General features: G+C 71.6%; 62 protein-coding genes (1 of these 62 only partly in view). 33 read left to right on the top strand and 29 right to left on the bottom strand.

Going from position 1 to position 55,080, the window contains the following annotated elements:
- On the top strand, positions 1-880 hold the 3' portion of the coding sequence (locus ACIA47_RS31240; RefSeq protein WP_238410309.1) for a ribonucleotide-diphosphate reductase subunit beta. 116 nt of this gene lie to the left of the window's left edge; only the last 880 of its 996 coding nucleotides appear in the window; its start codon lies off the left edge, out of view; the stop codon is at positions 878-880.
- 115 nt (positions 881-995) lie between these two features.
- On the opposite strand, the gene ACIA47_RS31235 is transcribed toward ACIA47_RS31240, so the two are convergent.
- Entirely contained in the window at positions 996-1,349 is a 354-nt protein-coding gene (locus tag ACIA47_RS31235; RefSeq protein ID WP_396711926.1) for a TraR/DksA family transcriptional regulator, read from the bottom strand.
- A 119-nt stretch (positions 1,350-1,468) separates the two neighbouring features.
- On the opposite strand from ACIA47_RS31235, the gene ACIA47_RS31230 reads away from it, so the two are divergent.
- Together ACIA47_RS31230 and ACIA47_RS31225 are read left to right on the top strand one after the other, a co-directional pair.
- Positions 1,469-2,059: a TetR/AcrR family transcriptional regulator gene (locus ACIA47_RS31230; RefSeq protein ID WP_203117198.1), complete on the top strand. Its 591-nt coding sequence runs from the start codon at positions 1,469-1,471 to the stop codon at positions 2,057-2,059.
- Between the two features lie 123 nt (positions 2,060-2,182).
- Positions 2,183-2,533 (top strand): DUF1330 domain-containing protein, encoded by a 351-nt coding sequence (locus tag ACIA47_RS31225; protein ID WP_396711924.1) that lies wholly within the window; start codon positions 2,183-2,185, stop codon positions 2,531-2,533.
- 63 nt (positions 2,534-2,596) lie between these two features.
- Here the strand turns inward: ACIA47_RS31225 and ACIA47_RS31220 are convergent, their stop codons facing one another.
- The 6 genes from ACIA47_RS31220 to ACIA47_RS31195 all read right to left on the bottom strand — a co-directional run bounded on the left by ACIA47_RS31220 (position 2,597) and on the right by ACIA47_RS31195 (position 8,769).
- Positions 2,597-3,808, bottom strand: a complete 1,212-nt coding sequence (locus ACIA47_RS31220) for a ferritin-like domain-containing protein (RefSeq protein WP_396711922.1) — start codon at positions 3,806-3,808, stop codon at positions 2,597-2,599.
- On the bottom strand, positions 3,805-4,650 hold the full coding sequence (locus tag ACIA47_RS31215) for a phosphate/phosphite/phosphonate ABC transporter substrate-binding protein (protein ID WP_396711920.1): 846 nt from the start codon (positions 4,648-4,650) through the stop codon (positions 3,805-3,807). The genes ACIA47_RS31220 and ACIA47_RS31215 overlap by 4 nt, the downstream gene beginning before the upstream one ends.
- A complete protein-coding gene (locus tag ACIA47_RS31210; protein WP_396711918.1) occupies positions 4,650-5,822 on the bottom strand; it encodes an acyl-CoA dehydrogenase family protein in 1,173 nt (390 codons plus the stop codon). The genes ACIA47_RS31215 and ACIA47_RS31210 overlap by 1 nt, the downstream gene beginning before the upstream one ends.
- A 79-nt stretch (positions 5,823-5,901) precedes the next feature.
- Entirely contained in the window at positions 5,902-6,849 is a 948-nt protein-coding gene (locus tag ACIA47_RS31205) for an ion transporter (RefSeq protein ID WP_203117207.1), read from the bottom strand.
- Between the two features lie 418 nt (positions 6,850-7,267).
- On the bottom strand, positions 7,268-7,780 hold the full coding sequence (locus ACIA47_RS31200) for a GNAT family N-acetyltransferase (protein ID WP_396711916.1): 513 nt from the start codon (positions 7,778-7,780) through the stop codon (positions 7,268-7,270).
- Between the two features lie 131 nt (positions 7,781-7,911).
- On the bottom strand, positions 7,912-8,769 hold the full coding sequence (locus tag ACIA47_RS31195; protein WP_203117213.1) for an SDR family oxidoreductase: 858 nt from the start codon (positions 8,767-8,769) through the stop codon (positions 7,912-7,914).
- Between the two features lie 96 nt (positions 8,770-8,865).
- Between ACIA47_RS31195 and ACIA47_RS31190 the strand changes: the two genes are divergently transcribed.
- Positions 8,866-9,261, top strand: a complete 396-nt coding sequence (locus tag ACIA47_RS31190; protein ID WP_203117342.1) for a helix-turn-helix domain-containing protein — start codon at positions 8,866-8,868, stop codon at positions 9,259-9,261.
- On the opposite strand, the gene ACIA47_RS31185 is transcribed toward ACIA47_RS31190, so the two are convergent.
- Positions 9,258-10,214, bottom strand: coding sequence for a DMT family transporter (locus ACIA47_RS31185; protein ID WP_203117216.1), 957 nt, complete (start codon positions 10,212-10,214; stop codon positions 9,258-9,260). The genes ACIA47_RS31190 and ACIA47_RS31185 overlap by 4 nt on opposite strands.
- Here ACIA47_RS31185 and ACIA47_RS31180 point away from each other — a divergent pair.
- Positions 10,213-11,601 carry a PLP-dependent aminotransferase family protein gene (locus ACIA47_RS31180; protein WP_396711913.1) on the top strand — a complete coding sequence of 463 codons (1,389 nt, stop codon included), beginning with the start codon at positions 10,213-10,215 and terminating at the stop codon, positions 11,599-11,601. The genes ACIA47_RS31185 and ACIA47_RS31180 overlap by 2 nt on opposite strands.
- A gap of 41 nt (positions 11,602-11,642) precedes the next feature.
- On the opposite strand, the gene ACIA47_RS31175 is transcribed toward ACIA47_RS31180, so the two are convergent.
- Positions 11,643-12,605 carry a helix-turn-helix transcriptional regulator gene (locus ACIA47_RS31175; protein ID WP_203117222.1) on the bottom strand — a complete coding sequence of 321 codons (963 nt, stop codon included), beginning with the start codon at positions 12,603-12,605 and terminating at the stop codon, positions 11,643-11,645.
- A 32-nt stretch (positions 12,606-12,637) separates the two neighbouring features.
- Between ACIA47_RS31175 and ACIA47_RS31170 the strand changes: the two genes are divergently transcribed.
- From ACIA47_RS31170 to ACIA47_RS31160, 3 genes are all read left to right on the top strand, one after another.
- Positions 12,638-12,781 carry a hypothetical protein gene (locus ACIA47_RS31170; RefSeq protein WP_203117224.1) on the top strand — a complete coding sequence of 48 codons (144 nt, stop codon included), beginning with the start codon at positions 12,638-12,640 and terminating at the stop codon, positions 12,779-12,781.
- Positions 12,782-13,026: 245 nt separating this feature from the next.
- A complete protein-coding gene (locus ACIA47_RS31165; RefSeq protein WP_238410291.1) occupies positions 13,027-13,689 on the top strand; it encodes a hypothetical protein in 663 nt (220 codons plus the stop codon).
- Between the two features lie 231 nt (positions 13,690-13,920).
- A complete protein-coding gene (locus tag ACIA47_RS31160) occupies positions 13,921-15,432 on the top strand; it encodes a phosphoesterase (protein ID WP_396711911.1) in 1,512 nt (503 codons plus the stop codon).
- A 92-nt stretch (positions 15,433-15,524) separates the two neighbouring features.
- On the opposite strand, the gene ACIA47_RS31155 is transcribed toward ACIA47_RS31160, so the two are convergent.
- Positions 15,525-16,127 (bottom strand): MarR family winged helix-turn-helix transcriptional regulator, encoded by a 603-nt coding sequence (locus tag ACIA47_RS31155; RefSeq protein ID WP_396711909.1) that lies wholly within the window; start codon positions 16,125-16,127, stop codon positions 15,525-15,527.
- Between the two features lie 115 nt (positions 16,128-16,242).
- Between ACIA47_RS31155 and ACIA47_RS31150 the strand changes: the two genes are divergently transcribed.
- From ACIA47_RS31150 to ACIA47_RS31140, 3 genes are all read left to right on the top strand, one after another.
- On the top strand, positions 16,243-17,820 hold the full coding sequence (locus ACIA47_RS31150; RefSeq protein WP_396711907.1) for an LLM class flavin-dependent oxidoreductase: 1,578 nt from the start codon (positions 16,243-16,245) through the stop codon (positions 17,818-17,820).
- A gap of 63 nt (positions 17,821-17,883) precedes the next feature.
- Entirely contained in the window at positions 17,884-18,504 is a 621-nt protein-coding gene (locus ACIA47_RS31145) for a helix-turn-helix domain-containing protein (protein ID WP_203117236.1), read from the top strand.
- Positions 18,501-19,766 (top strand): MFS transporter, encoded by a 1,266-nt coding sequence (locus ACIA47_RS31140; protein WP_396711905.1) that lies wholly within the window; start codon positions 18,501-18,503, stop codon positions 19,764-19,766. The genes ACIA47_RS31145 and ACIA47_RS31140 overlap by 4 nt, the downstream gene beginning before the upstream one ends.
- Before the next feature lie 46 nt (positions 19,767-19,812).
- Here ACIA47_RS31140 and ACIA47_RS31135 read toward each other — a convergent pair whose 3' ends face one another.
- From ACIA47_RS31135 to ACIA47_RS31115, 5 genes are all read right to left on the bottom strand, one after another.
- Complete coding sequence (locus ACIA47_RS31135) at positions 19,813-20,508, bottom strand: alpha/beta fold hydrolase (protein ID WP_396711903.1); 696 nt, start codon at positions 20,506-20,508, stop codon at positions 19,813-19,815.
- Between the two features lie 40 nt (positions 20,509-20,548).
- A complete protein-coding gene (locus tag ACIA47_RS31130; protein ID WP_396711901.1) occupies positions 20,549-20,929 on the bottom strand; it encodes a VOC family protein in 381 nt (126 codons plus the stop codon).
- Positions 20,930-21,004: 75 nt separating this feature from the next.
- Positions 21,005-21,604 carry a DUF4291 domain-containing protein gene (locus ACIA47_RS31125; RefSeq protein ID WP_396711899.1) on the bottom strand — a complete coding sequence of 200 codons (600 nt, stop codon included), beginning with the start codon at positions 21,602-21,604 and terminating at the stop codon, positions 21,005-21,007.
- 100 nt (positions 21,605-21,704) lie between these two features.
- Complete coding sequence (locus ACIA47_RS31120) at positions 21,705-22,742, bottom strand: SMP-30/gluconolactonase/LRE family protein (protein WP_396711896.1); 1,038 nt, start codon at positions 22,740-22,742, stop codon at positions 21,705-21,707.
- A gap of 152 nt (positions 22,743-22,894) precedes the next feature.
- The gene (locus tag ACIA47_RS31115) at positions 22,895-23,317 is read right to left on the bottom strand and encodes an MmcQ/YjbR family DNA-binding protein (RefSeq protein WP_396711894.1); all 423 of its coding nucleotides are present in this window, start codon (positions 23,315-23,317) and stop codon (positions 22,895-22,897) included.
- A 153-nt stretch (positions 23,318-23,470) separates the two neighbouring features.
- Between ACIA47_RS31115 and ACIA47_RS31110 the strand changes: the two genes are divergently transcribed.
- On the top strand, positions 23,471-25,273 hold the full coding sequence (locus tag ACIA47_RS31110) for an acyl-CoA dehydrogenase (protein ID WP_396711892.1): 1,803 nt from the start codon (positions 23,471-23,473) through the stop codon (positions 25,271-25,273).
- 13 nt (positions 25,274-25,286) lie between these two features.
- On the opposite strand, the gene ACIA47_RS31105 is transcribed toward ACIA47_RS31110, so the two are convergent.
- Together ACIA47_RS31105 and ACIA47_RS31100 are read right to left on the bottom strand one after the other, a co-directional pair.
- Positions 25,287-25,463: a hypothetical protein gene (locus ACIA47_RS31105; protein WP_203117253.1), complete on the bottom strand. Its 177-nt coding sequence runs from the start codon at positions 25,461-25,463 to the stop codon at positions 25,287-25,289.
- A gap of 97 nt (positions 25,464-25,560) precedes the next feature.
- A complete protein-coding gene (locus tag ACIA47_RS31100; protein WP_203117259.1) occupies positions 25,561-26,280 on the bottom strand; it encodes a spermidine synthase in 720 nt (239 codons plus the stop codon).
- Between the two features lie 308 nt (positions 26,281-26,588).
- On the opposite strand from ACIA47_RS31100, the gene tnpB reads away from it, so the two are divergent.
- Together tnpB and eccB are read left to right on the top strand one after the other, a co-directional pair.
- A complete protein-coding gene (gene tnpB / locus ACIA47_RS31095) occupies positions 26,589-27,962 on the top strand; it encodes an IS607 family element RNA-guided endonuclease TnpB (protein ID WP_396711889.1) in 1,374 nt (457 codons plus the stop codon).
- Positions 27,963-27,986: 24 nt separating this feature from the next.
- A complete protein-coding gene (gene eccB, locus ACIA47_RS31090; protein WP_396711887.1) occupies positions 27,987-29,372 on the top strand; it encodes a type VII secretion protein EccB in 1,386 nt (461 codons plus the stop codon).
- Positions 29,373-29,394: 22 nt separating this feature from the next.
- On the opposite strand, the gene ACIA47_RS31085 is transcribed toward eccB, so the two are convergent.
- The 4 genes from ACIA47_RS31085 to ACIA47_RS31070 are packed head-to-tail and all read right to left on the bottom strand — an operon-like array spanning position 29,395 to position 33,268.
- Positions 29,395-30,000, bottom strand: a complete 606-nt coding sequence (locus ACIA47_RS31085) for a bifunctional 2-polyprenyl-6-hydroxyphenol methylase/3-demethylubiquinol 3-O-methyltransferase UbiG (protein ID WP_112589720.1) — start codon at positions 29,998-30,000, stop codon at positions 29,395-29,397.
- Positions 30,001-30,054: 54 nt separating this feature from the next.
- A complete protein-coding gene (locus ACIA47_RS31080; RefSeq protein WP_091406739.1) occupies positions 30,055-30,921 on the bottom strand; it encodes a carbohydrate ABC transporter permease in 867 nt (288 codons plus the stop codon).
- Positions 30,921-31,877, bottom strand: coding sequence for a carbohydrate ABC transporter permease (locus ACIA47_RS31075; protein ID WP_396711885.1), 957 nt, complete (start codon positions 31,875-31,877; stop codon positions 30,921-30,923). Before ACIA47_RS31075 ends, ACIA47_RS31080 begins: the two co-directional genes overlap by 1 nt.
- Positions 31,874-33,268 (bottom strand): ABC transporter substrate-binding protein, encoded by a 1,395-nt coding sequence (locus ACIA47_RS31070; protein WP_396711883.1) that lies wholly within the window; start codon positions 33,266-33,268, stop codon positions 31,874-31,876. The genes ACIA47_RS31075 and ACIA47_RS31070 overlap by 4 nt, the downstream gene beginning before the upstream one ends.
- Positions 33,269-33,383: 115 nt before the next feature.
- Between ACIA47_RS31070 and ACIA47_RS31065 the strand changes: the two genes are divergently transcribed.
- From ACIA47_RS31065 to ACIA47_RS31035, 7 genes are all read left to right on the top strand, one after another.
- Positions 33,384-34,421 carry a zinc-binding dehydrogenase gene (locus ACIA47_RS31065; RefSeq protein ID WP_203117297.1) on the top strand — a complete coding sequence of 346 codons (1,038 nt, stop codon included), beginning with the start codon at positions 33,384-33,386 and terminating at the stop codon, positions 34,419-34,421.
- Positions 34,422-35,243 (top strand): sugar phosphate isomerase/epimerase family protein, encoded by an 822-nt coding sequence (locus ACIA47_RS31060; RefSeq protein ID WP_203117300.1) that lies wholly within the window; start codon positions 34,422-34,424, stop codon positions 35,241-35,243. It begins immediately after the preceding gene.
- 50 nt (positions 35,244-35,293) lie between these two features.
- The gene (locus ACIA47_RS31055) at positions 35,294-36,649 is read left to right on the top strand and encodes an MGH1-like glycoside hydrolase domain-containing protein (protein WP_396711945.1); all 1,356 of its coding nucleotides are present in this window, start codon (positions 35,294-35,296) and stop codon (positions 36,647-36,649) included.
- 51 nt (positions 36,650-36,700) lie between these two features.
- Positions 36,701-37,099 (top strand): NUDIX domain-containing protein, encoded by a 399-nt coding sequence (locus ACIA47_RS31050; RefSeq protein ID WP_203117302.1) that lies wholly within the window; start codon positions 36,701-36,703, stop codon positions 37,097-37,099.
- Positions 37,100-37,139: 40 nt separating this feature from the next.
- A complete protein-coding gene (locus tag ACIA47_RS31045) occupies positions 37,140-37,691 on the top strand; it encodes a DUF2267 domain-containing protein (RefSeq protein WP_396711880.1) in 552 nt (183 codons plus the stop codon).
- A 170-nt stretch (positions 37,692-37,861) separates the two neighbouring features.
- Entirely contained in the window at positions 37,862-38,404 is a 543-nt protein-coding gene (locus ACIA47_RS31040; RefSeq protein ID WP_396711878.1) for a hypothetical protein, read from the top strand.
- On the top strand, positions 38,331-38,645 hold the full coding sequence (locus tag ACIA47_RS31035; protein WP_396711876.1) for an FtsX-like permease family protein: 315 nt from the start codon (positions 38,331-38,333) through the stop codon (positions 38,643-38,645). The genes ACIA47_RS31040 and ACIA47_RS31035 overlap by 74 nt, the downstream gene beginning before the upstream one ends.
- A 100-nt stretch (positions 38,646-38,745) precedes the next feature.
- Here ACIA47_RS31035 and ACIA47_RS31030 read toward each other — a convergent pair whose 3' ends face one another.
- Complete coding sequence (locus ACIA47_RS31030; RefSeq protein WP_396711874.1) at positions 38,746-39,978, bottom strand: hypothetical protein; 1,233 nt, start codon at positions 39,976-39,978, stop codon at positions 38,746-38,748.
- A gap of 26 nt (positions 39,979-40,004) precedes the next feature.
- Positions 40,005-40,520 (bottom strand): NUDIX hydrolase, encoded by a 516-nt coding sequence (locus ACIA47_RS31025; protein WP_396711872.1) that lies wholly within the window; start codon positions 40,518-40,520, stop codon positions 40,005-40,007.
- Positions 40,521-40,570: 50 nt separating this feature from the next.
- On the opposite strand from ACIA47_RS31025, the gene ACIA47_RS31020 reads away from it, so the two are divergent.
- Complete coding sequence (locus ACIA47_RS31020; protein WP_030336385.1) at positions 40,571-41,062, top strand: type II toxin-antitoxin system PemK/MazF family toxin; 492 nt, start codon at positions 40,571-40,573, stop codon at positions 41,060-41,062.
- 98 nt (positions 41,063-41,160) lie between these two features.
- Here the strand turns inward: ACIA47_RS31020 and ACIA47_RS31015 are convergent, their stop codons facing one another.
- Positions 41,161-41,805: an NAD(P)H-dependent oxidoreductase gene (locus tag ACIA47_RS31015; RefSeq protein ID WP_203117320.1), complete on the bottom strand. Its 645-nt coding sequence runs from the start codon at positions 41,803-41,805 to the stop codon at positions 41,161-41,163.
- Between the two features lie 125 nt (positions 41,806-41,930).
- Here ACIA47_RS31015 and ACIA47_RS31010 point away from each other — a divergent pair, with 125 nt between their 5' ends.
- Positions 41,931-42,203, top strand: a complete 273-nt coding sequence (locus ACIA47_RS31010) for a hypothetical protein (RefSeq protein ID WP_396711869.1) — start codon at positions 41,931-41,933, stop codon at positions 42,201-42,203.
- A gap of 161 nt (positions 42,204-42,364) precedes the next feature.
- Positions 42,365-43,792, top strand: coding sequence for a rifampin monooxygenase (gene rox, locus ACIA47_RS31005; protein ID WP_396711867.1), 1,428 nt, complete (start codon positions 42,365-42,367; stop codon positions 43,790-43,792).
- Between the two features lie 4 nt (positions 43,793-43,796).
- Here the strand turns inward: rox and ACIA47_RS31000 are convergent, their stop codons facing one another.
- Complete coding sequence (locus ACIA47_RS31000) at positions 43,797-44,447, bottom strand: GGDEF domain-containing protein (RefSeq protein ID WP_203117328.1); 651 nt, start codon at positions 44,445-44,447, stop codon at positions 43,797-43,799.
- Positions 44,448-44,711: 264 nt separating this feature from the next.
- On the opposite strand from ACIA47_RS31000, the gene ACIA47_RS30995 reads away from it, so the two are divergent.
- The 6 genes from ACIA47_RS30995 (at position 44,712) to ACIA47_RS30970 (ending at position 49,585) form a co-directional block, all read left to right on the top strand.
- Positions 44,712-44,951 (top strand): DUF397 domain-containing protein, encoded by a 240-nt coding sequence (locus ACIA47_RS30995; protein ID WP_091406718.1) that lies wholly within the window; start codon positions 44,712-44,714, stop codon positions 44,949-44,951.
- A 142-nt stretch (positions 44,952-45,093) separates the two neighbouring features.
- A complete protein-coding gene (locus ACIA47_RS30990; protein WP_203117331.1) occupies positions 45,094-45,981 on the top strand; it encodes a helix-turn-helix transcriptional regulator in 888 nt (295 codons plus the stop codon).
- Positions 45,982-46,095: 114 nt separating this feature from the next.
- Positions 46,096-47,160, top strand: coding sequence for a LacI family DNA-binding transcriptional regulator (locus ACIA47_RS30985; RefSeq protein WP_396711864.1), 1,065 nt, complete (start codon positions 46,096-46,098; stop codon positions 47,158-47,160).
- A gap of 2 nt (positions 47,161-47,162) precedes the next feature.
- Positions 47,163-47,366: a hypothetical protein gene (locus ACIA47_RS30980; protein ID WP_238410297.1), complete on the top strand. Its 204-nt coding sequence runs from the start codon at positions 47,163-47,165 to the stop codon at positions 47,364-47,366.
- A 98-nt stretch (positions 47,367-47,464) separates the two neighbouring features.
- Complete coding sequence (locus tag ACIA47_RS30975) at positions 47,465-48,910, top strand: serine/threonine-protein kinase (protein WP_396711861.1); 1,446 nt, start codon at positions 47,465-47,467, stop codon at positions 48,908-48,910.
- 33 nt (positions 48,911-48,943) lie between these two features.
- Complete coding sequence (locus ACIA47_RS30970; protein ID WP_396711859.1) at positions 48,944-49,585, top strand: histidine phosphatase family protein; 642 nt, start codon at positions 48,944-48,946, stop codon at positions 49,583-49,585.
- Here ACIA47_RS30970 and ACIA47_RS30965 read toward each other — a convergent pair.
- The 4 genes from ACIA47_RS30965 to ACIA47_RS30950 form a co-directional block, all read right to left on the bottom strand.
- On the bottom strand, positions 49,575-49,745 hold the full coding sequence (locus tag ACIA47_RS30965) for a GNAT family N-acetyltransferase (protein WP_396711943.1): 171 nt from the start codon (positions 49,743-49,745) through the stop codon (positions 49,575-49,577). The two genes, ACIA47_RS30970 and ACIA47_RS30965, sit on opposite strands and share 11 nt — an antisense overlap.
- 206 nt (positions 49,746-49,951) lie before the next feature.
- Positions 49,952-50,452: a DinB family protein gene (locus ACIA47_RS30960; RefSeq protein WP_396711857.1), complete on the bottom strand. Its 501-nt coding sequence runs from the start codon at positions 50,450-50,452 to the stop codon at positions 49,952-49,954.
- Positions 50,453-50,491: 39 nt separating this feature from the next.
- Positions 50,492-51,325 (bottom strand): MOSC domain-containing protein, encoded by an 834-nt coding sequence (locus ACIA47_RS30955; protein ID WP_396711856.1) that lies wholly within the window; start codon positions 51,323-51,325, stop codon positions 50,492-50,494.
- Positions 51,326-51,334: 9 nt separating this feature from the next.
- Positions 51,335-52,060: a nitrilase-related carbon-nitrogen hydrolase gene (locus ACIA47_RS30950; RefSeq protein ID WP_396711854.1), complete on the bottom strand. Its 726-nt coding sequence runs from the start codon at positions 52,058-52,060 to the stop codon at positions 51,335-51,337.
- Between the two features lie 82 nt (positions 52,061-52,142).
- Here ACIA47_RS30950 and ACIA47_RS30945 point away from each other — a divergent pair, with 82 nt between their 5' ends.
- The 3 genes from ACIA47_RS30945 to ACIA47_RS30935 all read left to right on the top strand — a co-directional run bounded on the left by ACIA47_RS30945 (position 52,143) and on the right by ACIA47_RS30935 (position 54,838).
- Positions 52,143-52,925 (top strand): DedA family protein, encoded by a 783-nt coding sequence (locus ACIA47_RS30945; RefSeq protein ID WP_396711852.1) that lies wholly within the window; start codon positions 52,143-52,145, stop codon positions 52,923-52,925.
- 99 nt (positions 52,926-53,024) lie between these two features.
- On the top strand, positions 53,025-54,203 hold the full coding sequence (locus ACIA47_RS30940) for a sensor histidine kinase (RefSeq protein ID WP_396711850.1): 1,179 nt from the start codon (positions 53,025-53,027) through the stop codon (positions 54,201-54,203).
- Positions 54,194-54,838: a response regulator gene (locus tag ACIA47_RS30935; protein WP_396711848.1), complete on the top strand. Its 645-nt coding sequence runs from the start codon at positions 54,194-54,196 to the stop codon at positions 54,836-54,838. The genes ACIA47_RS30940 and ACIA47_RS30935 overlap by 10 nt, the downstream gene beginning before the upstream one ends.
- Positions 54,839-55,080 lie beyond the last annotated feature (242 nt).

The following is a 55,080-nucleotide window of genomic DNA, read 5'->3' as shown; positions in this document are numbered from 1 at the left end:
CGCCGACCTCGCCGACCTGGACAAGCTGTCGCCGGCCGAACGGCACCTGGTCAGCCGCCTCGTGGCGTTCTTCGCCACCGGCGACACGATCGTCGCCAACAACCTGGTGCTCAACCTCTACCAGCACGTCAACAGCCCGGAGGGCCGCCTCTACCTGTCCCGGCAGCTGTTCGAGGAGGCCGTGCACGTCCAGTTCTATCTCAACCTGCTCGACACGTACGTGCCCGACGAGACCGAGCGCTTCGAGGCCTTCGCCGCCATCGAGAACATCCCCTCGATCCGTCGCAAGGCCGAGTTCTGCTTCCGCTGGATCGACTCCCTCAACGACCTGCGGGAGCTGCGGTCCCGCGAGGACCGGCGGACGTTCCTGCTCAACCTGATCTGCTTCGCCGCCTGCATCGAGGGGTTGTTCTTCTACGGCGCGTTCGCGTACGTCTACTTCCTGCGCTCCCGCGGCCTGCTGCACGGCCTCGCCTCGGGCACCAACTGGGTGTTCCGCGACGAGTCCATGCACATGGCGTTCGCGTTCGACGTCGTCGACACCGTCCGCGCCGAGGAGCCGGACCTGTTCGACGACGACCTCGCCGACCAGGTTCGCCGGATGCTCACCGAGGCGGTCGAGTGTGAGGTGCAGTTCGCCGAGGACCTGTTGGGCCATGGTGTGCCCGGTCTGACGTTGACCGACATGCGGGAGTACCTCCAGCACGTCGCCGACCGCCGCCTCGCCCAGCTCGGCATCGCCCCGCACTACGGGTCGAGCAACCCGTTCGGCTTCATGGAGTTGCAGGACGTCCAGGAGCTGTCCAACTTCTTCGAGCGGCGGGTGTCGGCGTACCAGGTCGGGGTGACCGGCGCCGTCGCCTTCGATGACGACTTCTAGCCCTGGGCACACGACGCGCCGATCAGCCTCGTCACCGGCGCGCCCGCGCGGGGCTGTTGCGCCAGCTGACCACCGGTACGACGGTGCCCGCCGCCCTCGCGGTCGGCGGGCGCCGTCACCGTCGGCTGGCGCAGGCCACGCAGGTACGCGCGGACGGGCGGGCGACGAGCCGCTCGGCGGGAATCGGCCGGGCGCACCGCTCGCACACGCCGTAGCTGCCGTCGTCGACCCGTCGCAGCGCGACGTCCAGCTCGGCCAGGCGTCGGCGGGTGGCGTCCAGGACGGCGGTGAGCTGCGCGCGTTCGAAGGCGATCGTGCTGCCCTCAGGGTCGTGCTCGTCATCGGCGTTGGACGACCGGGACGCCTCGAAAAGGCTCTGGAGGTCGCCGTCCAGGGCGGTGGCCTGGATTTCGGTCTGCTCGCGCAGTCGCAGCAACTCTTCGCGGACGGCGCTGGAATCCCTGTTCATGGCCGTTCCACAGTACCTGGGGGATGACGGCGGTCACATCACTGGCATTCCGAGACGACTGGTCATATCGTGGTGTCTGCCAGTCAGCCGCAACCCCCGGGCGAGAGGAGTGCCACGAGATGCCACGAACGAAGTCGCCGGCCTCCGCCGGGACCCGGCAACGGTTGTCCGACGCGGCGTTGGACCTGTTCCACCTGCGGGGCTACAACGGGACGAGCGTCCAGGACATCGTCGCCGCTGCCGGGGCGCCGAAGGGCACCTTCTACAACCACTTCGCCAGCAAAGAGGACCTCGCCCTCGACTCGGTGGCGAGATACTCCGCGGCGATGGGGCTGGAGATGCTCGACGAGAAGCAGGGCGGCACCCCGCTTGAGCGGATCACCGGTCATCTGGGATACATCACGGGCCTCGGCGACACCATGGGTGATCGCGGATGCCTGCTCGGCAACTTCGCCACCGAGATCCCGGCGCACAGCGATGTCCTGCGCAACGCCGTCGACGCCGGCTTCGGCCGCTGGGTCGCCGCCCTCGCCACGGCGATCGAGCAAGCGCGGGCTGCTGGTGAACTGCACGGCGACGAACCCGCCACTGATCTCGCCGGCTTCGTCGTCTCCAGCTACGAGGGCGCGGCAGCGCGGGCGAAGGCATCCGGTGACCCAGCCGCCCTCCGGGAGTTCTTCACGATCACCACGACCCGGATCCTCACCTGATCCGCGTCCGATCCCCTCGGTAACAGTCCGTGTCGTGCCATCCGACGCGGCGCGTAGCCAATCCAAGACGACCGGTCGTACGCCCTCGGCCGGGATAGCAGCACCTGCATTGAGGAGTGAGACATGAGCACGTACCTGATCAATCACCTGCGTATCCCGGGCGGAGTGCCGACCGAGGAGTCCCTGCGTTACCTGGAGCAGGTGCAGGCCACCACCGAGGCGTACGGCGCCAAGTGGCTCGTCCTGGATGCCCAGGTGCAGGTCCTCGAGGGCAGCTGGCCCGGTTCGGTCGTGCTGATCGAGTTCCCGGACGCGGAGACCGCCATGACCTGGTACAACTCGACCGAGTACCAGGCGATCCTGGCGCTACGCGTCGATCACACCATCAACGACCTGGTCCTGGTGGACTCGGTCGGCCCGGACTTCACGGTGGCCGGCTACGCGCGTCAGATCCGGACCCTGCTCGGCCAGTGACCAGCCCTCGCTGACCTGCCGCACCGCGATCCCCGCGCACGCCGCGCCGTGCGCGGGGATCGGCTACATGAAGTTGCGGGTGTGCAGGGCGGAGAGCGCCGCCGCCTCGTCGGGCCGGAAACCCAGGCGGACCAGGCGGCGCTGACGGCCCTGATCCATCGCGTGTTGCAGAGCCTGCACCCGGTCGAAGCCGGCGGACACGTCGTCCGGATGCCAACCACCCGCCGCGAGCAGCACCAGCGCGTCGAAGACGTCCGCGTTGAGGCCCGCCGTGTCGGCCAGCGCGTCGTGGCGGCGGTGGATGGCCGCCCGCAGTCGGTCCCGCAGCAGCGGATCCAGCTGCGCCTGATGTTCCAGGTGTGCCATGCCGAATACCACGTGCCGGCGCTCGTCCTGCATGGCGAGCCAGCAGATCCGGCGGGTCACCGGGTCCGGGGCGTTCTCGTGCAGGAACGAGAGCAGGTCGACGAAGCTGCCCTCGCCGAGCACGGAGAGCAGGAACGACGCCAACGCGAAGTCCGACTCCGCGACGAGGGTGAACAGCGACTGCCGACCGCCAGCGGATGACGTGCCCATCTCGGCGCCCCGCAGCAGTGCCCGTCGGCTGAAGACCTCCATGTGCCGGGCCTCGTCGGCCATCTGCACGGCGAGCAGCTGCACCACCTCCCGAAAGTGCGGATGGATGCGCCCCACGAACCGGGCCGGCACGACGAGGGCGGCCTGCTCGTTCTCGACCAGGTAGGTCATCACCTGCACCACCGCCGCCTCGACGTCGGCCGGCAGGGCGAACGGGTCGTTCCACGGCACCGCGGCCTGCGGGTCCCACTGTCGGGCGGCAGCCTGCGCGTACAGGTGGGGGGCGATGTCGGCCCAGACCAGGTCGCGGTCGTCCAGGTCGAACCGCGCCTCCGGACCACCGGCTTCGAGGAGCGCACCCCGGGCGCCGAGACCCCACCGCGCGGGTGGACGGCTGCTGAGCGCCGACGGCAGGGCCGGCCCGGCCCGCTCCGCGCCGAACCAGCGGTCGTCATCCGTCGACCCCCGGACCACCACCGCCACCAGCTCGTTCGCCTCGCCCCGATCCGGCCATTCGACCCGATGACCCCGGCCACGACACCACGCGGGCAGGTGTACGCGCAGCGCCGGGTCGCGCCCGGAGACCGCCAACCGGCCGCCGGGCGGCAACCCGGCCAGGGCGCGCTGCACGAGCAGGTGTGCGCCCCGGGCGAACCCCAGGTCACCCAGGTCGACCTCGGCGACCGGTGCCGTGCTCACGGCCGGTAGTCCGTGGCCGTCACCCGCCCGTCGGGGGAGTAGAAGCCGCTGGCGTCGACCGCGTCGGCGAGGGCGTCATACCCCGTGGTGCGGCCCTCCCGCCAGGCCGTCAGCCCCTCCAGGTCGAGCAGCGGACGCACCTGCGGATCGGCGTACGACATGCCGAGCAGCAGCGCGCCGAAGAGCCGGACCCCGTCGGACTCCGGCGCGCGGACCGTCATGTTGCAGTGGTCGTAGCGTGCGGTCTGCGCCACGATCCGGGCGCCCTCGGGCGGTAACGTGCCCTCCTGGACGAACGCCAGGTGGTTGGCGTCGATCATGCAGGCGGCGTCGACCTCCCCGGCCACCAGGGCGCGGGCCGCGTCGCGCTCGCCGCCGATGTGGTCGCCGTGCAGGCCGACACCCACGTCGAAGCGGCGTACGTCGACAGTGACCCCGGCCGCCGCGAGGTGACCCAGGGGAATCAGCGTCGCCTGTGGACTGTCCACCGCCCCGACGGCGACCATCCGTCCGGCGAGGCCGGCGAGCTGGCGCACCGGCGAGTCCGCGCGGACCACCACGATCGAGGTGAGGTCCTGGTCGGTGTCGCGCATGGTGAGCGCGCGTACGGCCGTGCCGTTGGCGGCCGCCAGACGCTCAGCCCGCAGCCAGGCCAGGGGAGAGTTCCAGGCCGCGTCGATCCGCCCGGCGACGAGGTCCTCGACCTGTCGTTCGTAGTGGGAGTAGAGGACGAAGTCGAAGTCCAGGCCCCGCCCGCGCAGCCAGGTGCGGAAGCCCTCCCAGATGGTCACCACCTTCGGGTCGTACGCGACCGCGCCCATCAGTACGGTTGGCGCGGGCATCAGCGGTTGGCCTCGTCGAGCAGCGGCAGCCCGGTGACGAGCCGCCCGACGAAGTCGTGCAGCGCGTCGGTGGTCGGTGCCATCACCCGGGCCGCGCGGGCGTCCCGGAAACGGCGCTCAAGGCCCAACTCCTTGCGGAAGGCGCTGCCGCCGCAGAGCTGCATCGCGCCATCGGTCACCTCGGCGACGGTCTCGCCGGCCAGCGCCTTGACCTGGAGCACCCGCAGCATGGCGTCGTCGCGACCGGTCTCCAGTGCGGTGAGCGTGTCGCCCAGGAAGGCGCGCAGCGCATCGGTGCGAATCATCAGCCGGGCGAGGTCGCGTCGGGTGACGGGCGCGTCGCGCAGGGCGGCGCCGGTGTTCGCGAGCGTGGTCCTGGTGAGGTGTCGGCCCGCCTCGGCCACCGCGCTGTCGGCGAGACCGAGGCAGAAGGCGGCGTTGAGCACCAGGAACGAGGGCAGGACCGCACCGAGCGCGGTGTCGAGCCCGGCCCCGTCGGCCGCCATCCTCGCCGTAGCCGGAACCCGGAGCCCGTCGGCGGTCATCGGGCGGGAGCCGTTGCCCCGCAGACCCAGCCCGTCGAAGTCGCCGGTCACGCTCAGCCCGGCCCTGTCGGCCGGCACCAGCCACAGCGTCATCGGGCCGGCGTCGCGGGTCAGCGGAAGGCTCGACCAGACGTAGCTGTTGGCCTCACCGGCCGAGGTGACCCAGCTCTTACCCGCGTCGAGGCGGACGGTGTCGTCGTCGTCGGCGGCTGTGGCGGTGCCGGTCGGCGACCAGAAGTGGCTGCGCGAGCCGTACTCGGAGAACGCCAACGTGGTGAGGTGATTCCCGGCGGCGATGGCGGCGCGGACGTCGTGCGGGCCGTGCGCCTCGATGACGGCGGTCGCCGCGTAGTGCATGAGCACCACCATCGCGGTGGACCCGCACTCGGCGGCCAGCCGCTCGATCACCTCGGCGACCGTCCGCATGCCGTGGCCGGCGCCGCCGACCTCGGTCGAGGAGGCCAGGCCGAGCAGGCCGGCTGCGGCGAGGGCGTCGACACCCGGACGGGGGAAGGCCCCGTCCCGGTCGACGATCGGCGCCTGCGGGCGGATCACATCGTCGATCACCGTGCCGAGCGTGTCCGTGGGATCGGTGGCGGTCTGGGCACTGTCGACACTGGTCGTCATGCTCGGGAACCCCTCAAGGCAGGCCGATGGGACCGCCGCCGACACTATCCGAACCCGTAGACGCAGCGCGAGCGTCGGATCACCGTCTGGCGCGGGCGTTGTCCCGGTGGGGTCGGCTGTGCCCGTCGTCCCGGTCGATGCGCAGCTCGCGCTCCAACTCGGTGATGACCGCCCGTAGGTCGTCCAGCCGTTGGGTGAGCGCGATCCGGTCCACCTCGTCCGGTACGCCGTCGCCGTCCTCGTCGTACCCGGGAGCCAGTCGTTCGGTCATCTCCAACCGGCGGGCCTCCTCCATGGAGTTCACGATGACCGCGATGAGGATGTTGAGCAGCAGGTTGACGGTGATGACCACGTAGCTGACGTAGTAGAGCAGCGTCCATGGTGAGATCGCCATGCCCTGCTCGATGAGGTCCGGCAGCGTCTCCAGCGACAACAGCACGAACAACGTCAGTAGCGATCGGCCGATGTCGCCGTACTCCTCCGGATACCTGTTGCCGAAGATCAGCCAGCCGGCCATGCCGTACACGTAGAGCGTCACCACGGCCAGGGCGAGGAACCCGGTGACGCCCGGCAGGCTGCGCCACAGCGCGGAGACGATGGTCCGCAGACCCGGTGAGAACCGGACCAGGCGGACCATGCGGGCGACCCGGACGACCCGCAGCAGCGCCGGGTCGCCGTGCAGGCCCGGGATGAAGATCGCCGCGATCACCACGAAGTCGAAGACGTTCCAGCCGTGCCGGAAGAAGTCCTGTGGGCGCCTGCCGTAGGCGGCCAGCCGGACGGCGATCTCGACGACGAAGACGGCCCGGAAGAACAGCTCCAGCGCGTGCAGCGCGGTGCCCGCCGGGCTCAGATCGTCGTACGTCTCCAGGCCGAGAACGATGCCGTTGGCGAGGATGACCACGACGATGGCGATCTCGAAGGGCCGTGACCGGGCGAGCCGGTCGCAACGGTCGGTCCAACCCGAGCGATGCGGCGGCAGTGTGGACGGACCACCCCGCTGGGCGGGCACCGGTGCGTCACTCACCAGTCGGCCGGCTCGATGAGGCGCGCCGGGGCCGGGGCCCACCTCCGGCCGTCGTCGTGGCGGTGCGGCTGGTGTGCGGGCATGCCCACCAGCCTATCCAAGATCAACGACGCTGCGCGACCACGCCGTCCGTGCAGCGTGACTCGTTAGCTGCGCGTCGGCGTGACACCGAAGGGCTGGCCGTGGTGTCGATGCGCGCCGTGGCCGCCGCGCTCGGCACCGGTGCCGATCCCTCTACCGCTACCTGTCGTCCCGCGACGACCTGCTGGACCTGATGACCGACCGGGCCGTGGGGGAGCTGCGCCGAGTCGACCGAGGCGGGCTGACCGCCTCGGCGTACCGGTGGGGTCTGCCGTTCTTCGAACGTCGCCGGCTCGTCGGCGGCGGAAGCGGGACGCGGGAGCGCCCGCACCCGACGTCACGTCGGGGTGGTGAGATATCGACGGTAACCGAGAGCGGACTGCGCGAACCCGATGGACGCGTAGAACCGGTGGGCGTCGGTACGCGCGGCGTTCGACACAAGTTGGACCTTGTAGCAACCGGCCGCCGTCGCCTCGTCGAGCGCCGCCAGCATGAGGGCCCGGGCGACTCCACGACGGCGCCAGCCGGGCGCGACCACCACGTTCTCCACCACCATGTACGGTCGCGCGCCATGGGTGAGGTTGGGGGCGACGAGGGTGTCCAGGGTGCCCACGAAGGTGTCCCCGGCGACGGCCAGCAGGAGGCGGCGGCCGGCTTGGGCGTGCAGGTCGCGCCAGGCGGTGGCGAGCCGGGCGGTGTCCGGCCGTGTGTCGTCGGGAGCGAGTTGCCACAGCACGTCGAAGACCAACTCGGGGTCGTCCTGCGCCACGGCGGCGCGGACGACGAAGTCGCCGCCGCTCACCGGGCCGACGCCGGAGTGTCCAGGTCGGACCGCACGGCGTGCCGACATGGCGACCCGACGGGCCGGGAGAGCTGCTCATCGACGTGCCTCACCATGCCGTCGAGGATACGTGTGCGGCTTCAGCGCGTGGCGGGCGGCGGCGACCGGTGCCCCGCCGCCCGCTTCGGCGATGAACCCGGTCAGGCCCGCGCGGCCCGGATGGCGTCGCGCAGGGGGGTGCTCGGCCGGCCGAGCAACCGGCTGAGGTCGTCGCTGTCGGTTGCCAGCTCGCCATTGGCGATCGAGTGGTCGAGCGCGGCGACGAAGCCGGCGGTGCCCGCGTCCAGGCCGACGTTCTCCAGGGCCGAGGCCAGCTCGGCGGCGGACATGTCCTGGTGGACGACGGCGGTGCCGGTCACCTCGGTGACGGCCTCGGCCAGCTCGTCGAAGGTGAACGCGGTGCCGCCCAGTTCGTAGACGGCGTTGCCGTCCTCCTCCCGGGTCAGCGTGGCCACTGCCGCCCCCGCGTAGTCGGCCCGGGTCGCGGCGGAGATCTTGCTGCCGCCGGTGGCGCCGAGGATCGTGCCGGACCCCAGGTACTGCGGGAGCTGGTCGGTGTAGTTCTCGGTGTACCAGCTGTTGCGCAGCACGGTGTAGGTCAGACCGGACGCGGCGAGGACCTCCTCGGTGGCCTTGTGCTCCGGGGCGAGCGGGTTGGCGGTGGTGTCGGCCTTCAGGATGCTGGTGTAGACGAGACGCTCCACCCCGGCGAGCCTGGCGGCGTCGATGACCGCGGTGTGCTGCGCGACGCGCTGACCGGGAGCGTCACCGGAGATGAGCAGCAGGCGGCGTACGCCGGCCACGGCGCCGGGCAGCGTCGACGGGTCGTCGTAGCTGGCCTTACGGATCTCGACCCCGCGCGCGGCCAGGTCGGCGGCCTTCTCCGGGCTGCGGACGATGGCGGCGATCTCGGCGGCCGGTACGCCGCTGTCGAGCAACTGCTCGATCACCAGGCGGCCCAGCCGGCCGGTGGCGCCGGTGACGGCATAGGTGGGCATGGGAACCTCCGGAGGGTAGGGGCAGATCAGTAAGCACTTACGAATCTACAGCACTAACGGAAAGGCGGCATGAGATAGGCTGGTGAGGTGAGCGACATGCCGGCCCAGGACCGGGCGGGGCCTACCCAGGAATTCGTCAGCGATGTCTTCGCGCGGGGTTGCACCTCCCGTGCGGCCTTCGAGGACGTCACCTCGAAGTGGGCATCGCTGGCCCTGTTGGCGCTCGGCGAGGGCCGCTACCGGTTCAACGCGCTGCGTCGCCGCATCGACGGGGTCAGCGAGCGGATGCTCTCCCAGACCCTGCAGACCCTCGAACGCGACGGAATGCTCACCCGCGAGGTGCTCACCGCGATCCCACCGCGCGTCGAATACTCGCTGACCCCGCTCGGCGCCCGGGTCGCCGAGCAACTGCGTGGCCTCGCCGATCTGCTGGAGGCCTCGGTGCCCGAGTTGCAGACCGCCCGCGACAGCCGCGAGCGCGACCGGGGCTAGGACGATCCCGCGCCGACTTCGCGTCGCGCCACGACCGTCCGGGGGCTCTGGCGGATTCGCTGGGTCGCCACGACGCATCCCAGCACCACCAGCGCCGCCGCGATCGAGATGGGGGAAACCACCTCGCCGAGCAGCAGCGCCGACCACCCCAGGGTCAGCACCGGCTGGGCGAGTTGGACCTGGCCCACCTGCGCTATGCCGCCCCGGGCCAGGCCCGCGTACCAGGCGAAGAAGCCCAGGAACATCGAGACCCCGGTGAGATAGCCGAACGCCGACCAGCCGAGAGCGTCGGCCCGGGGCGGACTGGCGGCGGCGGCAACGGCCGTGACGGGAACGGTGATGGGCAGCGAGAGCAGCAACGCCCAGCAGATCGTGCGAGCGCCGCCCAACTCGCGGGCGAGCGCGCCGCCCTCGGCGTAGCCAAGGCCGCAGAGCACGACCGCCGCGAGCAGGAACAGGTCGGGCACTGTGAGGGCCCCGCCTACCGCGCCGCTGGCGCCGAGAAAGGCGAGCACCGCCAGCAGTCCGCCAGCGCTCACGATCCAGAACAGCGGCGGCGGGCGTTCGCCGGCCCGCAGCACCGCGAACACGGCCGTCATCGCGGGCAGCGCGGCGATGACGACCGCGCCGTGCGCGGAGGTCTGGGTGAGAAGCGCCAGCGAGGTGAACAAGGGAAAGCCGACGATGACTCCGAGGGCGACGATCGGCAGCCGTTGCCACTGACCGCGGGTAGGGCGCGGTGCGCCGGTGAGACGCAGGTACGCCCACGCCAGCAGCCCCGCGCCGACAGCCCGGCCGAAGGCGACGAACCACGGGTCGAGCTGCTGCACGACGATGCGGGTGGCTGGAAGCGACAGGCTGAAGCCGAGCACGCCCAGGGCGCCGAGGCCGAGCCCGAAGATCCGATCCGCTGTTACAGTGGTTCTGGCAGTAGCGCTACTCTTGTCCCTCATGGAGAACGGTAACGCAGCCCAACGCGTTATCCAAGATCTGCGGAGTCTCGCGGCCGCCGTCGGTCCCGGTGCCCGGCTGCCCTCGGTACGCGAGTTGACCGCACGACATCAGGCCTCGCCGGTCACCGTCGCCGAGGCGATCCGTCAGTTGGCGGCTGAGGGGCTGATCGAGGCACGACCCGGCCGAGGCACCTTTGTGGCCACTCCACCGGACGAGCCGGGCGTACCCGACCTGTCCTGGCAGACCGTCGCGCTCGGGTCCCGCCGGTTCGGTCAGGATGAGATGCAGGCGCTGTTGGCGCTGACGCCCGCCGGAACGATCCCGCTGTCCGGTGGCTACCTCCACGCCGACCTACAGCCTGCCGCCGCGCTCGGCGCCGCCCTCACCCGAGCCGCCCGCCAACCCGCGAGCTGGCAGCGTGGGCCCGTCGAGGGTCGCGCGGACCTGCGCGCCTGGTTCGCCCGCGAGGCCGGGGCGGGGCTGCACGCCGAGGACATGGTGATCTGCCCCGGTGGGCAGGCCGCCCTGTCGTCCGCGTTGCGGGCGCTCACCGCGCCCGGCGATGCCCTGCTCGTCGAGTCGCCGACCTACCTGGGTGCGTTGGCCGCGGCCCGCGCGGCCGGGCTGCGGGTGGTGCCGGTGCCGGCTGACGCCGACGGGGTACGGCCCGACCAACTCGCCGCCGCGTTCGCCCGCACCGACGCCCGGCTCTTCTACTGCCAGCCCCTGTACGCCAACCCGCACGGCGCGACGCTGGCGGAGCACCGCCGGGCGCAGGTCGCCGAGGTCGTACGCGACGCCGGGGCGTTCCTGATCGAGGACGACTACGCCCGTGACCTCACCATCGACGATCCGGCCCCGCCACCACTGGCCAGTAATGATCCCGACGGTCATGTCATCTACCTGCGCTCGCTGACCAAGTCGACCGCTCCCGGGCTGCGCGTCGCCGCCATCGGAGCCCGTGGCCCGGCCGGGGCGCGACTGCGTGCTGCCCGGCTGCTCGACGACTTCTTCGTCGCCGGACCACTGCAACAGGCGGCGATCGACTTCCTCACCTCTCCGGCGTGGTCGCGGCATCGCCGGGCACTGCGCACGGCCCTCCGGACACGCCGCGACGCGTTGCTGACCGCACTACGCCGGCATCTGCCAAGCCTTGCTCCACAGTCGATCCCACGTGGGGGCATGCACCTCTGGGTGCGCCTCGCCGCCGGCACCGACGACGCGGCACTGGCCGCTGCCGCGGCGGCCGAAGGCGTCGCCGTCTTCCCGGGCCGGCCCTGGCACGCGGCCGAACCCCCGGCCCCGCACCTACGCCTCACCTACGCGGCAGCCGCACCCGAGCTCATGGACGAGGCCGTTCGACGCCTCGCCCGCGTCCTCCGTTGAACACACCGGCGCCTGACTGGTTGGCGTCCTGCGCGCGGGTCTCAGGTGTTCAGCGTCTCGCGCGGCGGCACACCGAAGCTGGCGTGGTATCGCGCGGTGAACCTGCTGTGGCTGGCGAATCCCCACCGACTGGCGATCGCCGAGACCGTCTCCTGGCGCGGGTCGGCGCGGACCAGGTCGTGGTGCGCCCGGACGAGGCGGACCCGACGCAGGTAGGCCATCGGGGTGGTGCCGAGGTGACGGCGGAAGGCGAGCTGCACCGCCCGGAGGGAGACGCCGGCGGCGCCGGCGATGTCGGCCGCGCTGATGTCCCGGTCGGCGTGCTCCTCCAGAAACGTGATCGCCCGTCGCAGCGTGGCGGTGGTGGCGTCGTTCCGGTCCGCGGCGGTCGGTTCGGTGAACGCGGTGTTGGGAAAGACCGCCAGCGCCGCCGCGGCCAGCATCCGGGCGGCGTTGCCGATCACCAGCGACTGTGCCCCGTCGGCCGGGCTGTTCAACACGACGTCGCGGACGAAGCTGGTGGTGTTGCGCCACTGCCGGGCGAGGGCAGTGCTGGCGGCACCCAGCTCGGTGAACTCGATCCGACCGGGCCGGCGGGCCGGCGCGGTGGTGGCCACCTGCGCCAGCACCGACAGGTCCAGTACGCAGAGCTCCACCTCACCGGGACGCCACTGGACGGTGCACGGCTCCTCCGGCCTGGTGACGAGGAAGACCTCGCCGGGGCCGAACCGGTGGGCCGATCCGGCGCAGGAGCGATCGACGTGCGCGGTGCGGGTACGGCCGATGACCAGCCCGCCGAGGGTGCTGGCATCGATCTCGAGGTGCCCGGTCTGGCGCGTGGTTGCGATGGCGAAGTGGCCGGTGTCGACGCGGTGGTGGGTGAGCCGGTATCCGTTCCTGTTCTGAATACGCAGCTTCGGGTCGTACGTGGCGGACAGGAATTCCTGGATGGCCGCCGGGTCACGGCTGTCGAACTGGTGGGTCTGCACTGGCGATGACGTCATCCGCTGTCTCCGTCCGGTGGAGGTGCCGCCGGGTGCTGGAACGGGGCCGACGGCAGGTTCGGGACGTGCCGGCGTGCTCGGCGGTGACCCGGCACATCGTTGGCCGGCGGTGCGGTCGGATGGAACGTCGCGAGCGGGACGGCAGCGACCGGTTGAGCGCGTCGGATCTGGTCTGACCATTCAGCGAGTCTGAGCCGCAATATCTGTAGATGGGAATGTCACCATACGACAATCACCGACGCGCCGTCCTGCGAATCACTGTGCTGTGTCGGCAGCTGGACTTCGTTTTCCGGCTAGCGCGCCACATGGCTCTACGTCTGCTGTCCTAGCCACCCTCGTGGGCGACAGCGAAATCTTGTTCATGATTCATTGGAGGACGACCGGGTCACTGCCGGGAGGCCGACCCACGGAGGGGGAACCGTTGGACAGTACCGATCCTGACCGCGTCGTTCGACTGGCCGTCGCCGAGGCGCTGGCCCGGGTGGCGGACGAGGACAGCCTGGGTCTGGGCGAGGGAGACGCGCTGGAGAGGCTCGGGCGTGGGCTCCGTGAGGTGCTGCGCCGCGCACTCGACGACCGGGTGCCACTGACCACGCCGGAGTTCGTCGACCTCTGCCGCGAGCTGGGTCTGCACCGTGACGCCTTCGACCTGCTGGGGCACTATCTGATGACCGCGTTGTTGACCCAGCACGTCGGACCGGACGCCCTGATCCGCGTCGGGGTGCTCTTCGGCACCGTCGGGCGTTACCTGCCCGGTGCCCGTTCGGTGGCCCACCGCAACGAAAGTCCCGCGGCGCGGCGACGTGACGTGCGCTCGGACAACAGCGTCGTCGGTCGGTACCGCCGCGCCAAGCTGCCGGAGCACCTCCCCAACCCGCCGAGCTGGACCTGCACCGGATGCGGCCGCGAGTGGCCCTGCGCCACCAAGCAGAGCCAACTGCTCGCCGAGTTCGGTGGAGCGCGCGCCTCCCTCGCGGTCTATCTCGGCTCCTGCCTCGTCGCCGCCGCTGAGGACCTGCCCACGTTGCCGTTGCCCCGGGTCCGGCTCCGATTCCTGGGCTGGCTGCCGCGCGCCCGGATCTGACCGGGCCGTCGACGGGCACCGGTCGTCCGGTGCCCTGACCCGGACAGCTCGGTGCCGGTGGCGACTGGACACTGCGCGAGCACGGGGTGACCCGCTGCTGCCCGACCCGCGTTGCGCAGGTCGGGGCAGGGTGTTCATCGTGCGCACCCGCTGCGTACGGCGGCTGTTCACCGCCTTCTCCGAGGCTCCTTGATCGAAAGAGCATTCGCTTGATCGAGGAGAGGCTCTCAGGTGAGAGACAAGCATCCCGAAGAGACCGAGCACGCGCAGCTGTCCCGGCGCAAGCTGGTCAAGTACGCGGGCGTCGGCGCCACGCTGGCCGCGGCCAGCCCACTGGTCGGGGCCGGCGCGGCATGGGCCGACGAGGACCGCCGCCCGGGCGACGACGACAAGACCGACCGGGGCAACTCCAGGAACCGGGCGTGGCGTGCGGGCGACCACCACATCCACTCCGAGTACAGCGGCGAGTTCGACACCACGAAGTCCCCGATCGTCTTCCACAAGGGCGGGGACGCGGTCTACCCGATCGTCACCAACGCCATCATGGCGAAGAACTTCGGCCTGACCTGGGCGATGTGCACTGACCACGGTGGACCGACCCACTCGAAGGTGAACATCGAGCAGGCGTACCCCGACCTGCTGCGGTCCCGCAAGCTGGTCCCCGAGGTGCTCCAGTTCTGGGGCATGGAGTTCGACGCGCCCTCGCTGGACCACCACACGCTGATGATCCCGCGCCACGAGGACGAGGCGAAGCAGCTCTTCGAGCTGGAGAGCCGGTTCGCCAAGTACGACGCGTTCCCCACCGACCCGGCCCGCGACACCGAGGCCAAGATGGTGGAGTTCCTCAAGGTCGCCCGGGGCATGCCGCACAAGCCACTGGTGATCGCCCACCACGCGTCCCGTTCGGCGCCCGGTCTCGGCGTCTACGGCCAGGACACCCCGCGCGAGTTCCGCAACGGCAACAACGCCGCGCCGGACGTCTACATCGGCTTCGAGGGCGCTCCCGGTCACCAGGCCGGCCCGCTCAACGGTGGCAGGCGGGGCGGCTACGGCAACCACCCCACCTACGGCGGCTTCGACCAGATGACCGCCCGGGTCGGCGGCCTGTGGGACGCACTGCTCGGCGAGGGCCGGCGCTGGTGGATCACCGCGACCTCGGACTCGCACGTGCACTGGACCCGGGGCGGCTCCGACTTCTGGCCAGGCGAGTACAGCAAGACGTACGTGCACGCCCGCCAGGACTACGGCGACATCATGGACGGGCTGCGCAACGGCCGGATCTGGGTCACCACCGGTGACCTGATCCGCAGCCTCGACGTCACCGCCACGTCCCAGGGCAGGACCGCCGAGGTGGGCGAGACGATCACGGTGAGCCGTCGTAGCCGTACCGATGTCGAGATCGAGATCACCTTCCGCCCGCTGGGCGGGGTGAACGCGAACGGCGACCGGCCCGAGGTTCGCCGGGTCGACCTGATCGTCGGCCAGATCACCGGCCCGAGCGCCAGCCTGGACGCCGACACCAACCCCACCACCAAGGTGGCAGCCCGGTTCGGCCCACGGGACTGGCGTCGGCAGGGTGACAGCTACGTCATCCGGCACACGTTGCGCAATGTCGAGGCGGACACCTACGCGCGGGTGCGTGGCACCAGCACTGACGAGGCCGAGCCGCTCGCCGACGGGCTGGAGAGCCCGTGGGACGACCTGTGGTTCTACTCGAACCCGGTCTTCGTGCACGTGCGCTGACCGAGCGCGGTAGCGACATCGCGGGCCTGTCCGGCACCGCTCGACGGACGACGTCGGGCGGTTCGGGGCGGGTCCGCCCCGCTGCGTCCAGGTCAGTCGGGCCTGCCGCGGCGGGCTCGGGGGGTGGCGGTTCGCCCGCTCCGCGCCGTCGCGGCGCCGGTCCGGCGCGCAGCGGGCGCCGCCGTCGCCGAATCGGCCTGCACCTGTGTCACCACCTCGCAGAGGTCGCGCAACGGGTCCGCCGCCTGGGCCGAGCAGGCGACCTTCTGAAGCAGTGACCGCAGCGTCGCCGACTCGGTCGCAGTGAGCGCCCCCAGCAGATGCGACTCGACCTGCCGCAGTGCCAGCCGTCGCTGCTCCCAGGCGGCGCGGCCGGCGTCGGTAACCTCGATCAGCCGGTTGCGTCGGTCGGCCGGGTCCGCGCGCCGGGCGACGAACCCGGGCCGCTCCAGGTCATCGATCAGGTACGTGAGGACGGTGCGGTCGATGCCGATCTCCTCGGCGATCGCGCCCTGGTTTCGGGCCGGCCCGTTGCTGGCCGCGGTGAGCAGTTGGTAACCGCGCGGGCCACCGGGAAAGTCGGTGAGCGCGTGCTCGGCCGCCCGGACGTAGCCGCGGAAGACGATCCCGAGCATCCAGCCCAGGTCGTCGTCGAGCGGATCGGGCCGGTCCGGCCCGTGAGAGGCACCCGTCATCCCCCGACAATAGCGCAGTGAGCCAGACCTTGTTGGCAGAAGATGTTCTGTGTGGCATAAGGTTAAGGTTGCGACGCATCGTCCGAGGCGTCGGGGAAAATCGGGAGGCTCGCAGATGAGCGACTACGGCCACGACCTGGTCTTCGGCTCCTTCGTCACGCCCAGCGCTGACAATCCGGGCCGTGCGGTCGGTGTCGCCGTCCTGGCCGAGCAGGTCGGGTTGGACCTGGTCACCTTTCAGGATCACCCTTACCAGCCGGCGTTCCTCGACACCTGGACGCTGCTGAGCTTCGTGGCGGCCCGCACCAACCGGGTGCACCTGGCGGCGAACGTGACGAACCTGCCACTGCGTCCGCCGGCGGTGCTCGCCCGCAGTGTGGCCAGCCTGGACCTGCTCAGTGGTGGCCGGGTCAACCTCGGCCTCGGGGCGGGGGCGTTCTGGGATGCCATCGAGGCGATGGGCGGCCGGCGGCTGACCCCCGGCCAGGGCGTACGAGCGCTGGAGGAGGCCGTCGAGGTCGTCCGTCAGCTCTGGGACGTCGAAACGCGCGGCGGAGTGCGGGTCGACGGCGAGTTCTACCGGGTCGTCGGTGCCAAGCGTGGTCCCGCTCCGGCCCACGCGGTGCCGATCTGGCTGGGCGCGTACAAGCCCCGGATGCTTCAGCTCACCGGTCGTCGGGCCGACGGTTGGCTGCCCACGCTGGGCTACCTCCAGCCCGGTGACCTGGCCAAGGGCAACGCGATCATCGACGACGCCGCGCAGCAGGCCGGCCGGTCCCCGCGGGACGTGCGTCGGCTGCTCAACATCGCCGGAGAGTTCTCGACCGTCGGGCGCGGCCCGATGAACGGGCCCGCCGAGCAGTGGGCCGAGGAGCTGGCCGAACTGGCACTGGAGGAGGGTGTCGGCACCTTCATCCTGGGCAGTGACGACCCCGACGACCTGCGCCGCTTCGCCGGCGAGGTGGCCCCCGCCGTCCGCGAGCTGGTCGCCGCCGAACGTGACCGGGGCGCGACTTCGGAGCGTACGCCGGAACCCGAGCCGGAGCCGGTCGCTGCGCCGCCGGTCCGGGCGAGCCGCGCCACCGCGACCGGTGGTGCGTTCGCCGTGGTGCCGACCCCGGACGACGGCGTACGGCGAAGCGAGCAGCAGGTGTGGGACGAGTCGACCCGGCCGACCGGGCCCGCGCCCGATCCGGAGCGCACCTACACCCCGCAGGAGCAGGCCACCGGCGCGCACCTCGTGCAGATCCACGACGGCCTGCGCGCCGAGCTGGCCCAGATTCACGACCTGATCGAGCAGGTGGCGGCCGGCGAGATCGACGCCGGCGCCGCCCGGTCCCACATCAACACGATGACCATGAGGCAGAACCGGTGGACCCTCGGCGTCTACTGCGAGTCGTACTGCCGCATCGTCACCACCCACCACACGATCGAGGACCAGTCGTTCTTCCCCAGGTTGCGGGCACGTGACCCCCGACTCGGCCCGGTGGTCGACCGGCTGGAGCAGGAGCATCACGTCATCCACGACGTGCTGGAGGGTGTCGACCGGGCCCTGGTCGCGTACGTCGGATCTCCGGACGGCCTCGCCGAGCTGCGGGCCGCGGTGGACCTGCTGACCGACGCCCTCCTGTCGCACCTCAGCTACGAGGAGCGGGAGCTGGTCGAGCCGTTGGCGCGGTTGGGAATCGCCTGATCAAGGCGCCGCGGCGGCGACTCGGGGTTGCCCCGACCCAATTTGAGAGACTACTCTCGAAACATGTCTCTCAAGAATCCGTACGGGGATTTCGAGATCAGCGAGCCGCAGGCGCTTCGGGCGCTGGCCCACCCGGTCCGGCTCGCGATCCTGGAGCACCTCCAGCGGCACGGCCCGGCCACGGCCACCGGGCTCTCACCACACGTCGGCGCCACGCCGTCAGTGGTCAGCTGGCACCTGCGGCACCTCGCGACGTTCGGCCTGGTCCATGACTGGGACGGCGCCACCAGCAAGCGGGAACGCTGGTGGCAGGCCGTCGCCCGGGGCTTCCGCTTCACCGCTTCCGACAGTGTCGAGGGGCAGTCCGCGAGCCAACAGCTGCGCGCGGAGATGTTCGCCCGCAACGCCGACGCACCCCAGCAGTGGCTGCTGCACGAAGAGCCCCGACTGGACCCGGAGTGGCGCGCGCTGGCCGGCATGGCCGACACCCGGTTCGTGGCCACCGCCGACGAGTTGCGCCAGCTGGAGGAGTCGATCGAAGAGCTGATCGCTCCGTACGTGCGGCGCAAGGAGGCGTCGGCCCCGGACGGCGCGCGGGTCGTCCGGATGCTGCGCTACCTCCTGCCCGAGCCGGGGGAGGAAGCCCCGACCGAGCCCGGCGACGACGACGCGGCCACGTCGTGACCGCCGCCACCGACGCCCCCACCGACACCGGGGCCCCGCCGGCCCTGCACCGTGACCGGCGGTTCCGCACCTTCTGGATCAGCGAGACGATCTCCCACTTCGGCGATCGGATCAGTGAACTGGCCCTACCGCTGATCGCCGTCACCCTGCTCACCGCGACACCCGTGCAGGTCAGCGTCCTCACCGCGCTGATCTGGCTGCCCAACCTGCTGGGCCTGTTCCTGGGCGCCTGGGTGGACCAGCGCACCCACAAGCGGCGACTGCTGATCATCGCGGACCTGCTCCGCGCCGCCGTGCTGCTCAGCCTGCCGGTGGCCTACCTGTTCGACGCGATCACCCTCACCCAGCTCTACCTGGTGGCACTGCTCACCGGCTTCGGCGCGGTGCTCTTCGCCATGGCGCGTCAGGCGTTCTTCGTCGGCCTGGTGCCGCGATCGGCGTACGTGGACGCGAACAGCAAGATGAGCATGAGCCGGTCGCTGTCCTTCATCGCCGGCCCGGCCGTCGGCGGTGGGCTGGTCCAGGCGCTCAGCGCGCCGATCGCGATCGTCGTCGACGCGGTCTCCTTCCTCGGCTCCGCGCTGCTGCTCAGCCGCATCCCGGTGACCGAGCCCCCGCCCCCGCCGCGTCGGACGTCCACTCTCGGCCTGGTCCGCGAAGGGCTCGTGCTGGTGCTGCGGCACCCGGTGCTACGGGCCGCCCTCGGCTGCACCAGCACTGTCAACTTCTTCACCTTCATCGCCGGCGCGCTGCTGGTGCTCTACGCCAGCCGCGAACTCGACCTGTCAGCCGGCGCGATCGGCATCGCCCTCGGTTTCGGAGCGCTCGGCGGATTCGCGGGTGCGGCGCTCGCACCTCGGGTCTCCCGCGCCATCGGTCTGGGCCGTACCGCCATGATCGGCGCGGTGCTCTTCCCCGCGCCGCTGGCGCTGACCGCGCTGGTGTCCGGACCGACCTGGACGAAGGTGGCCATGCTGGCGGCCATCGAGCTGGTCTCCAGCGTCGGGGTGATGCTGATGGACGTGAACCTCAACGCCCTCCTGATCGCCGTGACACCCGCCGACGCGCTGGCACGCCGGGCCGGTGCCTACAGTGCCGTCAACTATGGCATCCGACCGCTCGGCGCGCTGGTCGGCGGTGCGTTGGGCACCACCATCGGGCTGCGACCCACCCTGGCCATCGCCGGCCTGGGTGGCGTGCTCGCCGTGCTGTGGTTGCTCGCGTCACCGGTGCGCCACATCCAGAATCTCGACGCCGCCTGATAGCTGCGGCGCCTTGGCCTGGGTCTGCGGCCCAGGCCAGCGAAGGTCAGCCGGCCTCGGCCAACAGGATCCGGGCCAGCTCGGCGGGCTGGGAGAACATCGGCCAGTGGCCGGTGTCCATGGTGACCAACCGCCAGTGGTCGCTGGTCAGCAGTTTCGCCACCGTGTCGTTGGGCTCCGGCCCGTCGAGCAGACACTTGACGTACGTCGCCGGCAGCTCACTCAACGGCCGGGTCAGCACGGCCGGCTCGGTCAGCGTGGCCCCCGGATGCGGCGTGGAGCCCTCGATCAGCCGGGCGACCTGCTCGTCGGTGAGACCCTGACCGTCGAAGTCGGCCGCGCCGAGCGGAGCCCAGTAACCGTTGTTGTCGGCGATCTGCGCCTCGAAGGCCGCCTGGCCCTGCCACCAGCAGGAGGCGAACGACCCACCGTCGACCGGCACCTCGGAGTCCACGAAGACCACCCGGGTCAACCGCTCGCCGATCCGCTCGGCGGCCTGACCCACCGGAATGCCCGAGTAGCTGTGCCCGACCAGCACCACGTCGTGCAGATCGCCGCGCTCGATCTCGTCGACGATGTCCTGCACGTGGGTCTGCTGCCCGGCGGGCACGCCCTGCTTCTCGGCGAGGCCGGAGAGGGTCAACGCGTGGGTGCCGTGGCCGGCCGCCCGAAGTGGTGCCACCACCTCGTCCCATGCCGACGATCCCAGCCACGCCCCCGCCACCAGTACGAATTCAGCCATGGGCGGGACCCTAGCCGCACCCTCCGACAGCCCCGATGCGTCAGGACCAGGTGCGGGCCCCGGCCGCGAACACCTCCGGTGGACTCGCCACCGGAAGCACACAGAGCAGGTGGCCACCGGGCGCCCGCAGGATCCGGCACTCCAGCCACTGCGACACCTCGGTGGCGCCCAGGGCCATCAACCGTTCGGTCTCAGCTGGCACGTCGTCGGTCTCGATGTCGAGGTGGAAGCGCGGCGTATCGTCGACCGCCTGGACCGCGGTGACCAGCCCCGGCAGTGCCCCGTGCAGGCCGACGAACTGCGGCTCGGCGGGATCGGACCGGGTGCTGACGCCGAGCGCCGCCGACCAGAACTCCGCCGCCCGGGCGGCCTCCGCCTTGGGAGCGTCGATCAGTAGCGCGTACACGCGGCTTCGGTGCATGCCGGCCAGGATATCGAGAATGTAAATGTGTTGCTGGACGGCGCGTGGCACCCGAGGGCCGTTGACCGCGCGGACTCAGCCGGTGGCGTCGAGGTGGGCCGCGATCTGCCTGGGCAACGGATAGCTTCGTTCGGTCGGCAGGTGGTCCGTGGCCGCCCGCACGTCCTGGGCCCGCACCAGTTCCCGCAAGCGGTGGACAGTAGGGGTGATGTCCGTGACGCTGACCGTCCAGTCGTCGACGTACCGGGCGACGGCTTCGCCGGACAGCCCGACCTGCAACGACCGGTAGGGCAACGCGCTCAGGTGCAGTGTCCGTTCCGGATCCCACTGCACCCGTACCGGGCTAACCTTGAGTTGCCGCGACCACGTCGCCCGGTCACCGTGCAGGCCCTGGTCGTAGTGACTCAGACAGGCTCGCGCCAGCGCCCACTCGAAGCCCTCCCGCGTGATGTCGATGGACAGCACACGCTCCTGCCCGGGCTTGGTGGCCCAACCGCAGCGGTACATCATCCACAGGAACGACGGCTTGATCCAGGTCATCCGGTCACGCTTGAAGGGAGCCACGAAGCGACCGGCGGCCACCCCCGGCAACGCGATCTCCGGTGGGTACGCCTGGTACACGGTGATCGTGTCGGCCGAGAAACGAGCACGGATCTGGCGGGCAGGAACGGACACCCTGCGATCTTCACCCATCGGACCGCACCCTCTCCACCGGGATTTCGTACCCCGGGCCGGGGGAGACCCGGTGCGGACCGGCGGCTGCCGGATTGAGCACTCAGGCGTGGTCCCGGGCGGGCGGCCCGATCTCAACGGGCATCCGGTAGATCCGGACCGGGTATTCGACGGCCGAGACCCCGCCGTTGAGCCCGGCGGTCAGGTGCAGCTGGGCCGCCGGCATCCAGAGCCGGGCATCGGCGTCGAGCCACATCGCGTCCACCCAGGCCAGTCGGGGGTCGGCGACCAGCGTCCGCACGCTGCGGTCGGGCGCGAGGACGAGGACCCGCCGTCGTTCCAGGTCGCCGAGGTAGATGGCGCCGGTGGCGTCGATGGCCGTGCCGCCGGTGCTGGGTGTGTCACACCAGCGTTCGACTCTCCGGGCCAGTTCGGCGGCGGACACCGACGGATCGTCCAACCAACGGGTGGCGATCCGGGACATCCCGCCGGAGGCCGGCTGGTAGTAGAGCCAGCGACCGTCCGGCGACACCTCCAGCTGGTCCACGTGCAGGCGTACCTCGGTGCCGTCCGGGTCACGCAGCACGCGACCGTCGGCGACCACCGGGTCGCCCGCCGTGCTCGGATGCCCGTCCAGCACCCGTCTCGACCGACCCGAGTCGAGGTCGAGCACGATGAGGCCGGCCGCCCCGGCGTCGCTGAAATACGCCACCCGGCCGTTGAATCGGACGTCGTCGACGTAGCTGCCCGGGTGCACCGCCTCGTCGAGGTGGTAGACCCGCTCCACGTGGTCGTCGTCCGGGTTGACAGCGACCAGCCGAGCACCGCCCGGCACCTGCGCGCCGCCGATCCGCGGCGAACCCGAGTCGATGATCCACAACCGGCCATCCGGGCCGGCGCGCAACCCGTTGACGTGCACGAACGCTCCGCTCGACGATTGGTCGGTACGGTTCCACGCGGCGTCGGGGTAGGGCACACGACGGCCGTCCGGCAGCGCCTCCACCACCTGCACGCCGGGCCGATCCGCCGACGGGTAGCTCAGGAACACCCGCCCGCGCACTGTGGTCACGCCCGTGCACACCCGGTCCTCCTGGAGCACCGGCGTCAACCGGTGATCCTCCTCGGTGGGCAGCGACGACATCGACTGCTCCTCACCCGCCCGGCGGCGCCTCGGCTTTCAACCGGTGACGACGGCTACGGCCATCCGGCCCGGTATCCCCGCAGCGTGCCGGCCGAAACCGCCGGTCGCAGGACACCGCCGGCGCTCAACCGGCGGCAGGGCGCCCTCGGCGCTCAGCCGATCGGCGGTGTCGCGGGGCCGACCCGGGCGGCGAGCCGCTTCGGGGCCATGACGCAGTAGCTCTCGGTGAGCAACTCACCCACTTCCTCCCAGTCGGTGTTCCCGTCCAGGACCATGCCCATCACGTTCGGACTCCAGTCCGGTTTGTAGAAGGGGTGCCCCGTGGCGAGGAGCCCGGCGATCTCGTCGAGTGGCGACCGGAAGGTCAGCAGGCAGGCAGGCCGGTCGACTGCGGCAGCCCGTGCGTGGACCGGCTGGCGATCGGGGTCGACGGTGAGGACGTGCGCGATGGTCCGCTTGCGGATCCGCCAGCGGATGCCCACCCAGGCGGGCTCCTCGTAGGTCTCCGGCAGCCCGAGACAGATCGGCCGCAGCCGGTCGAGGACCTCGGGCGGGACGTCTCCGGGTGCGCTCACGGGCAACGACGCTAGCGGGTTGGTGTGACAAGTTCGGCTCCTCGAAGGCCGCCCGGGCCGGTGGTGCGCGCCCTGTCGATCCGCGAGGATGGGCGGGGCGACAGTGGGCCGTCGCCCCGGCTCGACCCGCCCCCGTGCCCGCTGAGGAGTGCCGTGCCGTCCACCCTGCTCTCCCGCCGTGACCTCGACTTCCTGCTGCACGAGTGGCTGCGGGTGTCCGAACTCGTCGAGCGTCCCCGCTACGCCGAGCACTCCCGGGAGACCTTCGACGACGCCCTGGATCTCGCCGAGCGGGTGGCCACCGAGCAGTTCGCCCCGCACAACCGCGCCGCCGACCTGGCCGAGCCCACCTTCGACGGGCAGCGGGTGCGGCTGATCCCGCAGGTCCGTGCGGCGTTGGACAGCTTCGCCGAGACGGGCCTACTCACTGCCGGGCTGGACGCTGCGGTCGGTGGCCTGCAACTGCCGCACGCCGTCGCGGCGGCGTGCTTCACCTGGTTCCAGGCCGCCAACGTGGCCACCTCGGCCTACCCGTTCCTCACCCTGGGCAACGCCAACCTGCTGCTGGCGCACGGCAGCCCCGAGCAGGTGGACACCTACGTCCGGCCCATGTTGGACGGCCGGTTCTTCGGCACCATGTGCCTGTCCGAGCCGCACGCCGGCAGCTCGCTGGCCGACATCACCACCCGCGCCGAGCCGCAGCCGGACGGCACGTACCGGCTCTTCGGCACCAAGATGTGGATCTCCGGTGGCGACCACGAGTTGGCCGAGAACATCGTCCACCTGGTGCTGGCGCGCATCCCGGGCGCGCCGCCCGGCGTCAAGGGCATCTCGCTGTTCATCGTGCCGAAGGTGCTGGTCGCCCCGGACGGGTCGCTCGGTGAGCGCAACGACGTGGCGTTGGCCGGGCTCAACCACAAAATGGGGTTCCGGGGCACCACCAACACCCTGCTCAGCTTCGGCGACGGCGCGCACACCCCGGCCGGCCGCGCCGGAGCGGTCGGTCACCTCGTCGGCGCGCCGCATCAGGGCCTGGCGCAGATGTTCCACATGATGAACGAGGCCCGGATCGGGGTCGGGGCGGGCGCCACCGCGCTGGGTTACACCGGCTATCTCAAGAGCCTGGCGTACGCCAAGGAGAGGCCGCAGGGCCGGCCGGTCGGCGCGAAGGACCCGGCCGCCGCCCAGGTGCCGATCATCGACCACCCTGACGTACGTCGGATGCTGCTGGCCCAGAAGAGCTACGTGGAGGGGGCACTGGCGCTGGTGCTCTACTGCGCGCGGTTGCTCGACGAGCAGAAGACCGCCCCGGCCGGGGCCGACCGCGAGCGCGCGCACCTGCTGCTGGACGTGCTCACACCGATCACGAAGAGTTGGCCGTCGCAGTGGTGCCTCGCCGCCAACGACCTGGCCATCCAGGTGCTCGGAGGTGCCGGCTACACCCGCGACCACGACGTGGAGCAGCACTACCGGGACAACCGGCTCAACCCGATCCACGAGGGCACCCACGGCATCCAGGCACTGGATCTGCTGGGACGCAAGATGATCATGCAGGGCGGCGCTGGTCTCACCCTGCTGACCACGACGATCGGTGACACGGTCGAGCGGGCCCGCAAGGTCGGGGGAGAGTCGGCCGAGCTGGCCGACCGGCTGGCCGCCGCGGTGGACCGGGTCACCGCGGTCACCAGTCGACTGTGGGCCGACGGTGACCCGGTGCTCGCGCTGGCCAACGCCAGCGCCTATCTGGAGGCCGTCGGGCACGTGGTGATCGCGTGGATGTGGTTGGAGCAGGTGCTGGCGCTGCCGCCGGAGGGGGCCGGCGACGCGTTCCACGCCGGCAAGCGGCAGGCCGCCCGCTACTTCTTCACAGTCGAGCTGCCCCGGACCGGCCCGCAGTTCGACCTGCTGGACAGCCGGGACCGCACCACGCTCGACATGCGCCCGGACTGGTTCTGAGCGGGCTGACCGGTCAGCGTCGTCGGCCTTGATGCTGCATGGCCTGCCGCCCCTTGACGACGCCCCAGACGATCACGATCACCAGCGCGATCACACCGATGATGATCAACCAGCGGACCGCCTCGAGAACCAACCCGAGCAGGATCAGCACGCCAGCGACCACGCCGACAACCCAGAGCAGTGCACGCATGTCGACCTCCCGTAACCGGCCGCGCCTGGTGCGGCCGGCCCCGGCTCCTCGTTCCCCGTCCGGCCGACACCATGCGCGATCGGCCTACCGGAGTCGATCAGGGGCCGGTACGCGCCACGTAGACGGTGTTGGCCGACTCCCCGCCGGTCAGCGGATTGGCGAACGGCACGACATGCGCGCGTACGCTCGCGAACACCTCGGTGAGCGCGGCGGTGAACTCGGCGTCCGGCGGGTCATCCGACCAGAGCGCGAAGACGCCCTCGGGGCGCAGCAGGGCGGCCAGACGACGCAACCCGGCCGGCGGGTAGAACGCCGCGTGGCTCGGGTGCAGGACGTTACGCGGGGAGTGGTCGACGTCGAGCAGCACCGCGTCGAACCGCCGGCCGGGCACCTCGGTGTCGAAGCCGGTGTCACCGGCCACCGCCGCGAAGAAGTCGGCCTGCACGAAGCGGGTCCGGGGGTCCTCGGCGAGCCCCGCCGCGAACGGCAGCAGCCCTCGCTGGTGCCAGTCGATCACGTCCTCGATCGCCTCCACCACGAACAATGAGCGCACCCGGGGGTCGCCCAGCGCCGCGCAGGCGGTGTAGCCCAGCCCGAGACCGCCCACCACCACGTCGAGCGAGTCACCGGTCACCTCGGCGAGACCGAGCCGGGCCAGCTCGATCTCCGCGACCGGGAAGAGGCTGGACATCAGGTACTCGTCGTCGAGCTTGACCTCGTACACCTCGACCTGGAGTGCCGGGTCCCGGCGTCGGCGCAGGCTGATCGCGCCGATCGGGGTCTCTCGCCAGGCCAGCTCTTCGAAACGCGCGCCCACGGGTGCCCTCTCGCCGCCGGATTCGTCCCCGGATGGTACCGGTTGCCCCGCGACGGGCGGCCACGCAGGGTCCGCGGGACATTGACGCAGCGCATATCCTGTGCCCGGCCGATCCACCGGAGGGGAAGTAACTGCTGGCGTTCTGACGGTCAGGAGTGTTCAGTGGTCGTCTAGAGGGGCGGTGTGAACTTGAAGGAGTGGGCGGCGGCTACCGGCGTCTCGTACGCGACGGCGGTACGAGTCCGGGACGTTGCCTGTTCCCGCGTACCGGCTCGCCGCGCGGCCGAGGTTGTCATCGAGGATCCGACGTGAAGACGATCCAGGCTTACCGGTTCGCCCTCGACCTCACCCCAGGCCAGGAACGCGCCGTGAGGGCGCATGTGGGGGCCGCGCGAGTGGCGCACAACTGGGCGCTCGCCCGGGTCAAGGCGGTCATGGACCAGCGCGCTGCGGAGCGCTCCTATGGGGTGCCGGATGAGTTGCTGACGCCGTCACTGCCGTGGTCGCTCGCCGGGCTGCGCAAGGCGTGGAACGAAGCGAAGGCCAAAGCGGTGCCGTGGTGGGGTGAGGTGTCGAAAGAGGCGTTCAACACCGGCCTGGACGCTCTCGCCCGCGGCTTGAAGAACTGGGCTGACTCCCGTCAGGGCGGGCGGGCCGGCAGGCCGGTCGGTTTCCCCCGCTTCAAGTCCCGCCGCCGTGGCACACCGGCGGTGCGGTTCACCACCGGCGCGATCCGCGTCGAGCCCGACCGCCGGCACGTGGTGCTGCCGAGGCTGGGTCGGTTGAAGCTGCACGAATCCGCCCGCAAGCTCGCCCGCCGTATCGAGGGCGGCACCGCGCGGATCATGTCCGCCACCGTGCGCCGCGACGGCGGACGGTGGCACGTCTCGTTCACCGTCGAGGTGCAGCGGACCGAACGGCAACCGGCCCGGCCCGCCTCGGTGGTGGGGGTGGATGTCGGAATCAAACATCTTGCGGTGTTGTCCACCGGCGAGCGGGTCGACAACCCGCGCCACCTCGTCGCCGCGCAGGCCCGACTGCGGGCGCTCGGTCGGGCGTCGTCGCGGAAGTCCGGCCCCCACCGGCGCACCGGCTGCCGCCCCTCGAACCGCTGGCAACGCGCCTCGGACCGACTTGGTCGCGCCCATGCGCGAGTCGCGAACCTGCGCCGCGACGGGCTGCACAAGCTCACCGCGAGGCTGACACGCGAACACGGCACCATCGTTGTCGAAGACCTGAACGTCGCGGGCATGCTGCGCAACCGGCGGCTGGCCCGGCACATCGCTGACGCCGGGTTCGCCGAGATCCGCCGTCAGCTGGCATACAAGACCGGATGGAACGGCGGCCGGTTGCTCGTGGCCGACCGCTGGTATCCGTCCTCGAAAACCTGCTCGGGTTGCGGGGCGGTGAAAGCCAAGCTCGCCCTGCACGAGCGTGAGTACGACTGTGAGGCGTGCGGCCTGGTCATCGACCGTGACCGCAACGCCGCACTCAACCTGGCCGCCCTCGCGGCTGAGCTCAGCACCACCGCCGGGAGTGGCTCGGTGGCAGCACGCGGAGCCGACCAGAAGACCCACACACAAGGGCAGGTGACTGTGAAACGTGAACCCGGCACGGCATCCGCCGGCAAGACCGGGGCCGCCCCCACCGCAAGGCGGGGCAACCAATCACGCGCTCACTAGAGCGCACCGAAAGGTAACGGACTCATGCCGTCGCGGCAGGACCAGCTGCACTCCTACCAGTTCAGCGTCCAGCGGGCAGTCGCCGCCCTGGTCATGCGGGAGACCGACCCCGCGCAGTCGCCGTTTCGGCGGCTGGCCGGCGCCGGCCTGGCCAGCGTCCTGGTCGCGGCGATCGGGCTCGGTGGTTTCGCCCTCTACGGACTGTTCGCCGGCGGCGGCAAGGGGTGGCGCGACCCGGGCGCGGTGATCGTGGAGAAGGAGTCCGGCGCCCGGTTCGTCTACCGCGAGCAGAAGCTGCACCCGGTGCTCAACTACGCCTCGGCGCTGCTCATCGTCGGTGCGGACCGCTCGAAGACCGTCCTGGTGTCCCGACGCACGATCGACGGGGTGCCGCGCGGGCTGCCGTTGGGCATCGCCGACGCACCCGACTCGCTGCCCGCCCCGGGCCGGCTGGCTGCCACGGCGTGGACGGTCTGCTCGACGGTCCCGGCCGGTACGGGCGTCGAGGTGCCCCGCTCCGCGTTGCTGATCGGCACCGAGCCCGACGGCGGTCGGCCGTTGGGCGATGACGCGCTGCTGCTGCGCCACCCTGACGGCGGGCTGCACCTGGTCTGGCACCAGCGCCGCTATCCCGTCCGTGATCCGAGCCGGGTGCTGGCGGCGCTCGCCACCACCCGGGCCCAGGCGGTTCGGGTGGCGCCGGCACTGCTCAACTCGCTGCCCGCCGGCACCGACCTCGCCCCGCTCGACCTGCCCGCGCTGGGTCGGCCCGCCACCCGGGTGCCGGGTGCGGCGATCGGCACGGTCTACCTGGTGAGCAACTCCGGTGGCGGCCGGCAGTACGCGGTGGCGCTCGACGCCGGCCTGGCCGGCATCACCGAGCTGCAGGCGGGGTTGTTGCTGGCCCGCACCGGTCAGGTCGAGCCGGTGCCGATGACGTTGGGTCGGTTCGCCGCGCTGCCCACGGTGCCCGACCTGGCCCCGACCGGCCCGAATGCCCCGCCGCCGACCCCGCCTCGGCTCGCGGCCGGCGACGGCGGGGCGCTGTGCACCCGCATCGGCGACGACGGCGGGGTTGGGGAGGTGCGCTGGGGCGTACCGCTGCGGGACCTGACGGCCGTGCCCCGCACCGCGCCGACCGGCGGAGCGGTGCTGGCCGACCACGTGGTGGTGGAGCCGGGCCGGGGCGCGGTGGTCGAGGCCGTCGCGGCGCCTGGCGCGACCGGCGGCGCGGTGTCCGTGGTCACCGACCTGGGCCGACGGTACGTGCTGGCCGACCGGGAGGTGCTCCCGATGCTGGGCTACCGCGACGTGCGGCCGCTGCGGCTACCGGCCGGGCTGGTCAGCCTGGTGCCTGCCGGCGCCACCCTCGACCCGGCCGCCGCCCGCGCCGTCGCCGCCCCGGACTGAGGGTGACGCGCCGCCGCGGGTGTCAGTCGGCCGGGCGGCGCAGGACGGTGACCGCGAACGGGGCGTCGTCGCGCCACGGGCGCAGGTCCCAGGTGGCGAAGCGCTGCTCCACGCGCAGCCCGGCGGCCACCGCGTCGGCGTCGAACGCGGTCAGTGGGTAGCCGCGCTCCGTGCCGAAGCCGACGGTCAGTACGCCATCGGGTCGCAGGTGCGCTGCCACCCGGCGCAGTACCTCAGGTTCGGTGCCGACGGCGACGAAGGCGAGCACGTTGCCGGCCAGCACCGCCGCGTCGAACGGTTCCGCCTCACCCAGCGCCGGTAGGTCCAGCTCGGCGAGGTCGGCGACCAGCCACGTCGGGCCGGGATAGTCGGCGCGGGCGGCATCGACCAGCGCGGGGTCGGCGTCCACCCCGACCACCGTGTGCCCCCGCTCGGCCAGCGCGGCACCGACGCGGCCGGTGCCGCTGCCGGCGTCGAGAATGCGGGAGCCGGGCGCGACGAGGGCGTCCACCAGTCGGGCCTCGCCGGCCAGGTCAGCGCCCTCGGCCGCGAGCTTCCGGAACCGGTCGATATACCACTGTGAGTGCTCGGGACCGGTGTCGGTCGCCCAGCGGGTCGGGTTGGCCATGAGGCCACCGTATCCGGGCCGGTGGCGGCTGGGCGGGCGACCCGGACGAGACGATCATCCCTTCTCCGCGCCGCTGGTCAGCCCCTCGGTGAGCAGCCGTTCGCTGGCGAAGAAGAGGATCACGATGGGCAGGGTGAGCACGACCGACCCAGCCATCAGCACGGTCTTGGGGACCTCCACCCCGTCGGCGAGCAGTGACAACCCGAGTGACACCGTCCACCTGTTCGGTTTGTCGACCAGGAACAGCAGGGCGAAGAGGAACTCGTTCCAGGCGATCATGAAGTCGTAGAGCGCGACCGCCATGATCGACGGCATCGCCAGGGGCAGGCTGACCCGGCGGATGATGCCGAGCCGGCCGGCGCCGTCGATGGCGGCGGACTCCTCCAGACTGACCGGGATGGTCTCGAAGTAGTTCTTCAGCATGTAGACCGACACCGGCAACGTCTGCGAGATGTAGACCAGCACCAGACCGAACAGCGAGCCGCGCAGCCCGGCCCGGGTGAAGACCACGAACAGCGGGATCGCGATGACGATCGACGGGAACAGGTAGACCGCCAGGAACAGGAAGTCCACCTGCCTGCGGCCGAAGAACCGCAGCCGGGCCACCGCGTACGCGCCGGGGATCGCGACCAGGAGAGTGAGCACTGTCGCCGCGACGGCGACCAGACCGCTGTTGCGGATGAAGGTGAGGAAACCCTGGCCGCCGTCGTCGGTGGCCTTGAGCACCTCCGCGTACGTGGCCACGGTCAGCTCACCGAAGCCGACCACCAGCGCCCCGGGGTCGAGCAGCAGCCGCTCGATGGGGCGCACCGAGAGCACCAGCATGTAGTAGAAGGGGAAGACCGTGATCACCAGGAACACGGCGATCACCAGGCGGCGCAGCCAACGCAGGCTCACCGTCTCGACCACGTCCCGGTCCATCAACCCACTCTCCGTCCGAAGAAGCGCAGATAGATCAGCACGAACACGATGAGCACCACGGCCAGCACAACCGCCTGCGCGGCAGCGGCCCCGATGTCGGTACGGGCGGTGAGGAACTCGTACACCCGCACGCTGACCACCTCGGTGCCGGCCGCACCGCCGGTGAGCAGGTAGACGTCGTCGAACTTGTTGAACGTCATGATGAAGCGCAGCACGCCCAGCAGGGCGATCACCGGCAGCAGTTGCGGCAGCAGGATGTGCCGGAACCGCTGGGTGGGGGTGGCGCCGTCGACCCGGGCGGCCTCCTCCAACTCGCCGGGCACCGCCTGGAGCCGGGCCAGCAGAAACAAGAACGCGAACGGGAAGTACCGCCACGCCTCGAAGACGATCACCGTGGCCAGCGCTGTCGACTCCTGGGTGAGGAACGGCACCGGGGCGTCCCAGCCGAGCAGACGTTGACCCCACGCGTTGACGATGCCGAGCTGGGGGTCGAGCATCACCTGCCAGACGAACGTCACGGCGACCACCGGCGCCACGTACGGCAGCAGCATGGACGCCCGGACCAGGGTGCGACCCCGGAACGGCCGGCGGACGACCAGTGCGGCCACCAGGCCGAGCACTATCGACCCGACGGTGCCGCCGATGCTGTAGATCAGCGTGACCCACAGCGTCTCGGCGAAGCCGGGGGTGTGCAGCACCCGGTCGATGTTGTCCATGGTGAACTCGCCGAACAGACCGGTCTTGCGCAGCGTGGCCAGCCGGACCCGCTGGAAGGCGAGCACCAGCGTCCACACGATCGGGATGCCGATGACCGCGATGGTGACGAGCAGGGTCGGTGCGACCAGCGCGAGGCCGGCCCGGGATTCGCGACGGCGCAGGGTCAACGGTCGGCGCCGGGGCGGCGCCGGCCGCTCCCTGGTGGGGGAGCGGCCGGGGCCGGGCGCAATGGTGGTCAATTGACGCCCGCCTTGATGGCGTCCACGTCCTTCGTGGCGCGGTTGGCGGTGGCCGCCGCGTCGGACTTGCCGGAGACGAGGTCGCCCAGCACCTTGGGCACCGGCAACTCGCCGAGCATGGCGCCGACGAGTTTGCCCTGCCCCTGGCTGAGGCCCCAGCGCCCGAAGGTGTCCGGGCTGCGGCGCAGCGTGGCAAGCACCTCGTCGCCGTACACGTCGGCGAGGGGCTTCTTCGCGTCCACGCCGGCCTGGCTGGTGTTCCAGGCGGTCAGGTACGCCTCCGGCTCGGCGGGGGTGCCCTTGCGCACCGGGAAGCGGCCCTCGGGGGACATGCCGAACCAGCGCGGGTAGCCGTCACCGAGCATGTACTCCACGAAGGACTTCGCCGGGTCGGTCACCGCGCCGTCGAGAACCGCCCACGAGCTGATCTCGCCGTACTGGGCCGGTTCGGTGCCGTTCGGGCCCTTGATCGCGGTGACGAACCCGCTGTTCTTCGCGAGGAACGCCGGGTCGGCCTGGCACTGGGGGCAGGTCGGCTTGGCGTCGTTGCGCAGCCCAGCCAGCTCGTCGAGGATGAACGGTGACCAGATCACCATGGCCGCCTTGCCCGCGAAGTAGGTGGCCCGGGTGGTGTCCACGTCCTGCGCGCCCTTCACCGAGCTGGTGCGGATCAGGTCACCGTAGAAGCGGAACGCCTCGACGCACTGGGGCGAATCCAGTGTCACCTTCCCCGAGTCGTCGGTGAGCTGGCAGCCGTTGGCCAACGCCAGGTGCTCGAAGGTCTGCTGGGTGAACACGTCGCTGGGGGCGGTCGCCGCGGTGATGCCGGCGACGCCGCCGGTGTTCAGTCGGGCCGCGGCGGCGGTGATCCGCTCGTACGTGTCGGGGGTGGGCAGATTGGCCGCGGCGAACAGGTCCTTGCGGTAGACGAGCAGCTGCCCCCAGCCGTCGCTGGGCACGGAGAGCTGTTTGCCGTCGTCAGAGGTGAGCTCCAGCGCTCGGGGGGAGAACGTCTGCTTGCCCAGCTTGTCGACGACCTCCGCGTTCGCCGAGGTGTGCAGCAGCTCGTTGCCGTCGAGCGTACGGATGCCGGCGAGCGAGACCGACCCGACCACGTCGGGCAGGTCGCCGGCGGCGGCGTTTGCGGCGATCAACGAGGGGAACTGGTCCTCGTTGACGGTCACGAGATCGACCTGGATCCCGGTCTTGGCGGTGAAGTCGGCGACGATCGCCTTGGTGGCGGTGACCCGGTCGGCCACGTCTTCCAGGCTCCAGACGGTGATCTTCTTGCTGTTGCTGTCCGGTTCGCCGTCGCCGCAGGCCAGCAGGGTGGACGTGGTCAGTGCCAGGATCACTGTGGTGGCGAGTATCCGCCTCGGAGGTGCTGACATCGATGGCACTCCTCTCGAAGGGTACATCAAGGATCCAACACCTTCGATTGATCAATAGCAAGACATATCGCGATTTTTTGCTATCCTGGAGCCCAGTGCTACCGGGATGTGACACATGGGCAACTGGGTGGTCTCTCTCGCCGGGCCTCGACGCATCAGCCTTGAGCCCTGCCCGCCGGATCCGCTCGGCCCCGGCCAGGTCCGAGTCCGCACCTGTTACTCGGGCATCTCCGCCGGCACCGAGCTGACCCTCTACCGGGGCAGCAATCCCCGGCTCAGCAAGGACTGGGACGACGCCGCCCGGATGTTCGTTCCCCGACAGACGCCGGTGCCCTACCCGTTGATCGGCTTCGGCTACGAAGAGGTCGGGGAGGTCATCGAGGTCGCGCCGGAGGTCACCGACCGGCAGCCGGGGCAGCTCGTCTGGGGCATCTGGGGGCACCGGGCCGAGGCCGTGCTCGCCGCCGACGCGGTCCGCGCGCTCCCCAACGGGCTGGATCCGCTCGCCGCTGTCTTCGCCCGCCCCGGCGCCATCGCGCTGACCGCCGTGCTCGCCGGTGACCTGCACCTCGGCGACTGGGTCGGCGTCTTCGGCCAGGGCGTCATCGGGCTGCTCGCCACCCGGCTCGCGGTGCTCTCCGGGGCCCGGGTGGTGGCCGTCGACCCGGTTCCCGACCGGCTGGAGCACGCCGCCCGATACGGCGCTTACTCCACAGTGGACGCCGCTGTCACCTCCGCCGCCGCCGTGCTGCGCCAGGCCACCGACGGCCGGGGAGCCGACGTCTGTCTGGAGTTGTCCGGCGCGTACCCGGCGCTGCACGAAGCGATCCGCTCCACCGCCCACGCCGGCCGGGTCGTGGCCGCCGGCTTCTACCAGGGCCAGGCCGACGCGCTCGGCCTCGGCGAGGAGTTCCACCACAACCGCATCCAGTTGGTGGCCGCCCAGGTCTCCGGGCCCACCCCCGCGCCGAGCATGGCCGGCCGGTGGACCGGCGACCGGGTCGCGCAGACCTTCATGGACCTGGTGGCCGACCGCAGCGTCGATCCACTGCCGCTGGTCAGCCACATCGTCGACGCCAGCGCGGTCGCCGACGCCCTCGCGCTGCTCGACCGCGGCGCCGGTGACGTCCTCCAAGTCGTGCTGAGGTTCTAAATGACCACCATCGCGCTGGCCTGTCAGGAACAACTCCTGCCGGGCGCCAACCTGATCCAGAAGTACGCCCTCGCGGCCGCCCTCGGCTACCAGGGCATCGAGCTACGCGGCCGGGGCGACCTGGCGTTCGCCCGCCGGCTGCCCGAGCTGCGCCGGGCCCGCGCCGCCGGGGTGGTGATGCCCACCGTCTGCGTCGAGATGGACCACTTCATCGGCGACTTCGACCCGGCCCGGTCCGCCGACGCCGTCCGTAACCTGCGCTCCCAACTCTCGGTGATCGCCGAGCTGGGCGGCGTCGGGGTGATGACCCCGGCCGCCTGGGGGATGTTCTCTCGACGACTGCCGCCGTTCGAGCCGCCCCGGGCCCCGGACGGCGACCGGCAGGTGCTCCTCGACGCCCTCGGCGAGCTGGGCGAACACGCCCGGGCCGAGGGGGTCACCCTCTTCCTGGAACCCCTCAACCGGTACGAGGACCACATGGTCAACCGTCTCGACGAGGCGGTGGCGCTCTGCGCCGCGCTCGGGTTGCCGTCGGTCCGGGTGGTCGCTGACACCTTCCACATGAACATCGAGGAGGACGACGTGCACCGCGCCCTGCGCTCCGCCGCGCCGTACCTCGGGCACGTCCAGGTCAGCGACTCCAACCGGTACCAGCCCGGCGCCGGGCACCTGGACTGGCCGGCGTTGGTGCGTACCCTGCTGGAGCTGGACTACCGGGGCTGGCTGGCGCTGGAGTGCCGGCTCCGAGGCGACCCGGTCCGGGCCCTGCAACAGGCCGCCACGGTGCTGCGACACGCGCTGCCCCGGCGGGCCGCCGCGTGACCGCCGACACCGGGCCGACAAGCGTCGACGCGACCGCCGGTGTCGACGGGATCGGTGACGCCGGAGCGACGCGCGCCGACGCCGCCGGCACGGGTGGCCCGGCCGACGCGGCCGTGCTGCGTCGTCTCGCTGTCGACACGCTCGACGCCAACTGGGAGCACGACCACACGGTGCCCTCGCGCACGCTCTACCCGCACCAGTGGAGCTGGGACTCCGCGTTCATCGCGATCGGGTTGGCCCAGGTCCGCCCTGAGCGCGCCTGGCGGGAGCTGGCCAGCCTGTTCCGGGCGCAGTGGGCCGACGGACGGGTGCCGCACATCGTGTTCAACCCGGCGCTGCGGGTCGGCGCGTACTTCCCGGGGCCGGAGATGTGGCGTTCGGCCGACGTGCCGGGAGCACCGACGGTGGCCACCTCCGGTCTGGTCCAGCCGCCGGTGCACGCGCTCGCCGCGTTGCTGGCGTACCGGCGGGCACCCGACCCCACCCCCGCCCTGGCCGGGCTGCGCCGGCTCTATCCCGCGCTGGTCGCCCAACAGCGCTACCTGGCCGACCGGCGGGACGTGGCCGGTGACGGGCTGGTCTGCATCGTCCACCCGTGGGAGTCCGGGTTGGACAACAGCCCGGCGTGGGACGAGCCGATGGCCGCGGTGCCGGCCGAGGCGGCCGTCATGCGGGCGTACCGTCGGCACGACACCACGCACGCCGACGCCGCGCACCGCCCCACGGACCTGGACTACGCGCGCTACCTGGCGATCGTCGCCGCCTACCGCGACCACGGCTACTCCGACCGCCACCTGGCCACCGCGCACCCGTTCCTGGTGGAGTGCCCGCTGTTCAACGCGGCGTTCGGGGCCGCCGAACACGCCCTCGCCGAGATCGCCGCGCTCGTCGGCGACGACCCCGGGCCGCACCGGGCCCGCGCGGCCCGCATCACCGAAGCTCTTCTGCGCCGGTTGTACGACCCGGAAACCGGTACGTTCCAGCCCCGTGACCTGCGCACCGACCGCCTGGTGAGCGCCCGTACCGTGCTCGGGCTGACCCCTTTGATCCTGCCCGACCTGCCGACCCGGCAGGCCGACGCGCTGGTCGTCGAGGCCCGGTCGGCGCGCTTCGGGGTGGCCAGTCTCATGGACCGGCCGCTGCCCACCTACGACCGCACCGCGCCCGACTTCGAGCCGCTGCGTTACTGGCGCGGGCCGAGCTGGCTCAACATCGGCTGGCTGGTCCGGTGTGGGCTGCTCGGGCACGGGCACCCGGAGCTCGCCGCCGGGCTGCGCCGCTCGATGATCGGTCTGGTCGCCGGGGCCGGCTGCCACGAGTACTTCCACCCGGACACCGGCGCCGGGCTGGGCTCACCGGCGTTCAGCTGGACCGCCGCGCTGCTGCTCGACCTGCTCGCCGACTGAGCGCGCCGCCGGGTGGTAGCGTCCCCGATCCCGGCGGCCGTAAGGAGCAACGTGCGCGAGATCGACAAGGTGGCCTGGATCCTCGTCGAGGACGGTCGGGTGCTCAGCACGCGGTCGGTGGGCAAGGACGTCTGGTACCTGCCGGGCGGAAAGCGCGAGCCGGGCGAAACCGACCTGGAGACCCTGCGTCGGGAGATCGACGAGGAGTTGAGTGTCGAGGTCGACGTGCCCGGTGCCGTGCACCTGGGCACCTTCACCGCTCAGGCGCACGGCCACACGACCGGCATCACCGTGCGGATGACCTGCTACCGGGCCGGCTATCGAGGACAACTGCGGCCGGCCAGCGAGATCGCCGAGATGGCCTGGCTCGGGTACGCGGACCGACACCGCACCTCGCCGGTCGACCAGATCATCTTCGACCACCTGCTGGCCGAGGGTCTGCTCGTCTAGCAGCAGTTTGTCGCGGCCGGCCAGGGGTAACCGGCCGAGCGTGACCGACGGCGACGGGTTCCCGTACTTCATCGACGCGGTGTCCCAACGGTCCGGCCTGCCGGCCGAGGAAGCCGCCGTGCTCGCCCGCGCCGTGCTCCAGACGTTGGCCGAGCGGGTGACCGGCGACGCGCCCGGCGACCTCGTCGGGCACCTTCCGAACGAGGTCGACGGCTACCTGACCGGCCCGGCCCCGGATGCGGCCGGGGCCTCCGGTCCTGCCTCGGATGCGGCCGGGACGGCCCTTCCAGCCCCGGATGCGGCCGGGGCCCTCGGCCCGGATGCCGACGCCAATGGCTTGACCAGCGGGGTGGGCCTGGAGGTCGGCGGTGCCGGCGCGACCCCGATGGAGGCCGGTCCGACGGAGTTCCTTCGTCGGGTCGAACAGCGTGCCGGGGTGGACCCGGCCACCGCCCGCGCCGGAACCGGCGCCGTCTTCGCGACGTTGCGGACGGCGATGACGGTACGGGAATTCCGGGAGATGGTGGCGCGACTGCCGCGCGACGGCGGAGGTGGAGCCGCGCCCACCCCGCCGGGCCCCTACATGCCCTGACCCGGCGGCCGCGGCGAGATCCACTCGCATCCGTCGGTGGCCGACAGAGCGGGCTGAGGGACTAACGCTCTGTCAGGTACTTTCGCCTCCTCATGCGAGCAATACCGGGCTGGGCGACGTTGCGGATGGTCCGATCGCAGTTGCGGAACACACCGGGCCGAAGCCTCGCAGTGTTCTCCGCTGTACTGGTCGCGACCACCGGGTTCACCGTGCTCACGGGTGCCGCGAGCACCTCCCGACCGGTCGCGAGCGGTTCCGTCGACGGGCACTTCCGTCCGTCGTACGACATCCTGGTCCACCCCGCGTCACCGGCCATCGGCCTGCTCCACCAGGACCGGCCCACAGCGGCCTACGGCGGCATCGGGCTGGACCAGTGGCGGCTGATCGAAGGGATCTCCGGCGTCGAGGTGGCTGCCCCACTGGCGGTCCTCGGCATCGCCGATCTCCGAGTCGAGCCGCGGGTGGACCTGACCGACCAGGTCGACAGGTCGGCTGAGCGGCAGGTCATCGAAATCGCTCCCCGGATCAGCGGGGAGCGCGGATTGAGCACGTTGGCGGCGGCGCCAACCTACGTCTATGTGTCGCGACGACCGCTGGTGCCGCTGGCGGACATCAGCGACCAACGGTTCGTGTACGCCGATGGCACCCGGGTCCGCCAGGCCACGGGAGCGAGCGGCCGAGTTCGCCACGCTCAGGGCGATCGGCTGGCCTGATTCCGCGCTCAACCGGCTGCTGATCTACGAGGCGCTCGGCGTCGGAGTGCTCGGCTGTGTTTTCGGGGTCGCCGCCGGCCTCGGCTCCGTGGCCCTGCTGGTCGGCAGGGTGGATGGCCGGCTGGCGATGCTGGCGCTGGCCGTGACCGGGGCGGCGCTGCTGCTCACCGTGCTCGCCGCATTGGTCCCGGCGATCGTGATCCGGCGGTTGCCGACCGCCGCTCTGCTCGCCGACCAATGAGGCCACAGGGGCTGATCGGGCTACGACTCCTCGGCCCGGGTCACCCGTCGGCGGCGTCGGCCACCGACACCTCCTCGGGCTTGCTCCTCCGCGAGGTGACTCATGCCTCGGACGCCTCCTCGGGCTCGGCGACCCAGGCGGAGAAGACCGGCACCCCGTGCCAGGGGCCGGTGACGCCGTCGGCCCCGGCGTCGGTGGCGACGGCCACCACCGCGTACGGGTGGCCGAAGCGCAGTTCGGCGATGCGGGCCACGCCCTCCGGTGGCAGGCTGGTCAGCCCGAACATGGCGGTCACGGCGGCCGCCTCGAAGCCGTACCGGTCAAACCGGGCCACCGCCGTCTGCCGTGCCTCGAAGCGCTCCACCGGCAGTGCCATCGCCGTCGCCAGCGTGGCCGCCACGGCGGGAAAGCCGAGCGCAGGGGCGGTCAGGTCATGGTCGCTCCGCGTCGACCAGCAGGGGAGGACGGCGGTGTGCCGCTCTTCGCGGCCGTCGCGGGCCTGGGTGCGTACCCGCTCTTCCGTCAGCGTCCACAGCGGAGTCTCGCCGAGCGGCAGGTCGAACAGCGAGCGGCTGCCCGCCGGTTGCGCGCCGTCGGCCGCGCCGGCGCTGAGGTCGTACGCGACGGCCAGCACCTGGGTCGGTGGCACCTGCGGTGCGGCGGCCACCGAGAGGACCACCAGCCCCGCGCCGTCGGCCGTCTGGGCCGGTGCGGCGTGCACGACCACGTCACCCGCTTGTGCGGTGGACACGATGGCGCAGCGGTGGCCCTGGCTCGGGCTGCGCAGTGCTTGCCGCAGTCGACCGGCCCACGGGCTGCCAGCGCCGAGAGCGCGTGCGTCGGTGACGTCGAACGGGGTCGCCCAGGACACCCGGGTGGCAAACGCGCTGGCCAGGGCCAGCACCACGTCCGGCCCGACCCGCAGGGGAAACGTCTCGATCAGGCCGAGGGTGTGCTCGCGCGCCCAGGCGTCCAACCCGGCCTGATCGGGTAGGACGCCGACCTCGGTCGTGTTTGGCAGCGCAGCCCGCCACGCCGCCGGCCCGCCGTCGCCCTGCCCCGGTCGGTGCCAGAGCGCGGTGGCGGACCCGACCAGCGGGTGCGGCGCGTCCAACAGCGTTCGGGCCACCTCGGCCGCGCTCGGCAGGTCGGTGCCCAGCGCCTGCGCCAGCTCCGCGGCTGCTCCCTCCGCGGTGGCCGGGTCGGCCGTCGTGGCAGCGACCGCGAGCAGCAGCCAGGCACCGAGCGGGGAGGCGACGTGGTGTCGGTCGCCGGCCGTGGCGTGCAGCCGCGCGGCGTACGCGGAGAGCGGCCCGTGCAGATCGTTCCTCATGTCCCCACTCTGCCCGCCGGCCCGGCTCACGACCACAGCTCGAACGGCTCGTCGATCTCCGTGCCGGCCAGAAACGGGGCGATCAGCCGGGGGAGCTGCCCAGGGTAGAACCGTTCCCGACTGGTCACCACCTCCGGCAACGGCCACCAGCGGAAGCCGAAGTAGTCCTCCCGCTCGTAGTCGAGCCGGTGCGCCTCGTCCACGTCCGGGCCAGGGCCGGCCAGCCGTACGGCGACAACGACCTCGTCCTGGACGTGCCGCAACTGGCGGTGCAGGAAGCTCGCCCGCCGCCGCCAGTTCGGCGCACCAACCTGGTCGGCGGTGATCACGATGCCGGTCTCTTCCCGCAGCTCCCGCACCGCCGTGTCGCGATAGGTCTCACCGGGATCCATGCCACCGCCCGGCAGCTCCCACCAGGTGCCCAGCCGGGGGTGGTCCGGGTCGCGGGTGTGGAACAGCAACACCCGGTCGGTGCCGTCGGTGACCACGACCCGCACCGCGCGTCGCTCCAGGATCGGCAGGTCACGGGGCAGCTCGTTCATCGGGCCAGTCTGTCGTACCGTCCGCTTCGGCGGTGGGTAGGCTGCCTCCCGTGGCTGGTCTGTTGAGGAATGTCGCGGCGCGTATCTCCCGGGTCGGTGCGGTGATCCCGTCGCCCCGGCGTACCGGGCCGGCGCCCGCGCAGGTGGCCCGCCGCCGTCAGGTGAGCGCGTTGCAGCGTCGGGAGCTGACCTACGCTCCGGAGCGGGACGGTCAGGCCGACCCGGGCGAGATCGTCTGGACGTGGGTGCCGTACGAGGACGACCCGCGCCAGGGCAAGGACCGGCCGGTGCTGGTCGTCGGGCGGCACAGCCGGACCCTGTTCGGGTTGATGCTGTCCAGCCAGAGCGAGCGGGACGGGCAGCGGCACTGGTTCGCGCTCGGGCCGGGGGAGTGGGACCGCGACAACCGGCCGAGCTGGGTCCGGCTGGACCGGGTGCTCACCATGCGCGAGGACAGCATCCGTCGGGAGGGCGCCGTGTTGGACCGGCCCCGGTTCGACCGGGTCGGGCAGGCGTTGCGCGCCGGCTACGGCTGGCGCTGACCGCGCCCGGTGCGGCTGGGGCGAATCGCTAGCGAGCCGCGCGCCGAGCTGTCCCAGCAGTGGGGAAGCCCGGGCAGTGACGCACCTGGCGGTGAGGTCTATTCGCGGCTCGGGCCGACTGCGGCACTCTTCGCGTCCGGCGGCGGGTACGGCTGGTCGGCGAGGAGTCGGGCCAGGTGGGCGGTGTTGAGCGCCAAAGCCTTCGTGGTGCGGCCGGTGGTGTCGGGCTTGGGGCCGGCGTCGCGGTAGTCCACGGTGTGCAGCGCCTCGCCGACCCAGTAGGTCGCGGCGGCAGCGGCGATGGTGAACCCGACCTCGTTGAGTGCCTGCTGCACCTCGCCGATGCTGTGGTGGGCGCCATCCTCGTTGCCGACCACGGCGACACCGGCCACCTTGCCGTAGGTGCGGAGACGGCCCTCGGCGTCGGTCTCGGAGAGTTCGGCGTCGAGGCGTTCGAGGACCATCTTGCAGACGCTGGAGGGCTGACCGAGCCAGATCGGCGTGGCGATGATCAGCACCTGGGCTGCCATCAGCTTGGCGCGGATCGCCGGCCAACCGTCGCCGTCGCCCTCGTCCGTTGACACCCCGAAACGCACGTCGTGATCGACGACCCGGATCATTTCGCCCTCCACGCCCTGCGCCGCCAACTCGGCGAGCACTTCCCTACCGAGCTGCTCGGCGCTCGACGGCCCAGGCGACGGCTTGAGGGTGCAGTTGAGTACGAGGGCGCGGATGGTCGCCACGTCGGGTCCTCTCGGCGGTCGTGATTCGAGTACTGGCTTGCCATACCCGGATAGGACGTCTCAGAACACCCCGGCGACCGGCAAAACCGCTGGGTCGGTGGCCGGAGCGCTGGCATGGTGTCCGCATGGTGCAGGACGTCGCCGCACGGCAGGTGGCCGAACAGGTACGGAAGGGCTTCGGCCTACAACTGTCCACCATGGAGCCGGTGCGCCTGGCCTGGTTCCTCGCGGTCCGCGCGCTCGACGACCTCAGCGACTGGATCCGTCAGGCATTGGACCTCGACGCCGAGGCGGCCGACCGCGGCCGGGCGGCGCGGATCGTGCGAGGGCTGGTGTCACCGGTGGGTCTGGTCACTCTCGCCCACGCGGCGTTGCGCGACAGTGACCGGCGGCCCTGAGCGGCGACCACGTCATCTACACCTGACAAAAAGTAAGGCAGAGAACGGATCCGCTCTCTGCCACTTCCAACATATATCGCACCGGGGGCCTTGCGGCAAGACCCGGGTGATGCCGCAGAATCTCCAGCCGACGCCCAAATCTGGGAAAATCGGGGGATTCCATGATTGATGTCATCATTGCTGGCGGCGGACCGACCGGCTTGATGGTGGCCAGTGAGTTGCGGCTGCACGGGCTGCACGCTCTCGTGCTCGAGAAGGAGACGGAGCCGACCAGCTACGTCCGCGCGCTCGGCCTGCACGCACGCAGCATCGAGGTGATGGACCAGCGAGGTCTGCTGGAGCGGTTCCTCGCCCTCGGACAGCAGCACCCGGTCGGGGGCTTCTTCGCCGCGATTCCCAAGCCGTCGCCGGGCGGGCTGGACACCGCACACGCGTACGTCCTCGGCATTCCGCAGACCATCACCGACCGTCTCCTGAGCGAGCACGCCAGCGAGGTCGGCGTCGAGATCCGGCGCGGCAGCGAACTCGTCGGGCTGAGCCAGGACGACCACGGGGTGACCGTGCGGCTGGCCGATGGCACACAGTTGCGTGCGCGTTACCTCGTCGGCTGCGACGGCGGTCGCAGCACCGTACGCGGGCTGCTCGGTGTCGGCTTTCCCGGCGAGCCCAGCAGTGTCGAGACGCTGCTGGGCGAGATGGAGGTGGGCGTGCCGCCGGAGACGGTGGCCGACGTGGTGGCCGAGGTACGCAGGACTCATCTCCGATTCGGTCTCGGGCCCCTCGGGGACGGGGTGTACCGCGTCCTCGTCCCGGCCGAGGGTGTGGTGCAGGACCGCACGGTCCCACCGACCATCGACGACTTCAAACGCCAACTGCGGGTGTACGCGGGCACCGACTTCGGTGTCCACTCACCGCGCTGGCTCTCCCGCTTCGGTGACGCCACCCGGCTGGCCGAGCGTTACCGGGTCGGCCGGGTGCTGCTGGCCGGCGACGCGGCGCACATCCACCCGCCGACCGGCGGGCAGGGGCTCAACCTCGGCATCCAGGACGCGTTCAACCTCGGCTGGAAACTGGCCGCCGAGCTCAACGGCTGGGCGCCGGAGGGGCTGCTGGACAGCTACCACAGCGAACGGCATCCGGTGGCCGCGGACGTGCTGAACAACACCCGGGCGCAGATGCTGCTGCTCGCACCCGAGCCGGGGCCGCGGTCTGTGCGCCAACTGTTGTCGGAGCTGTTGGACTTCGAGGACGTCAACCGGTACCTGATCGAAAAGATCACCGCGATCGGGGTCCGCTACGACTTCGGGGCGGGCCACGACATGCTCGGGCGCCACATGCGTGACGTACGGCTGAAGCGGGGGCGCCTCTACGAGCTGATGCACGGCGGCCGCGGCCTGCTGCTCGACCAGACCGGCCGGCTCTCGGTCGCCGGCTGGGCGGAGCGGGTCGACCACGTCGTCGACGTCAGCGAGGAGTTGGAGGTGCCCGCCGTGCTGCTACGGCCGGACGGTCACGTGGCGTGGGTCGGCGACGATCAGACCGACCTGCTCAGCCAGCTGCCCCGGTGGTTCGGCGCGCCGGCCACCTGAACGGTCAGTGCTCGCCGAGGAACGCGCTGTCGACCAGTTGGCGGGGCGATCGGGCGCCACCGAGGCTCTTCGCCTGGTACATGGCCGCGTCGGCGCGGCTGAGCGCGTCGGTGAGCTGGGCCGGGCCGGTCACCGGGGCGAGCCCGACGGACGCGGTGACCCGGACGCTGCACCCGCTCAGTCGGATCGGCGCGGCGACGGTCTCGCTGAGCCGGCGGGTGGAGTGCTCGATCCAGCGCCGGTCGACGGTGGGGCTGGAGAGCAGCCCGGCGAACTCGTCGCCGCCGAGGCGCGCCACGAGGTTGTCCCCGGCGAAGCCGGCGAGCCGTTCGGCCACACTGATCAGCACCTGGTCGCCGGCGGCGTGCCCGTACCGGTCGTTGATCTGCTTGAAGTCGTCCAGGTCGAGGACCACGGCGATCAGCGGCTGGCCGGCGGCGTCGGTGAGCAGGGCGGCTGCCAGGCGGTAGAAGGCGCGCCGATTGGGCAGCCCGGTGAGCGGGTCGTGACTGGCGGCGTGCCGTTCGGCGGCCAGCTCCGCTTGGAGGTGACCGATTTCGGCCTCGGCGCGCACCGCCCGTCGGCGTAGTTGCCAGGAGGAGAGCAGCGCGCCCGCCGCGCAGACGCCGGAGGCGACACTCATCGGATCCGGCACGAACCCTCCCATCGCCGCGACCGCCTCCAGCCTTCGGTTGACGCGGCGCACCGCGTCGGGCCCAGTTTTGCCTGATCGTTGCCCGTGTGGGGGTAACTCAAAGTGAACGGATGGGCACCGATCATGTGCGTTATCATGCTCGCCGTCGGATGCAGATGCAATAGCAGATGCACGTGCAGAACCGTCCAATGTCGATACCGCACCCCCTCGCCGTCACCGCTCCTCCCACGGCCACCGGCGGGCTCGTAACAGAAAGACGCCCCCATGCAGCAGCCACCCAATGGCGTACCGATCCACCAGTTGCCTCCGCTGAGCTGGCAGAAGAGTCGCCGCAGCAACCCCAGCGGCAACTGCGTCGAACTGGCCGAACTGCCCGAGGGAGCGGGCATCGCGGTCCGCAACTCACGGCACCCGGAAGGGCCGGCGCTGATCTACACGGTCGATGAGATCGCCGCCTTCGTTCTCGGTGCGCGGGACGGAGATTTCGACCACCTGATCAACTGACCGTCCGGGGGTGGGTCGTCCCGGTGGCGGGACTGATTCACCGGCGCGGAGGAGTTCATCTCACTGTCGGTCCATGGCATGCTTACACGTCGGCCGGGCCGGGGCGCCCGGCCGTCGTGGGTCGGTGTCCGGAGGTCCGCACGTGACGATGGTTCCCGCCGAGGGTGGCCCGACAACCGGGCCGACCGTGCTGCGCATGCTGCTCGGCGCCCAACTGCGCCGCCTCCGGGAGTCCAGCGGGGTGACCCGGGAGGGCGCCGGCTGGGAGATCCGCTCCTCCGAATCCAAGATCAGTCGGATGGAGCTGGGTCGGGTCGGCTTCAAGGAGCGTGACGTCGCCGACCTGTTGACCCTCTACGGCGTGACCGAGGACCACGAGCGCGACGCGCTGCTCAAGCTCGCGCGCGACGCGAACAGCCCCGGCTGGTGGCACCGCTACGGCGACGTGTTGCCGTCCTGGTTCCAGTCGTACCTGGGCCTGGAGGCCGCCGCCGCGCTGATCCGCAGCTACGAGGTGCAGTTCGTTCCCGGCCTCCTGCAGACCCAGGAGTACGCCCGGGCGGTCGTGCTGCTCGGGCACGGCGCGGCCGGTCCGGGCGAGATCGACAGGCGGGTCGCGCTGCGGATGCAGCGTCAGCAGTTGCTCCAGCGGCAGAACCCACCGCAGCTCTGGGCCGTGGTGGACGAGGCGGCGTTGCGCCGGCCCATCGGCGGCGCCGAGGTCATGCGTGGTCAGCTCACCGCGCTCATCGAGGCGACCAAGTCACCCCACATCCGGTTGCAGGTCATCCCGTTCGCCGCCGGTGGCCACGCTGCCGCCGGGGGTGCCTTCACCATCCTGCGCTTCGGCGACCAGGAGCTTCCGGACATCGTCTACATCGAGCAGCTCACCAGCGCCATCTACCTCGACAAGCGCGACGATTTGGATTACTACGCGGTGGCCATGGAGCGGCTCTGTGTCGAAGCCGAGCCGCCCGAGCGTACGGCGGAGATCCTCGGGCGACTGCTGGACGACTCCTACCCCGCCTGACTCTCGGCCGTAGGCCCCCGCAGGCGGGACTCTCAGCTCACGTATTGACCGACGCCGACCGGCCGGGCTAGTCTCTGTATCGATACAGACTGGATCGATACAGAGAGGTGCCGGGTGAAGCCAACACTGCAAGCCGTGGCCGACGCCGTCGGCGTTTCGCGCAGCACCGTGTCCAACGCCTACAGCCGCCCCGACCAGCTCTCCGCCAGTCTGCGCGAGCGGATCCTGGACGCCGCCCGGCAACTCGGATACCCCGGCCCCAACCCGACCGCGCGCTCCCTGCGCCGAGGTTTCGTCGGGTCGATCGGGGTGCTGTTCACCTCGCAACTGTCGTACGCCTTCACCGACCCGTTCGCGGTCCGCTTCCTCGCCGGTGTCGGCGCTGCGGCCGAGCGGCACGGCACCAGCATGCTGCTGGTGCCACTGCCCCCGGCGGTGACCGACGCCCGACGGGCGGTGGAGAACGCCGCAGTCGACGGGTTCTGCGTCTACTGCGTCGCCGACGAGGAATGGGCGTTGGACGTGATCCGCCAACGCGGGCTGCCGTTCGTCAGCACCGCCGCCCGCGACGACGCCGGCGCCGACGAACGGTTCGTCGGCATCGACGAGCGGGCCGCCGCGCGCAGCGCCGCCGCGCACGTCGCTGGGCTCGGGCACCGTCGGGTGGCGCTGATCGCCGACTCCGTGCTGTCCGACGCGCCGGCCGGCCCGCTCACAGTGGCCGGGGTCGACCAGGTGCCGCATCCGACCACCCGTGGTCGGCTCAGCGGATTCGCCGACGCCTTCGCCGAGGTCGGCCTCGGCTGGGCCGAGCTGACAGTGGTCAACGTTCCCGGCAACAGCCGCCCGGCTGCAGCCGCAGCCATCGCCGGGCTGTTCGACCAACCCGCACCGCCGACCGCCGTGCTGGCCGGCTCCGACGTCCTCGCGCTCGGTGTGCTGGACGCCCTGGCCGCACGGCCGGCCCATGATCGTCCCCCGGTCTCGGTGACCGGCTTCGACGACGTCCCCGAGGCCGCCGCGGCCGGCCTCACCACCGTCCGGCAACCGGCCGAGGAGAAGGGCCGGATCGCCGCCGAACTGCTGCTCGACCCGCCCGCGGACGCCGCGGCCGGTCACCTGTTGCTGCCCACCACACTCGTCGTCCGGAGCTCCACCGGACCTGTCCCAAGGAGTTGACCATGGAACTTCCCACCGGATACATCACCGCGCTCGACGCCATGGACCGGCACGTCAACTCGGCCCGACCGGACGCTCCGGTCCAGGTCGAACACCCCCGCCGGGCCCTGCTCGCCCCGACCCGGCAGGCCACCGCACTCGCCCTGCGCCGGCTCGCCGACCGCATCCAACCGCGACCGCTGCCCGGCACCCCGCGCTGCTCCTGACCCGCACCAAACCCATTCCGGTACGCACGGGACGAACAGTGTGGGTCCGGGCACGCAGAGTGGTCGAGTGCGGTGTTGCCAGGCAGACTGGTGAAGCCATGTCGCCGCTCACGCCCACTCTCCGCCTCCACGACCGCTACGTACTGCACGAGCGGATCGGTCTCGGTGGCATGTCCGAGGTGTGGCGAGGCGACGACGAGGTGCTCGGGCGGCCGGTCGCGATCAAGGTGCTCGCCGGGCAGTTCGCCACCGACCCGCAGCTGCGGGCCACCATCCAACGCGAGGCCCGCGCGGCCGCCCGGCTGACCCACCCACACGTGACCCAGGTGTACGACTACGCCGAGGCGACCCTGGCCGGCGGCGTCGTGGTCCCGTACCTGGTGATGGAGCTCGTCGACGGTCACAACCTGGCCGACCGGCTGCGGACCGGGCCGCTGCCCTGGCCGGAGGCGGTCCGGGTGGCCGGGCAGATCGCCGCCGCGCTGGCCGCCGCGCACCGCATCGGCGTCGTGCACCGCGACGTCAAGCCCGGCAACGTCATGCTCACCGACACCGGCGCCAAGGTGCTTGATTTCGGCATCGCCGCGCTCGGCGGCCTCGACAGCCAGTCCGGCGAACCGCTGATGGGCACCCCCGCCTACTTCGCCCCGGAACGGCTGACCGCCGGCCCGCCCGACCCGGCGAGCGACGTGTACGCCCTCGGCGCACTGCTCTACCGCACTCTCACCGGGCAGGCGCCACTGCCCGTGCAGAGCTGGGAGGACGCGCTGGAGGTGCACCGGAGGGGCACCCCGGTGCCGCCGCTACGGGTGCCCGGTCTTCCCGCCGACATCGCCGAGCTGACCGTCGCCTGCCTGGCCGCCAACCCGGCCGACCGGCCGAGCGCCGCGCATCTGGCCCGCCGCTTCGGCGCCGGTCAGCCGGTCGAGCCGCCCACCGAGCTGCTGCGCATCCGGCCGGCCGCCCACCCGCCCACCCTGATCGACCGGTCGGTGGTGGCCCGCCCCGTCCCGGCAACCGCCGCGCCGGCCCGACGCCGGTCGCGTCGGCCCCTCGTCGCGCTCGTCGCGGCCGTGCTCGCCATGCTGATCGGCGGCGGCGTCCTGCTCGCGGAGAACCCGCTCGGCAACCCGGGCACACCCGACCCGGCCGAGATCGCCGCCGCGCCGTCGACCTCCGCCCCGGCCCCCGCGCCCACGACACACTCGCCGACGCCGGCCGCACCATCCTCGCCACCCCCCGCCGCCAGCACCGCGCCCTCGACCGTCGGGCAGCAGCTACCGGTCAGCTTCCGGGAGGTGAGCAGCGAGTTCGCCGCCGTCCTCGCCCGCGGTGACGTCGACCGGAAGACCGCCGAAGACCTGCGTGACGACCTCGCCGACCTCAACCGGCGCACCAGGGACCGCGCCGAGCGCGTCGCCGACCTACGGGACCACATCGCCGAGCTGGTGCGGCGGGACCGCCTACCAGCGCAGACGGGCGCGAAACTGGACGCTCTGCTCGCCCGGGCCGGCAGCTTCTCCACCAGCCGTACGGACGACTGATACCGCCGTCGATACCGCTGGCATGATGTGCCGATGCGGACACGTCTGATCTTCGTGCGACACGGCGAGTCGGTCCACCAGCTCGAAGGAATCGTCGGTGGGCCACGTGGCTGTCGGGGCCTCACCGCCCTCGGCCACGAGCAGGCACACGGCCTGGCCAACCGGCTCGCCGGCGAGGTCGCCGCAGACGGGCCGGTGGCGGTCTACTCGTCCGTGCTGCGCAGGGCCGTCGAGACCGCGCAACCGATCGGCGCGGCGTTCGGCGTCCGGCCCGTGGCCGACTGTGGTCTCTGCACCTGGCACACACCCCCGTACGCCGACGGCCTGCCGACCGCCCTCTTCCGCACCGACCACGCGGTGGCGGGTGGCGGCGTGTTCCGACCATTCGAGGAGGGCAACGAGAGCTGGGCCGAACTGGTGGTCCGCGTCAGCCGCGCGATCATGGAGATCGCCCACCGGCACCGGGGCTCCACGGTGGTCCTGGTCGGCCACAGCGAGACCGTCGAGGGTGCCTTCCACGCGCTCGGCGCGCAGCCGGTCTTCCGGGCGTTCGACCTGGACGTACCCCCGGCCTCGATCACCGAATGGACCACCGACCACGACCCGGGCGGTTGGCCGCCGGCCCGCTGGACGCTGCGTCGCTTCGCCGACACCGGGGGGTGGGCTAGAGCGTGATCCAGTACCGCCGGGCCGGACCGAGTTCGGTGTCTCGGATGTCCTCAAGGACGCCGCCGAGGCGCTCGATCGTCTTCGCCGACGCGGTGTTGTCCGCCTCGCAGGCGAGCAGCACCCGATCCAACCCGAGCGCTCGGGCCTCGCCGAGCATCCGGTCCAGTGCCCAGGTCGCCAGCCCGCGGCGGCGTGCCGACGGGCGGATGCCGTATCCGATGTGGCCGCGAACCCGTCCGGCGAGCGCACCTCATCGGTCGACCGCAGACCGAAACCGTCCTCGTGGAGGCCGGGACCCCACTCGTCGTGCGCCTCCAGCCAGGCGGCGTGCAGGCGGACGGTGGGCGTGACCAGCTTGGGCATGCGGCGGTGCTATTCGGCGGCCAGGATCTGCTCGCGCAGGATCTCCGCGTGCCCGCAGTGCTGGGCGAACTCGCGCAGCACGTGCAGGTAGACCCAGCGCAGCGGCAGCGGGCCGCGCCGGTTGCCGCGGAGCAGGTCGTCGAGGCCGAGGCCGGACGTGGCGCGGCGGGAGGCTTCGCAGGCTTCCCGGTGCGCGCGCTGGACGGTGGCGATCGTGTCGCCGTCGTCGAGGATGAACGACTCGTCCGGCGTGGCCGGGATGCCGATCTCGGCCCGGGGCCGACACGTGACGGCCTCGTCGAACCAGACCTTCTCCACGAACGCGGCGTGCTTCACCAGACCCAGCAGCGTCGTCCGGGACGGCACCAACGACCGGCGCGCCTGCTCCTCGGTCAGCCCGTCCAGGTAGCCGTTGAGCGCTCTGCGGTGCTCGTCGATGAACGCCTCGAACTGCGCCTGAGCTGACCGGCCGACGACATCATCGGCGAAGGTCGGGGGGAAGGAGGTCATTCCCGAAGCATTTCAAGGTCATCACCGACGCGCAAACACTCATGGGCCGACCGTAACGTGGTCGCCGTCCGCCACCCGTCCGGAACGCACCACAGTGGCGTACGCGCCGACGCACGGCTGGGGACCCATCCCGGGCAGCGGCTCGATCCGGTTGAGCCGGGCGGGCACCCGCAGCGCCCCGGCCGCGCGGGGCAGCCGGCCGTGCGCGAGCGTCGGTACCGCGCAGCGCGGCGTCGGCGCGAGCACGGCGAGCACCAGGTCCGGGCCGACGCGCAGCTCCCGGGCGACCCAGTCGTTCTCGGCGAAGGCATCCGTGTCCGTGTCGAGCACCAGGTTGGGCCGGTAGCGTTCCACCGTCCCCGCCCCGGGCGGCAGGTGCCCGGCGATCCGGTCCAGGGTCGCGGTGGTGACCAGGTGGATCGGAGCGAAGTCGAAGAAGGTGCCGGGCAGCACCGACCCGAGCCGGCTCTCGTCGGCCGGGACCTCGTCGGTGAGAGCGGCGGCGAGCACCGCCTCCGGGTGCGAGCGCAGCAGGGTGGCGCCGGGCGGTACGGCGTCGACGAGGGTCACCGGGCGGCCTACCGCCGCGCTGAGCGCCGTGTCGATGTCGGGGTCCTCGCTCGACAGGTGTCGACCGTCGGGCACTGTGATCCGTACCGGATCGGTCGCCCCGCCGGTCGCTCGCAGCGTGAGCAGGTCGCGCCAGCGATGGGGTTGCTTGGCGCTGGCCACCCGTCCACTGGTCCGATCCAGCAGGGCCAGCACGCGGTCACCCGCGACGCCGGTCTCGCCGATGTCGGCGGTCGAGGTCCGCTCTCCGAGCAGCGATTTCACCGGGTACCGCCGCAGCTGCACCACCCGTCCGGAGATCATCCTGTCACCCTAACCGCGCCTGCCACCACGGTCGGGCCACGTGAGGCTGACGCTGACCGACTCGCCCGGGTCGGTGCCCGCGCGGGCGTACACCTCGCCGTCCGGCGTCCAGACACCCGACCGCCCCGCCGCCTCGGTGTAGCCACCGCCGGTCGACCCGGCGAAACTCGCCGTCGCCACCCAGACCCGGTGCGTGGTGGCGACCCGGTGCGCCCGCCGGTCCACCACGGCGGCGTCGCGCGCCGACTCCAGGACGCCCGCCGCGTACACGTCGATCCCGAGCGCGGCCGTCCGGTCCGCGTGCGCGGCCATGCCGGTGTCCTTGCAGATCGCCAGCCCCACCCGCCAACCGTCCACATCGAGCACGACCGGGGTATCGCCCGGCCGGAACCGGCGGGCCTCCGTGTCCCCCAGCCACATCTTCCGGTACGCCACCGTCGCACCGCCGCCGGTCACCGCCAGCATCGCGATGTGGTCGCCCGCGATCGGCGCACCGGCCAGGGCCAGCGCACCCGCCTCGGCGCACGCCTCGACCAGCGGCGCCAACCGCGGGTCGTCGACCGACACGACCGGCGCTTCCAACTCGTACCCGGTCAGCGACAGCTCCGGAAAGACCACCACCCGGGCGCGCGCCGCGCGGACCGCGGCGGCGTGCGCCCGCGCGTTTGCCGCGACATCCAGGGGTACGCACGGCGGCTGGACCACCGCGAGCCGCAGCGGGGTGCGGCTTTCCACACCCCCACCGGTGTGGTCGACCCGCGCGGTCGGGCGGTCGGCCCCATGGTCGACTCTCAGGATGACTTCGTAACGTGGGCGCATGATTCGAACGTCCCACGCCGTGTTCGCCACCGGAACCCCCGCCGCCGCAGCGGAACCACCACAGGACGGGATCGTCGGTTACGTCACTGACCTGGTGGAACGACTCGGCGGGCCGGGTGCCGGTCTGGCGGTGGCGTTGGAGAACCTCTTCCCGCCGATCCCCAGTGAGGTGATCCTGCCGCTGGCCGGGTTCGTCGCCGCGCAGGGACGGATGAGTCTGGTCGGTGCGATCTTCTGGACCACGCTGGGTTCGGTGGTGGGCGCGCTCGCGCTCTACCTGATCGGCGCGGCGCTGGGGCGCGACCGGATGCGCGCCATCGTCTCCCGGCTTCCGCTGGTCAAGCTCAGCGACGTGGACCGGACCGAGGCGTGGTTCCTGCGGCACGGTGTGAAGGCTGTCTTCTTCGGCCGGATGATCCCGATCTTCCGCAGCCTGATCTCCATCCCGGCCGGCGTGGAGCGGATGCCGGTGACCACGTTCCTGCTCTACACCACGCTGGGCAGCCTGATCTGGAACACCACCTTCGTGCTCGCGGGCTACCTGCTGGGCGACAACTGGCACCTCGTCGAGGGCTACGTCGGCACGCTCCAGAAGGTGGTGATCGTGGTCTGCGTGGCGGCGGCCGGCTGGTTCGTCGGGTCCCGCGTGTTGAAGGCCCGCCGCGCCGCCCGCAACCCCGAGCCGACCGAACCCGAGCAGAGCGCACTGAACGGGATGCCCGACCCGGGCGGTCGCGGCACCCTCTACCGAAGCGGATCGTGGGCCTCGGACGAGCGCTAACCAGCCCTCTTCTGGTTTCCTTTGCTCTGCTTCACCCCACGCGCCACCCGCGGTCGCCTGCGGGCGGGTCAGATGACGCAGAGCAGGGGGACAGGCGTAGTGCGGAAGGCGGGCGAGGTGGTGGGGGAGCGGCGAACCGGCGGGTGGTGGCTTCGGCTCCGGCTACCGCTCGGCGTCGCCGTCGGCATCGCGACGGCCGCCGTCGAGCTCGCCTTCCTCGCCGTTGCGACCGTCGCATCCAGCGTGCGCGCGGTAGCGCCTGCGGCCGGCCGTCGCGTTGCTCGCCTGACCGACCGGTACGGGAGGCGGCTGGTGCGGATGGAACATCGTCGCCTTGCCGGGCTGCTCGCCGCGGAGGATCTGCCCGCTCCGAACACCGTGGCGACCCGCCGGCAGCTCGGCTACCTGGCCGCCCGACTGTTACCCGGCACGCTCGGCCTGCTGGCGTACGCCGTGCTCGGCGTCGGCGTGGTGCTGGCCGGGATCGTGCTGCGCGCGGCGGTGCGCGGAGAGCTGACCCTCCTCGACGCCCTGTCCCAGATCGCCGTCGGGGCGGTGCTGTTACTGCTCAACGTCCAGGCCGTTGCCAGCATCGCCGCGCTGGACATCCGGCTGGCGCGACGACTGCTCGGGCCGGGAAGTCGGGCGGAGCTGACGCGGCGGGTCCATGAGCTCACCACCAGTCGGGCCGGGGTCATCGCCGCGGTCGACGCCGAACGGCAGCGCATCGAACGCGATCTGCATGACGGCCTCCAACAGCGGCTGGTCGCCCTCGGCATGCTGCTCGGCCGTGCCCGGCGCGCCCGCGACGCCGACCGCACACACGCACTGCTCGCCCAGGCGCACGAGGATGTGCAGCGGGCCATCGAAGAGTTGCGCGAGGTGGCGTGGCGGGTCTACCCGTCAGCGCTGGACGACAGCGATCTGGGTGAGGTCCTGGCCATCGTCGCCCGCGGATACGAGGTGCCGGTGCGGATCCGCTGCGAGCTGCCGGTCCGCCCCGAGCGGCAGGTCGAGACGGTGCTGTACTTCGTGGCCTGCGAGGCGCTCACCAACGCCGCGAAACACGCCGCCGCTACCCTGGTCACTGTCGAAATCGGAGTACGGGATGGGTGGATCCGGATGCGCGTACACGACGATGGCGTCGGCGGGGCGGAACCGACCGGACGCGGGTTGTCCGGGCTCGCGCGTCGGGTCGCCGCGCTGGACGGCCGGCTGCTGGTCACCAGCCCGGCCGGCGGTCCGACAACCGTGCTGGCGCAGCTGCCGTGCGACTAGTCCTCGCCGAAGACTCGACGCTGCTCCGGGAGGGCCTGACGAGGCTGCTCGCCGACGAGGACCACGAGGTGATCGCGGCGGTGGGGACCGCCGACCAGCTTGTCGAGGCGGTCGAACAATCCCGTCCCGACGTGGTCGTCACAGACGTCCGGATGCCACCCAACCACACCGATGACGGGCTACGGGCCGCCCTGGAGATCCGTCGTCGGTGGCCCGACACCGGCGTCCTCGTGCTCTCCCAGTACGTCGAGCGGCGTTACGCCGGGCGGCTGCTCGCGGACCGTCCCGAGGGAGTCGGCTACCTGCTCAAGGACCGGGTCGCCCAGGTGGACGACTTCCTCGACGCACTCGACCGGGTCGCCGCCGGAGGCACCGCCCTCGACCCGGATGTGGTCCGCCAAGTGGTGGCCGGCTCAGACCGGCCCGACCCGTTTGATCGGCTCACGCAGCGCGAACGGGACGTATTGCACGAGATGGCCCAGGGGCACACGAATCTCGCCATCGCCCAGCGGCTTCATGTATCGCAGAGCGCGGTCGAGAAGCACGTAAACGCCATCTTCGACAAACTCGGTCTTGCGCACACAACGGGCTACAGCCGACGAATCCTCGCAATCCTGCGCTACCTGGGCACCTGAACCGCCCAGGCTCATAGGCCGGGCAAGGCGGCCGCCCCGACGTGCGGGATCGCGGGCCGGGCACGCGGGCCGGGCATGCGGATCGGAGGCCGGGCGCGGGCCGGGCCTAGCATGATCGACTCGGGTTCCTTGAAGTCGGGGTGTGTCCGGGAGTCCGGGATGCCCCGACTTCCGTGAACCCGAGTGGATCACCCCGGGTGAGGGCCGGTTCGGCGCTGTAAGGCCGGCGCTGTGTGGGTGGT

It is taken from the genome of Micromonospora sp. NPDC051227, from assembly GCF_044455385.1.
Lineage (GTDB): Bacteria > Actinomycetota > Actinomycetes > Mycobacteriales > Micromonosporaceae > Micromonospora.
The sequence above is the reverse complement of the archived record's forward strand: the minus strand, read 5'-3'. Positions and strand labels throughout refer to the sequence as shown.

Coding starts and splice junctions, on each gene's coding strand:
- ACIA47_RS31025 (WP_396711872.1), bottom strand. CDS start 40,520: ATGAACGAGCTGCCCCGTGACCTGCCGATCCTGGAGCGACGCGCGGTG.
- ACIA47_RS31150 (WP_396711907.1), top strand. CDS start 16,243: ATGAGCGACTACGGCCACGACCTGGTCTTCGGCTCCTTCGTCACGCCC.
- ACIA47_RS30995 (WP_091406718.1), top strand. CDS start 44,712: ATGCAGCAGCCACCCAATGGCGTACCGATCCACCAGTTGCCTCCGCTG.
- ACIA47_RS31175 (WP_203117222.1), bottom strand. CDS start 12,605: ATGACGTCATCGCCAGTGCAGACCCACCAGTTCGACAGCCGTGACCCG.
- ACIA47_RS31120 (WP_396711896.1), bottom strand. CDS start 22,742: ATGTCGTCGCTGCCCACCGAGGAGGATCACCGGTTGACGCCGGTGCTC.
- ACIA47_RS31070 (WP_396711883.1), bottom strand. CDS start 33,268: ATGTCAGCACCTCCGAGGCGGATACTCGCCACCACAGTGATCCTGGCA.
- ACIA47_RS30960 (WP_396711857.1), bottom strand. CDS start 50,452: ATGACCTCCTTCCCCCCGACCTTCGCCGATGATGTCGTCGGCCGGTCA.
- rox (WP_396711867.1), top strand. CDS start 42,365: ATGATTGATGTCATCATTGCTGGCGGCGGACCGACCGGCTTGATGGTG.
- ACIA47_RS31130 (WP_396711901.1), bottom strand. CDS start 20,929: ATGCACCGAAGCCGCGTGTACGCGCTACTGATCGACGCTCCCAAGGCG.
- ACIA47_RS31225 (WP_396711924.1), top strand. CDS start 2,183: ATGAGCACGTACCTGATCAATCACCTGCGTATCCCGGGCGGAGTGCCG.
- ACIA47_RS31085 (WP_112589720.1), bottom strand. CDS start 30,000: ATGGCCAACCCGACCCGCTGGGCGACCGACACCGGTCCCGAGCACTCA.
- ACIA47_RS31065 (WP_203117297.1), top strand. CDS start 33,384: ATGGGCAACTGGGTGGTCTCTCTCGCCGGGCCTCGACGCATCAGCCTT.
- ACIA47_RS31235 (WP_396711926.1), bottom strand. CDS start 1,349: ATGAACAGGGATTCCAGCGCCGTCCGCGAAGAGTTGCTGCGACTGCGC.
- eccB (WP_396711887.1), top strand. CDS start 27,987: ATGCCGTCGCGGCAGGACCAGCTGCACTCCTACCAGTTCAGCGTCCAG.
- ACIA47_RS30975 (WP_396711861.1), top strand. CDS start 47,465: ATGTCGCCGCTCACGCCCACTCTCCGCCTCCACGACCGCTACGTACTG.
- ACIA47_RS31060 (WP_203117300.1), top strand. CDS start 34,422: ATGACCACCATCGCGCTGGCCTGTCAGGAACAACTCCTGCCGGGCGCC.
- ACIA47_RS31180 (WP_396711913.1), top strand. CDS start 10,213: ATGGAGAACGGTAACGCAGCCCAACGCGTTATCCAAGATCTGCGGAGT.
- ACIA47_RS30970 (WP_396711859.1), top strand. CDS start 48,944: ATGCGGACACGTCTGATCTTCGTGCGACACGGCGAGTCGGTCCACCAG.
- ACIA47_RS30980 (WP_238410297.1), top strand. CDS start 47,163: ATGGAACTTCCCACCGGATACATCACCGCGCTCGACGCCATGGACCGG.
- ACIA47_RS31210 (WP_396711918.1), bottom strand. CDS start 5,822: ATGACGACCAGTGTCGACAGTGCCCAGACCGCCACCGATCCCACGGAC.
- ACIA47_RS31195 (WP_203117213.1), bottom strand. CDS start 8,769: ATGCCCACCTATGCCGTCACCGGCGCCACCGGCCGGCTGGGCCGCCTG.
- ACIA47_RS31030 (WP_396711874.1), bottom strand. CDS start 39,978: ATGAGGAACGATCTGCACGGGCCGCTCTCCGCGTACGCCGCGCGGCTG.
- ACIA47_RS31035 (WP_396711876.1), top strand. CDS start 38,331: ATGGCACCCGGGTCCGCCAGGCCACGGGAGCGAGCGGCCGAGTTCGCC.
- ACIA47_RS31185 (WP_203117216.1), bottom strand. CDS start 10,214: ATGAGGGACAAGAGTAGCGCTACTGCCAGAACCACTGTAACAGCGGAT.
- ACIA47_RS30945 (WP_396711852.1), top strand. CDS start 52,143: ATGATTCGAACGTCCCACGCCGTGTTCGCCACCGGAACCCCCGCCGCC.
- ACIA47_RS31200 (WP_396711916.1), bottom strand. CDS start 7,780: ATGTCGGCACGCCGTGCGGTCCGACCTGGACACTCCGGCGTCGGCCCG.
- ACIA47_RS31105 (WP_203117253.1), bottom strand. CDS start 25,463: ATGCGTGCACTGCTCTGGGTTGTCGGCGTGGTCGCTGGCGTGCTGATC.
- ACIA47_RS31215 (WP_396711920.1), bottom strand. CDS start 4,650: ATGCCCGCGCCAACCGTACTGATGGGCGCGGTCGCGTACGACCCGAAG.
- ACIA47_RS31010 (WP_396711869.1), top strand. CDS start 41,931: ATGGTGCAGGACGTCGCCGCACGGCAGGTGGCCGAACAGGTACGGAAG.
- ACIA47_RS31135 (WP_396711903.1), bottom strand. CDS start 20,508: ATGGCTGAATTCGTACTGGTGGCGGGGGCGTGGCTGGGATCGTCGGCA.
- ACIA47_RS31155 (WP_396711909.1), bottom strand. CDS start 16,127: ATGACGGGTGCCTCTCACGGGCCGGACCGGCCCGATCCGCTCGACGAC.
- ACIA47_RS30955 (WP_396711856.1), bottom strand. CDS start 51,325: ATGATCTCCGGACGGGTGGTGCAGCTGCGGCGGTACCCGGTGAAATCG.
- ACIA47_RS31145 (WP_203117236.1), top strand. CDS start 17,884: ATGTCTCTCAAGAATCCGTACGGGGATTTCGAGATCAGCGAGCCGCAG.
- ACIA47_RS31190 (WP_203117342.1), top strand. CDS start 8,866: ATGCCGGCCCAGGACCGGGCGGGGCCTACCCAGGAATTCGTCAGCGAT.
- ACIA47_RS31080 (WP_091406739.1), bottom strand. CDS start 30,921: ATGGACCGGGACGTGGTCGAGACGGTGAGCCTGCGTTGGCTGCGCCGC.
- ACIA47_RS31230 (WP_203117198.1), top strand. CDS start 1,469: ATGCCACGAACGAAGTCGCCGGCCTCCGCCGGGACCCGGCAACGGTTG.